The 56,131-nt window shown below is 70.2% G+C and carries 50 protein-coding genes and 1 other RNA gene (2 of these 51 running past the window's edge); 35 read left to right on the top strand and 16 right to left on the bottom strand.

All coding sequences use genetic code 11. The features are described from left to right. A protein-coding gene (locus JNX00_RS09315) for a non-ribosomal peptide synthetase/type I polyketide synthase (RefSeq protein WP_204744780.1) crosses the window boundary here: on the bottom strand, positions 1 to 52 show its 5' end (the start). Its footprint begins 12,608 nt before the window's first position; only the first 52 of its 12,660 coding nucleotides appear in the window; it begins with the start codon at positions 50 to 52; the stop codon falls past the left edge of the window. Positions 53 to 455: 403 nt separating this feature from the next. On the opposite strand from JNX00_RS09315, the gene JNX00_RS09320 reads away from it, so the two are divergent. Beyond that, entirely contained in the window at positions 456 to 1,235 is a 780-nt protein-coding gene (locus JNX00_RS09320) for a class I SAM-dependent methyltransferase (RefSeq protein ID WP_204744781.1), read from the top strand. A gap of 26 nt (positions 1,236 to 1,261) precedes the next feature. Then, entirely contained in the window at positions 1,262 to 2,317 is a 1,056-nt protein-coding gene (locus JNX00_RS09325) for a hypothetical protein (protein ID WP_083292924.1), read from the top strand. Between the two features lie 12 nt (positions 2,318 to 2,329). On the opposite strand, the gene JNX00_RS09330 is transcribed toward JNX00_RS09325, so the two are convergent. Beyond that, positions 2,330 to 4,507 (bottom strand): hypothetical protein, encoded by a 2,178-nt coding sequence (locus JNX00_RS09330; RefSeq protein WP_204744782.1) that lies wholly within the window; start codon positions 4,505 to 4,507, stop codon positions 2,330 to 2,332. A 282-nt stretch (positions 4,508 to 4,789) separates the two neighbouring features. On the opposite strand from JNX00_RS09330, the gene JNX00_RS09335 reads away from it, so the two are divergent. The 8 genes from JNX00_RS09335 to JNX00_RS09370 all read left to right on the top strand — a co-directional run bounded on the left by JNX00_RS09335 (position 4,790) and on the right by JNX00_RS09370 (position 13,219). Then, positions 4,790 to 6,727: a hypothetical protein gene (locus JNX00_RS09335; RefSeq protein WP_204744783.1), complete on the top strand. Its 1,938-nt coding sequence runs from the start codon at positions 4,790 to 4,792 to the stop codon at positions 6,725 to 6,727. Between the two features lie 103 nt (positions 6,728 to 6,830). Further along, positions 6,831 to 8,225, top strand: coding sequence for a TIGR03013 family XrtA/PEP-CTERM system glycosyltransferase (locus JNX00_RS09340; RefSeq protein WP_116957761.1), 1,395 nt, complete (start codon positions 6,831 to 6,833; stop codon positions 8,223 to 8,225). Between the two features lie 111 nt (positions 8,226 to 8,336). After that, positions 8,337 to 8,951: a hypothetical protein gene (locus JNX00_RS09345; RefSeq protein ID WP_070398008.1), complete on the top strand. Its 615-nt coding sequence runs from the start codon at positions 8,337 to 8,339 to the stop codon at positions 8,949 to 8,951. Continuing rightward, on the top strand, positions 8,948 to 9,244 hold the full coding sequence (locus JNX00_RS09350) for a hypothetical protein (RefSeq protein ID WP_204744784.1): 297 nt from the start codon (positions 8,948 to 8,950) through the stop codon (positions 9,242 to 9,244). The genes JNX00_RS09345 and JNX00_RS09350 overlap by 4 nt, the downstream gene beginning before the upstream one ends. Then, positions 9,241 to 10,161 carry an HprK-related kinase A gene (locus JNX00_RS09355; RefSeq protein WP_204744785.1) on the top strand — a complete coding sequence of 307 codons (921 nt, stop codon included), beginning with the start codon at positions 9,241 to 9,243 and terminating at the stop codon, positions 10,159 to 10,161. The genes JNX00_RS09350 and JNX00_RS09355 overlap by 4 nt, the downstream gene beginning before the upstream one ends. 61 nt (positions 10,162 to 10,222) lie before the next feature. After that, a complete protein-coding gene (locus JNX00_RS09360) occupies positions 10,223 to 11,332 on the top strand; it encodes a nucleotidyltransferase family protein (protein ID WP_204744786.1) in 1,110 nt (369 codons plus the stop codon). A gap of 1 nt (position 11,333) precedes the next feature. After that, positions 11,334 to 12,104, top strand: a complete 771-nt coding sequence (locus JNX00_RS09365; protein ID WP_204744787.1) for a serine protease — start codon at positions 11,334 to 11,336, stop codon at positions 12,102 to 12,104. After that, complete coding sequence (locus tag JNX00_RS09370; RefSeq protein ID WP_204744788.1) at positions 12,101 to 13,219, top strand: NAD(P)/FAD-dependent oxidoreductase; 1,119 nt, start codon at positions 12,101 to 12,103, stop codon at positions 13,217 to 13,219. Before JNX00_RS09365 ends, JNX00_RS09370 begins: the two co-directional genes overlap by 4 nt. 12 nt (positions 13,220 to 13,231) lie before the next feature. Here the strand turns inward: JNX00_RS09370 and JNX00_RS09375 are convergent, their stop codons facing one another. Beyond that, entirely contained in the window at positions 13,232 to 14,314 is a 1,083-nt protein-coding gene (locus JNX00_RS09375) for a quinone-dependent dihydroorotate dehydrogenase (RefSeq protein ID WP_204744789.1), read from the bottom strand. A gap of 42 nt (positions 14,315 to 14,356) precedes the next feature. Between JNX00_RS09375 and rpiA the strand changes: the two genes are divergently transcribed. Beyond that, on the top strand, positions 14,357 to 15,028 hold the full coding sequence (rpiA, locus tag JNX00_RS09380; RefSeq protein ID WP_204744790.1) for a ribose-5-phosphate isomerase RpiA: 672 nt from the start codon (positions 14,357 to 14,359) through the stop codon (positions 15,026 to 15,028). 7 nt (positions 15,029 to 15,035) lie between these two features. Here the strand turns inward: rpiA and JNX00_RS09385 are convergent, their stop codons facing one another. From JNX00_RS09385 to JNX00_RS09395, 3 genes are read right to left on the bottom strand one after another with little or no spacing between them, the layout of a single operon-like run. After that, on the bottom strand, positions 15,036 to 15,713 hold the full coding sequence (locus JNX00_RS09385; RefSeq protein WP_204744791.1) for a glutaredoxin family protein: 678 nt from the start codon (positions 15,711 to 15,713) through the stop codon (positions 15,036 to 15,038). Between the two features lie 46 nt (positions 15,714 to 15,759). Further along, on the bottom strand, positions 15,760 to 17,829 hold the full coding sequence (locus tag JNX00_RS09390) for a M3 family metallopeptidase (RefSeq protein ID WP_204744792.1): 2,070 nt from the start codon (positions 17,827 to 17,829) through the stop codon (positions 15,760 to 15,762). Between the two features lie 57 nt (positions 17,830 to 17,886). After that, entirely contained in the window at positions 17,887 to 18,357 is a 471-nt protein-coding gene (locus JNX00_RS09395) for a YhbY family RNA-binding protein (protein ID WP_070398000.1), read from the bottom strand. A gap of 39 nt (positions 18,358 to 18,396) precedes the next feature. On the opposite strand from JNX00_RS09395, the gene JNX00_RS09400 reads away from it, so the two are divergent. From JNX00_RS09400 to JNX00_RS09420, 5 genes are all read left to right on the top strand, one after another. Further along, a complete protein-coding gene (locus JNX00_RS09400) occupies positions 18,397 to 19,062 on the top strand; it encodes an RlmE family RNA methyltransferase (RefSeq protein ID WP_070398248.1) in 666 nt (221 codons plus the stop codon). Positions 19,063 to 19,219: 157 nt separating this feature from the next. Further along, entirely contained in the window at positions 19,220 to 21,136 is a 1,917-nt protein-coding gene (ftsH, locus tag JNX00_RS09405; RefSeq protein WP_070398246.1) for an ATP-dependent zinc metalloprotease FtsH, read from the top strand. A 73-nt stretch (positions 21,137 to 21,209) separates the two neighbouring features. Next, on the top strand, positions 21,210 to 22,034 hold the full coding sequence (folP, locus tag JNX00_RS09410) for a dihydropteroate synthase (RefSeq protein WP_070398247.1): 825 nt from the start codon (positions 21,210 to 21,212) through the stop codon (positions 22,032 to 22,034). A gap of 75 nt (positions 22,035 to 22,109) precedes the next feature. Next, complete coding sequence (glmM, locus tag JNX00_RS09415) at positions 22,110 to 23,444, top strand: phosphoglucosamine mutase (RefSeq protein ID WP_070397999.1); 1,335 nt, start codon at positions 22,110 to 22,112, stop codon at positions 23,442 to 23,444. Beyond that, entirely contained in the window at positions 23,444 to 23,935 is a 492-nt protein-coding gene (locus JNX00_RS09420; RefSeq protein WP_070397998.1) for a GNAT family N-acetyltransferase, read from the top strand. The genes glmM and JNX00_RS09420 overlap by 1 nt, the downstream gene beginning before the upstream one ends. A 21-nt stretch (positions 23,936 to 23,956) precedes the next feature. Here the strand turns inward: JNX00_RS09420 and JNX00_RS09425 are convergent, their stop codons facing one another. Next, a complete protein-coding gene (locus JNX00_RS09425; protein ID WP_204744793.1) occupies positions 23,957 to 25,162 on the bottom strand; it encodes a DUF1343 domain-containing protein in 1,206 nt (401 codons plus the stop codon). An 11-nt stretch (positions 25,163 to 25,173) separates the two neighbouring features. Further along, positions 25,174 to 25,707: a DOMON-like domain-containing protein gene (locus JNX00_RS09430; protein ID WP_204744794.1), complete on the bottom strand. Its 534-nt coding sequence runs from the start codon at positions 25,705 to 25,707 to the stop codon at positions 25,174 to 25,176. A gap of 135 nt (positions 25,708 to 25,842) precedes the next feature. Between JNX00_RS09430 and JNX00_RS09435 the strand changes: the two genes are divergently transcribed. Genes JNX00_RS09435 through JNX00_RS09450 form a run of 4 tightly spaced genes read left to right on the top strand, consistent with a single transcriptional unit; the run spans position 25,843 to position 30,098 of the window. Beyond that, a complete protein-coding gene (locus JNX00_RS09435) occupies positions 25,843 to 26,586 on the top strand; it encodes a GNAT family N-acyltransferase (RefSeq protein ID WP_239478329.1) in 744 nt (247 codons plus the stop codon). Next, the gene (locus JNX00_RS09440) at positions 26,586 to 27,515 is read left to right on the top strand and encodes a UDP-2,3-diacylglucosamine diphosphatase (RefSeq protein ID WP_070397995.1); all 930 of its coding nucleotides are present in this window, start codon (positions 26,586 to 26,588) and stop codon (positions 27,513 to 27,515) included. Before JNX00_RS09435 ends, JNX00_RS09440 begins: the two co-directional genes overlap by 1 nt. Further along, positions 27,512 to 29,590 carry a polyphosphate kinase 1 gene (gene ppk1 / locus JNX00_RS09445; RefSeq protein ID WP_070397994.1) on the top strand — a complete coding sequence of 693 codons (2,079 nt, stop codon included), beginning with the start codon at positions 27,512 to 27,514 and terminating at the stop codon, positions 29,588 to 29,590. Before JNX00_RS09440 ends, ppk1 begins: the two co-directional genes overlap by 4 nt. A 25-nt stretch (positions 29,591 to 29,615) precedes the next feature. Further along, a complete protein-coding gene (locus JNX00_RS09450) occupies positions 29,616 to 30,098 on the top strand; it encodes a histidine phosphatase family protein (RefSeq protein ID WP_070398244.1) in 483 nt (160 codons plus the stop codon). A 7-nt stretch (positions 30,099 to 30,105) separates the two neighbouring features. Here the strand turns inward: JNX00_RS09450 and JNX00_RS09455 are convergent, their stop codons facing one another. Together JNX00_RS09455 and JNX00_RS09460 are read right to left on the bottom strand one after the other, a co-directional pair. After that, on the bottom strand, positions 30,106 to 30,567 hold the full coding sequence (locus JNX00_RS09455) for a hypothetical protein (protein WP_204744796.1): 462 nt from the start codon (positions 30,565 to 30,567) through the stop codon (positions 30,106 to 30,108). A 73-nt stretch (positions 30,568 to 30,640) separates the two neighbouring features. Continuing rightward, positions 30,641 to 32,128 (bottom strand): Ppx/GppA phosphatase family protein, encoded by a 1,488-nt coding sequence (locus JNX00_RS09460; protein WP_070397992.1) that lies wholly within the window; start codon positions 32,126 to 32,128, stop codon positions 30,641 to 30,643. Positions 32,129 to 32,324: 196 nt separating this feature from the next. Between JNX00_RS09460 and pstS the strand changes: the two genes are divergently transcribed. The 7 genes from pstS (at position 32,325) to phoR (ending at position 39,084) form a co-directional block, all read left to right on the top strand. Beyond that, a complete protein-coding gene (gene pstS, locus JNX00_RS09465) occupies positions 32,325 to 33,356 on the top strand; it encodes a phosphate ABC transporter substrate-binding protein PstS (RefSeq protein WP_070397991.1) in 1,032 nt (343 codons plus the stop codon). A 145-nt stretch (positions 33,357 to 33,501) separates the two neighbouring features. Continuing rightward, positions 33,502 to 34,494 (top strand): phosphate ABC transporter permease subunit PstC, encoded by a 993-nt coding sequence (gene pstC, locus JNX00_RS09470; protein ID WP_175442804.1) that lies wholly within the window; start codon positions 33,502 to 33,504, stop codon positions 34,492 to 34,494. A 19-nt stretch (positions 34,495 to 34,513) separates the two neighbouring features. Beyond that, positions 34,514 to 35,368, top strand: a complete 855-nt coding sequence (pstA, locus tag JNX00_RS09475) for a phosphate ABC transporter permease PstA (protein WP_070397989.1) — start codon at positions 34,514 to 34,516, stop codon at positions 35,366 to 35,368. 38 nt (positions 35,369 to 35,406) lie between these two features. Beyond that, positions 35,407 to 36,234 (top strand): phosphate ABC transporter ATP-binding protein PstB, encoded by an 828-nt coding sequence (pstB, locus tag JNX00_RS09480; RefSeq protein ID WP_239478293.1) that lies wholly within the window; start codon positions 35,407 to 35,409, stop codon positions 36,232 to 36,234. A 39-nt stretch (positions 36,235 to 36,273) separates the two neighbouring features. Beyond that, positions 36,274 to 36,975, top strand: coding sequence for a phosphate signaling complex protein PhoU (phoU, locus tag JNX00_RS09485; RefSeq protein WP_070397988.1), 702 nt, complete (start codon positions 36,274 to 36,276; stop codon positions 36,973 to 36,975). Further along, positions 36,972 to 37,703, top strand: a complete 732-nt coding sequence (gene phoB, locus JNX00_RS09490) for a phosphate regulon transcriptional regulator PhoB (RefSeq protein ID WP_204744797.1) — start codon at positions 36,972 to 36,974, stop codon at positions 37,701 to 37,703. Before phoU ends, phoB begins: the two co-directional genes overlap by 4 nt. A 58-nt stretch (positions 37,704 to 37,761) precedes the next feature. Continuing rightward, on the top strand, positions 37,762 to 39,084 hold the full coding sequence (gene phoR / locus JNX00_RS09495; protein WP_204744798.1) for a phosphate regulon sensor histidine kinase PhoR: 1,323 nt from the start codon (positions 37,762 to 37,764) through the stop codon (positions 39,082 to 39,084). A gap of 12 nt (positions 39,085 to 39,096) precedes the next feature. Here the strand turns inward: phoR and JNX00_RS09500 are convergent, their stop codons facing one another. The 4 genes from JNX00_RS09500 to trxA form a co-directional block, all read right to left on the bottom strand. Then, positions 39,097 to 40,800, bottom strand: coding sequence for a hypothetical protein (locus JNX00_RS09500; protein WP_204744799.1), 1,704 nt, complete (start codon positions 40,798 to 40,800; stop codon positions 39,097 to 39,099). A gap of 110 nt (positions 40,801 to 40,910) precedes the next feature. Beyond that, positions 40,911 to 41,165: a type B 50S ribosomal protein L31 gene (locus tag JNX00_RS09505; RefSeq protein ID WP_070397985.1), complete on the bottom strand. Its 255-nt coding sequence runs from the start codon at positions 41,163 to 41,165 to the stop codon at positions 40,911 to 40,913. 168 nt (positions 41,166 to 41,333) lie between these two features. Next, the gene (gene rho, locus JNX00_RS09510) at positions 41,334 to 42,596 is read right to left on the bottom strand and encodes a transcription termination factor Rho (RefSeq protein ID WP_070397984.1); all 1,263 of its coding nucleotides are present in this window, start codon (positions 42,594 to 42,596) and stop codon (positions 41,334 to 41,336) included. A 205-nt stretch (positions 42,597 to 42,801) separates the two neighbouring features. After that, the gene (gene trxA, locus JNX00_RS09515; protein ID WP_070397983.1) at positions 42,802 to 43,134 is read right to left on the bottom strand and encodes a thioredoxin TrxA; all 333 of its coding nucleotides are present in this window, start codon (positions 43,132 to 43,134) and stop codon (positions 42,802 to 42,804) included. 162 nt (positions 43,135 to 43,296) lie between these two features. Here trxA and JNX00_RS09520 point away from each other — a divergent pair, with 162 nt between their 5' ends. The 4 genes from JNX00_RS09520 (at position 43,297) to JNX00_RS09535 (ending at position 51,545) form a co-directional block, all read left to right on the top strand. Further along, entirely contained in the window at positions 43,297 to 45,882 is a 2,586-nt protein-coding gene (locus tag JNX00_RS09520; RefSeq protein ID WP_204744800.1) for a PD-(D/E)XK nuclease family protein, read from the top strand. Beyond that, positions 45,879 to 49,151, top strand: coding sequence for a UvrD-helicase domain-containing protein (locus tag JNX00_RS09525; protein WP_070397981.1), 3,273 nt, complete (start codon positions 45,879 to 45,881; stop codon positions 49,149 to 49,151). The genes JNX00_RS09520 and JNX00_RS09525 overlap by 4 nt, the downstream gene beginning before the upstream one ends. Next, a complete protein-coding gene (locus JNX00_RS09530) occupies positions 49,148 to 50,464 on the top strand; it encodes a TIGR03862 family flavoprotein (protein ID WP_204744801.1) in 1,317 nt (438 codons plus the stop codon). The genes JNX00_RS09525 and JNX00_RS09530 overlap by 4 nt, the downstream gene beginning before the upstream one ends. Positions 50,465 to 50,594: 130 nt before the next feature. After that, on the top strand, positions 50,595 to 51,545 hold the full coding sequence (locus tag JNX00_RS09535) for a hypothetical protein (protein WP_204744802.1): 951 nt from the start codon (positions 50,595 to 50,597) through the stop codon (positions 51,543 to 51,545). A 139-nt stretch (positions 51,546 to 51,684) separates the two neighbouring features. Here the strand turns inward: JNX00_RS09535 and JNX00_RS09540 are convergent, their stop codons facing one another. Continuing rightward, positions 51,685 to 52,038: a DOPA 4,5-dioxygenase family protein gene (locus tag JNX00_RS09540; RefSeq protein WP_070397978.1), complete on the bottom strand. Its 354-nt coding sequence runs from the start codon at positions 52,036 to 52,038 to the stop codon at positions 51,685 to 51,687. A gap of 14 nt (positions 52,039 to 52,052) precedes the next feature. Next, an RNA gene (ffs, locus tag JNX00_RS09545) (signal recognition particle sRNA small type) lies at positions 52,053 to 52,149 on the bottom strand. Between the two features lie 70 nt (positions 52,150 to 52,219). Here ffs and dnaX point away from each other — a divergent pair. The 4 genes from dnaX to JNX00_RS09565 all read left to right on the top strand — a co-directional run. Continuing rightward, complete coding sequence (gene dnaX, locus JNX00_RS09550; protein WP_204744803.1) at positions 52,220 to 54,175, top strand: DNA polymerase III subunit gamma/tau; 1,956 nt, start codon at positions 52,220 to 52,222, stop codon at positions 54,173 to 54,175. A gap of 112 nt (positions 54,176 to 54,287) precedes the next feature. After that, entirely contained in the window at positions 54,288 to 54,620 is a 333-nt protein-coding gene (locus tag JNX00_RS09555; protein WP_070397976.1) for a YbaB/EbfC family nucleoid-associated protein, read from the top strand. A gap of 11 nt (positions 54,621 to 54,631) precedes the next feature. Beyond that, positions 54,632 to 55,234, top strand: a complete 603-nt coding sequence (recR, locus tag JNX00_RS09560; RefSeq protein ID WP_070397975.1) for a recombination mediator RecR — start codon at positions 54,632 to 54,634, stop codon at positions 55,232 to 55,234. A gap of 82 nt (positions 55,235 to 55,316) precedes the next feature. Next, on the top strand, positions 55,317 to 56,131 hold the 5' portion of the coding sequence (locus tag JNX00_RS09565; RefSeq protein WP_204744804.1) for an ABC transporter substrate-binding protein. It continues 244 nt past the right edge of the window; the window shows 815 of its 1,059 coding nt (coding positions 1-815); it begins with the start codon at positions 55,317 to 55,319; its stop codon lies off the right edge, out of view.

A 56,131-nucleotide genomic window follows, 5' to 3' on the forward strand; every position in this document is an offset into this window, starting at 1 on the left:
GCTCGGGCCAGGCCCGCGCCGCCTGGACGAGCCATTCACCCAAACGGGACACGCGCCGTGCCGATGGTTCCGTTTGAGCTTTCTTGTCCATCCTCACCTCGTAGAACCAGAGCCGGAGAATCTAATACAAAATAACGCCACTCGAAACCGACTGTAACAACGGCGTTCCCGAAGGCCAATCGCCGCGGCCGCGCGGTTGTGAACTTTTTGACGGTACCGGTGGCGGTATGGGGAATCAGGCGCCAAGCGGTGCGCTGAGGCCTGCTGGCGGCGGAATGCGAGTACCAGTAAGGCGATTGTGTTGATGATTGACATCTCATGCATCGCCATTTCGTGGAGATATCGCACGTTCGGATGTGCATCGAAGGTATGTAAATGTGCATCCCTGTGCTAGCTTCGCCGGATGGTGGCGGCCCATGGGCGCCCATTCGCACAAATCAACCGGAGGCCTTCGCATGACGAGCCCGACTTCACACGATGCCCAGCGCGTCAGCCGCGAGGCCGAGATCTACGACAACGACGAGCTGGAGCGCGACCGCCTGGAAGCGGTCATGGCCTACACGCAGATGGGCCCTGCGCGGCGCCGCCGCGACGAGTTGATCCGCGCCGTGCACACGCGCCACACCGACACCCGCGTGTTGGAGGTCGGCAGCCAGGCCTGGGAGGCCCACTACCTCAAGTGGAACCTCAAGCCCACGCAGCTCACTTGCATCAACATCTCCGACCGCGAACTCGACAAGGGCCGCCAGGTGGCCCAGGCCAAGGGCCTGCCGGTGGAGTTCAAGCTGATGGACGCGCACGAGCTGCAGTTCCCCGACGCCACCTTCGACCTGGTGTTCGGCACGGCCATCCTGCACCACCTGGAATTCGAGCGCGCGGTCAAGGAGATCGCGCGCGTGACCAAGCCGGGCGGCGAGATCCTGTTCGTCGAGCCTTTGCTGCTCAACCCGGTGGCGCGCCTGGTGCGCGCGCTCACGCCCAAGGCGCGCACGCCCGACGAGAAGCCGCTGGCGCGTGAGGAGCTCGACATCCTGGACCGCTACTTCTCGCCCAAGCACCTGTACACCGATCTGTTCGCCTTTCCCGCCGCGGTGCTGTCCAAGGCGGTGCGCGCGCAGCCCAGCAACTGGATGGTGAACGCGGCCGACCGCGTCGACGCCGCCATCGCCTCGTCCATGCCCTCGCTCGGCGCCTACTACCGCACGGTCACCGTGCACGGCACGCGCCGCGTGTGAGCCTGGCGCGTCCCACCGCTCGCCCGATGGTCGCCGGCTACCGCCCGATCGATCACCCGGAACTGCGCCCGGTGCCGGCGCGGCGTTCGTCCGATCGGCCCCTGTTGCTCGTGGTGGTGGACACCGAGGAAGAGTTCGACTGGACCCAGCCCTTCAACCGCGACGCCGTGGCGACGGAGTCGATCCCCGCGCAGGACCATGCCCACGCGGTGTTCGATAAATACGGCATCGTGCCGACCTACGTGCTGGACTATGCGGTGGCCCGCTCGGCGCCGGCGGCGGCCTACCTGCGCCGGCTGGTCGACGCGGGCCGCGCCCACTTTGGCACGCACTGCCATCCCTGGGTGACGCCGCCGTACGAGGACGAGGTCAACGCCTACAACTCCTTCCACGGCAACCTGCCGCCCGAGCTGGAGGCCGCCAAGCTGGAGGCCAGCACGGAGGCCGTGGCCCAGGCCTTCGGGCAGCGGCCGCTCATCTTCAAGGCCGGGCGCTATGGCGTCGGCGCGGCCACCTTGGGCGTGATTCGGCGCCTGGGCTACCGCATCGATTGCAGCTTCGTGCCGGCCACCAGTTTCGAGCGCGTGCACGGCCCCAACTTCCTGGGCACGTCCATGCACCCCTTCTTCGCCGACGAGTCGCGCGACCTGCTGGAGGTGCCACTGACCGTGGGCTACGGCGGACGCGCCTGGTGGGCCGGCCAGCGCTTCGCCGCGCTCTGGGACAACCCCATGCTGCAGCAGCTGCGCGTGCAGTCGGTGCTGAGCCGCCTGGACGTGCTGTGGCGCGCCCGCCTGAGCCCCGAGGGTTTCGACGCCGACACGCAGATCCGGTTGATGGAGGCGCTGTACGCGCAGGGCGTGCGGGTGTTCAGCCTGACCTACCACTCACCCTCGCTGGCACCGGGCAACACGCCTTATGTGCGCAACGAGCACGACCTGCAGGAGTTTCTGCGCCGCATCGACCGCGTCTGCGCGCACTTTCGCGACCGGCTGGGCGGCCAGTTTTCCACGCTGCTGGACCTGTGGCGCGAGGTGGGTGCCGCACCGGCGACGGCCCCGAGCGCGCGCGCGGCGGTTTGAGCCGCCAGCCGCTCAGCGCGGCACGATCGCGTAGGACGGATCGCTGCTGAAGCCGCGCGCGCCCGACTCCAGTTGGGGCGTGAACGCCTTCCAGCGCGCGTAGGCGGTGGCGGCGTTGTTGGCCCCGGCGTTGCTGGCGGCGGCGAGCATGCCGCGCGCCACGGCCGCGTAGCCGCCGGCCCAGTCGGGGTAGGCGGGATCGCCGGCCGCGGCAGCGCCTTCGCAGGCGGCCGAGCCGTAGTTGGCGCGGTAGAAGTCGGCCCAGTTGTTGATGTAGCTGCCGCCGCTCATGGTCTGCAGCCAGTAGCCCGCGGCGCGGCTGGTGCAGAAGCCGGCCGACTGGGTGCTGGCCAGGAAACGGTCGATCTGCATGCGGCCCACGCTGTTGAGCACGGCGCTGGCGTTCGGCACGTTGTTCTCCGTCAGCCAGCTCATCACGGTGGCGAAGAAATCCGACTCGTACGACGGTGTCTGGTTGTTGTTGTACTGCGAGATCAGCGCCCCCATGGGCGAGAACAGCGGACCCGACTTGCCCGGGCCGTAAGTGGCCAGGAACCAGGCCATGTTGTTCGACAGCATGGTGTCGAAGTAGCCGTTCATGGGGTGGTTGTCCGGGGCGGCGAAAGCGGCCTCCGCGATCGAGCGGATGCCCCAGGCCTGGCCGCGCACCTGTTCGGGCATCAGCAGGCCCTTGTCGCGCTCGCGGTAGATGGGGTCGTTGGCGGCGACGTTCCAGGCGGCCCAGAACATCATCTCGTCGAGATAGAAGGCGTCGCCGGTGACCAGGTAGGGGATGTAGGCGTACGACCCCTGGTGCGCGATGTCCGGCGTCCAGGCGCTGGAGCCATTGCCACCGGGCACCGAGGGGCTGGAGGCGCCATAGCGCAGCGCGATGCCGGGGTACTTGATCACGCTGATGGGCTGGTCGGTGGCCTCGTCGCGGTAGTGCACGGGGGCGCTGGCGGCGGCGTCGGCGTTGGCCAGCATGGAGGCGCGGGCGCGGTCGTCCTGCGTGATGAGGTACAGCGCGGTCCAGCGCGGCAGTGGCGCGATCTCGTCGCGCCCACCGGTGCCGGGCATGTTGGTGGTCAGCATGGCCGTGCCCATGGGACCGGTGTTGCTGCTCGACAGTGAGCGCGCCTCGTTTTGCAGCACGCTGTCGGGAATGTTCAGGCCCAGGTTGTAGTTCCAGGTGGCGCGGCTGGCCAGGAAGTAGGGCATGTGGTGGCGCAGGCGAACGTTCGGCGCGGCGCCGCCGCTCCACACCACCTTGTGCCAGCGCGCATGGTGCGTGTGCGTGAATGAGGGCTGCGACAGCAGCGTCTGGCCATTGGCCGTGACGGTCAGCGAGTAGCTCAGGTTGGCGGGATTGGCCTTGAGCGCCCAGTTGTTCTCCATCACCACGTCGGTGCGGATGCGGCTGCCACCGTTGTACAGGCGGGTGTGCAGGCGCGCGACCAGGTGCGGGTGGGCCGCCCCGGTGGCCTGGTTGATCATGGGGGCCACGACGTTGAACTCGCTGGCCACCGGGCCGTGCAGGCGCCGGCCGGCGCCCGAGGCGATGAGCTGCTGCAACTGCTGTTGCGGGTTGGCCACCAGGGTGGTGCCGTCGGACAGTCGTGCCGTGACCTGCAGGTTCCAGGCCGGCGCGGCCGGCAGCGATACGGCGGGATTGCTCTTGGCGGCGGGGTAGAGGTTGATCAGGCGCGGGGTATTGGCCGGCAGGCTGGGCAGCGTGGCGCTGAGCACGGCGAAGCGCACGGAGCCGTTGGCATGGGTGGACACCTCGTCCATCTGCACGGGCACGGTATTGCCGGCACTGTCCTGGGCGCTGAGGCCCTGGCTGGTGGAAAGGTCGCCGCTGCGGAAGGGCTGGCCGAAGGTGATGGGCAGGTTGGTCTGGGCGCTGCCGGCGGTCACTTCCACGCAGGTGATGGCGCCCGCGGCGCAGGCCAGGCCCGCTGCGCCCGCAGAGGGAGCGGGCGGGGGTGGCGGGGTGCTGGGCGGCGGCGCGGTGGGCGGCTCCGACGGGCCGGGGGGCGACACGCCGCCGGGTGTCTGGGCCGGTGCGTCGCTGACCAGCCCGGCGCTGCCGCCGCCGCCACCACAGGCGGCCACCAGACAGGTGGCGGCAAAGAGCGTCGCGAGCATGGTCCTGCGCTGTTGAACCTCGAAAAAGTAGGTGTTCATGGATGACAGGTCAAACAATCTCTGCGTCGGGCCACGCGGCACCGACAGAAGGTCACCGAGGTTCTTGGGAAGCGGGGAGGGCGGGCGCCGCACCATCACTTGGGGTGCATTTTGCGGCGCGTGGATTTTTTCACGAATTCATGACGCCCTGGATTCAGAATGTGAGTTCCGCCGAAATCGAAACCATCTGAAAAAGCCCGGGGTTTGTCTCGATGGCCGTGGGGGTATTCGAGCCCTGGCGGGGCCGATACCGTGGTTTCGGATTGATACATTTGGGCCTTCATGACCGTTCGAGCCCTGAAGACGCTGGCGGCCGCCGCCCTTGCCCTGAGCACCGCCGCCGCCGCCCTGATCGGGGCATCGGCCCACCCGATCCTGCCGCTGGGCCTGGGCGCAGGGGTACTGCTGGCGATGGCGCTGACGGCCTGGCGCCCGTTTCTGGGCGCGTGGCTGCTGCCCGCGGTGCTGCCTTGGGCCAGCCAGACCGTGCACACGGGCTGGCTCATGTTCGACGAGTTCGATCTGATGGTGCTGGCCGTGGCGGCCGGCGGCTGGGGCGCCTGGGCGCTGCAGGCCTGGCGGCACCGCGACGGTGGACCGGTGCTGGACCGGCGCTCGCTCGCGCTGTCGGTCGCCTTGCTGGTGGTGGCGGCCTGGGGCGCGGGCCGCGCCCTGGGCGATGGCGGGGCCTGGCCCTCCTGGGCGGCGTTTCCCTTCGCGGACTACCCGTCGCCGGCCAACGCCTGGCGGTCGAGCAAGTCGCTGGTCTGGGCGGCGCTGCTGTTGCCGCTGTGGACCGGCGGTGATACCGGATCGCGGCAGCGCTGGCGCCTGGCCTGGCGGCGCGGCTGCCTCATGGGCCTGGCCTCGGTCTGCGCGCTGGTGCTGCTGGAGCGCTTGTTGTACGCCGGTCTGTTCGATCTGTGGTCGGGCTACCGAACCACCGCCTGGTTCTGGGAAATGCACGTGGGCGGCGGCGCCATCGACGCCTACCTCGCCCTGAGCCTGCCGCTGGCCGCCTGGTGGTGGTTGCGCGCGCGCGGCCCGTGGACCTGGTGGGCGGCGGCCGCGCTGTTCGTGCTGGCTTGCCACGTGGTGCTGACGACCCAGTCGCGCGGCCTGTACGGCGCGGCGCTGATCGGCACGCTGCTGGCCGCCGCCCTGCACCGCCTCATGCCGCTGCAGGCATCCGATGGCGACCGGGCGCCGCCGCGACGGGGCAATGCCGCGGTGGTGTCGCTGGTGCTGGTCCAACTGGTCTGGGTGCTGCTGGGCACCACCGCCATCGCACAGCGGCTGGCGCGCTCGGGCCAGGATTTCACCGATCGCTTCGGCCATTGGCGCGCCGTGGCCTCGGCGGCCGACGGCATGGCGGACCTGGCACTGGGCATCGGCGCCGGCCGCCTGCCGGCGCGCTGGGCCGAGCGCCCCGACGCAGGGATGCCGGGCCGCGTGCAGTGGCCGACGGCCGATGGCGCGACGCGCCTGCGGCTGCACGGTCCCGACCGTGCAGGGCTGGACGGCGTGCGCTTCGCGGTGGTGCAGCGCCTGCGCGGCTTCGAGGCCGGCACCTACCGCGCGCGCCTGGTCTATGAGGCGCACCCCGGTCTGCGGCTGCTGGTCAGTGTCTGCGAACGCCACCTGATCTACGACCGCCGCTGCCAGTGGCGCTTCATCCGCCACGCGGACGACGCCGCCGGCGAGACCGGCCGGATGGTGCGCGAGGTGGATCTGTTCGGCGATTCGCTGGCCCCGGACGCCCCGCTGGCGGGCTGGCGCGAAGGTTTTTTCAGCCTGTCGGTGCTGAACCCCGGCATGGCGGTGACGGTCGAGCGCCTTGAGCTGTTCGACCCTCAGGGCCGCCAGCGCCTGCGCAACACCGGCTTCGAGCAGGGGGCCGCGCGCTGGCTGCCCGCTGCCCAGGGGCATTTCGAACCCTGGCACGCGGACAACCTGTACCTGGAGGTGCTGGTCGAGCGCGGGGCCGTCGTGCTGGTGGCACTGCTGGCCTGGCTGGCCGGGGCGGCGCACGCCGCCTGGCGCGGGGTCCGGGAACGCGAGCCATTGGCCGGCGCCTGGCTGGCTGGCGTGACCGCCATCGCGGCCCTTGGCCTGCTCATCAGCGTGACCGAAGTGCCCCGGGTGGCCTGGTGCTGGTGGATCACCCTGGGCCTTGGCTTGGCATTCGGGCGAAATACTTCACACAAAAGCAGGATGTAAGCGATTGTGTTGACATGGTGTGGCCACTATCCTCGGACGAATGGGCAGGATGCGGTAGGGAGTACCCACATGACACCGATCTGCCGTGCCCGGAGAACCGCGCGTGATCAGGATCTTCAACCACTATTTCGACCGACACACCCTCATCCAGCTGTTGCTTGACGTCACGCTGGTCGCCGGCGTTTTCGTCGGCGCGCTGATCGCCCTCTCCAAGCCCGAGGACCTCACCAGTGCCCAGATCGGCCGCGGCGCGGCCCGCGGCCTGCTGATGGGCATCGGCTTCCTGGCGATCAATGCCGCCCTGGGCTTCTATGACCGCCGCACCATCCTGTCCACCCGTCAGGCGCTGGCGCGTTCGCTGGTGTCCTTCAGCCTGACCACGGCCCTGGTGGTGGCGGTGCTGCTGCTGCTGCCGCTGCAGGCCTTCTACGGCCGCACCTGGTCGGTGGTGCTGATCATGATGGTCACCGCCGTGCTGCTGCTGTACCAGGTGCTGGTGGGGGAGTTCCTGCCGAAGGCCATTCCCAGGCGCCGGGTGCTGGTGTTCGGCACCGGTGCGCGCGCGCTGGCCGTGGGCCGGGCGCTGGAACTGCCCGGGGCCAACGCCGAACTCTGCGGCTACCTGGCCGGCCCCAACGAACAGGAGCAGCAGGTGCCCGCGGGCAAGGTGATCACCACCCAGCAGGCCTTGACGGATCTGGTGCAGAGCCGGCGCATCGACGAGATCGTCGTGGCCATCACCGAGCGGCGCGGCGGCAGCATGCCCATGCGGGCATTGCTCGACTGCAAGCTGGGCGGCGTGCGCGTCACCGACATCGCCGCCTTCTATGAGCAGAACCTCGGCCAGATCCGGCTGGAGGCCGTGTCGGCCGGCTGGCTCATCTTCGGCGACGGTTTCAACCAGGGCGTGGTGCGTACCACCATCAAGCGCCTCTTCGACATCCTGGGCGCGTCGGTGCTGATCCTGATCTCGCTGCCGATCATGGCGATCGCGGCGCTGGCCATCAAGCTGGAAAGCCCCGGCCCCATCCTGTACCGCCAGGAACGCATCGGCCTGAACAACCGCCCCTTCAACGTGGTGAAGTTCCGCAGCATGCGCACCGACGCCGAGAAGGATGGCGTGCCGCGCTGGGCCACCGCCGGCGACAGCCGCGTCACCCGCGTGGGCAAGGTCATCCGCAAACTGCGCGTGGACGAACTGCCTCAGCTCTTCTCGGTGCTCAACGGCGACATGAGCCTGGTTGGTCCGCGCCCGGAGCGCGGCTTCTTCGTCGACAAGCTGATCCAGGAGATCCCGTTCTACGCGGTGCGCCACAGCGTCAAGCCCGGTGTGACCGGCTGGGCCCAGGTGCGGTACCAGTACGGGTCTACGGTGGAAGACACCGCTGAGAAGCTTCAATACGACCTGTATTACGTGAAAAACCACTCACTTTTTCTTGATCTGGTGGTGCTGTTCGAGACGGTGGGGGTAGTGTTAACAGGTAAGGGCGCGCAATGAGTCTGCCGGCCGTCCAGACGATTACTTTTTGCTACAGATCGATCTACAATACCCCGCATACGTGCGGCCAGACTCGTGGGGTTTTGGCTGTCAGGCCGAAGGAGTTTTTCCATGTCCGATGTGAACCAATCTGAAGACGGCGCCGTGCGGGAAGCCGGCGCCCAAAAGTCCGGGGTCTCGCGTCGCCACTTGGTTCGGGCGGGCCTCAGCGCCGCGCCCGTGCTGGCCGCGCTCAAGAGCAACACCGTGCTCGCTGGCGGCGACCACACCTGCATCAAGCCCTCGACTTTCTCCTCGCTGCGTGCGGCGCAGATGAAGGTGAGCGCTCGGCGCGAGATCAAGACCGACTACGAGTGCCAGTCGCACGGCTACTGGAAGAACCGCGACAACGGCCTGCCGCGCGACTACAAGACCACCACCAAGTTCCTGTCCACGGAAACCGGCTTCACCCAGAACCCGGCCAGCGTCTTCACCGGCAAGAGCCTGCAGCAGGTGCTGGAGTCCGGCGGAAACCAGGGCAATACCGCGCTGGCCCGTCACGTCGTCGCCGCCTTTCTCACGGCCAAGGCGTACCAGAACGACCCGTCGCGGGTGATGCTCACCCAGGCGCAGTGCCGCGCCATCTGGAATGGCCAGGGCGTCTGGCAGCCCTTCGCGGGCACCACCTGGACGCTGAGCCAGACCATGGCCTACTTCGACCTGGTCTACGGTCCCTCGTTTCTGTGACCCTGGCACCAGGCGATCCGCTCGCCTGGGTCTGTCGGCGCACGCAGGCGCTGCACCTGCGGCGATGGCCCGATGGCGGCGTGGTCTACGACGCCGCGGACGGCAGCCTCAGTGCCATTTCGCCCGTGGCGGCGGAGCTCATCGAGCGGCTGCTGGATGGGCGGCCCGCCGACGCCGAGACCCTGGCGCGGCATCTGCTGCAAGCCCCCCCTGAAGCCGAGGACGTCGAGGGCGTGTGCCAGCACCTCGCGCAGTTCGAGCACATGGGTTTCATCGAGCGGGTGCCGGCGTGAGGGCGGCCCGCGGGCGCGTCGCCGACCTGACGCCCGCCGAGCTGTCGGCCCGGCTCCACAACGGCGGCCTGGTGCTGTCGGTGCCGCCATTCACCGTGCGTGTGCGCAGCCCCATTCCCATCGTGCGCGAAGGCATCGAGCGGCTGTACGCGCTGCATGAGCACGCGGGCGACGAAGACGTGTTCTGCGACTTCCATGTGAGCGTCCTGCCCAGCCTGGGCTGGACCAGCCTTCGCTGCGAACTCGACGTCGACGGCCAGCGGCCGTTCACGCCGCTGGCGCGCGGCGAGGCATTCGCCTTCTTCGAGTGGGGCTTGAACTGGTGCGTGACCAGCCACTGCCACCACTGGCTCACGGTGCACGCCGCCGTGCTGGAACGCGACGGCCGCGCGGTGCTGCTGCCGGCGCCTCCCGGCTCGGGGAAAAGCACGCTGTGTGCCTGGCTCATGCACCAGGGCTGGCGCTTGATGTCCGACGAGCTCGCGCTGATCGATCCGGCGAGCGGGCAGCTCAGCGCCTCGCCGCGACCCGTGAGCCTGAAGAACCAATCCATTCCCTTGATGCGCGAGCGCATGCCGGACGCTGTGATCGGCCCGTTGGCGCACGACACGCTCAAGGGCGTGGTGGCGCACCTGCGGGTGAACGAGGCCAGCCTGCGCCAGGCGGCGCTGCCGGCCATGCCGCGCTGGATCGTATTTCCGCGCTTCGAGAAGGGCGCGCCCCTGAGCGCCGTGCCGCGCCCGAAGCCGCAGACGCTGGTGGAGCTGGCGTCGAACAGCTTCAACCACCACGTGCACGGCCCGCGCGGTTTCGAGCGCATGGCCGACATCGTTGACGGCTGCGACGCCTTCGACCTGCGCTACAGCGAGCTCGACGACGCGGCGGCCTGGTTCGATTCCCTGGCGAGGGCCGCGTGAGCGCCACCGGTCCGCGTCCGAAGCGCTCGGCCCCGCGTTGTGTGGCATGGAGGGTGGTCCCGTGACATTGCCCGCGCTCGACCTGCTGATGCTGCCGCTGCGCGAGCCCGAGCGGCTGGGCTCGCTCACGCCGGGCCAGTGGGACCTGCTGGTGCGCCAGGGCCGCCGCGCCGATCTGCTGGCCCGCATGGCCGAGCGCATCGACGCCGCCGGCCGCTGGGCGGACGTGCCGCCCGAGGTGGCGCGCCACCTGCGGTCCATGCAACTGCTGGCGCGGCGCCAGCACGAGGAGCTGCGGCACGAGACGCAGCAGCTGCTGCGCGTGTTCGGGCAGGCCGGTCTGCCGCTGGTGTTGCTCAAAGGCGCGGCCTACGTGCTGCAGGACCTGCGCGTGGGCGAGGGGCGCATGGTCTCGGACATCGACATCCTGGTGCCGCGCGAGCGCCTGGCCGAGGTGGAGTCGGCGCTGATGCTCAGCGGCTGGGTCAGCACCAACACCAACGCCTACGACCAGCGCTATTACCGCACCTGGATGCACGAGCTGCCGCCCATGCGCCACCTGCGCCGGGGCACGGTGCTGGACGTGCACCACGCCTTGGTGCCGCTGTCGGGTCGGCTGCGGGCCGATCCCTCGGCCATGCTGGGCGACATCCGTCCCATTCCCGGCCAGCCGGGCGTGCACGCGCTGGCCCCCGTGGACATGGTGTTGCACAGCGCCGCGCACCTGTATGCCGAAGGCGAGCTGGAGCTGGGCTGCCGCGGCCTGCTGGACATCGAGTTGCTGGTGGGCGAGTTCGGGCAAGACCCCGCGTTCTGGCCCGCGCTCACCGCGCGCGCCACGGCGCTGCACTGGGAGCGCCCGCTGGCCCAGGCCCTGGTGTACCTGGACGAACTGCTGCGCACCCCGCTGCCGCCCGAGGCGCGCGACTGGGCCGCGCGGGCGCACCGCCGCTGGGCACCGGGCTGGCGCGGCCGCCTGCTCGACGCCATGTACCGGCGCGCGCTGCGCCCCGATCACCACTCCCTGTCGGATCGCTGGACCGCGCTGGCCCGCGCCGGCCTGTATGTGCGCGGGCATTGGCTGCGCATGCCGCCCTGGCTGCTGGCCGGCCACCTGGCCCGCAAGTCGCTGATGGCGCTGCGGGCGCCGCGTGGCGCTACGGAGAACTGACATGGACCGGCGCCACTGCCTGGGCCTGATCGGCTCCCTGCCGCTGTGGGGGGTGCCCGGCGCCGCGCGCGCCGCGCTGGCCGACACCGTGGCGCGCATGAAGCCCTCGGTGGTGCTGGTGGGCACCTGGCGCGAGACCGACAGCCCGCGCTTCCAGCTGCGTGGCAGCGGCTTCTTGGCGGGCCGGCCCTCGCAGGTGGTGACCTGCGCGCACGTGCTGCCCACCCAGGAGGACGGCGCGCCGGCCGCGCAGCTGGTGGCGCAGGTGTGGCAGCGCGAGAGCGGCTGGTCCCTGCGCCAGGCCCGCGTGCTGGGCACCGAGCGCCACGGCGACATCGCGTTGCTCGGCATCGACGGCCCGCCCGGGCCGCTGGCGGCGCTGGGCGATTCCTCGGCGGTGCGCGAGGGCGACGACCTGGCCTTCATGGGCTTTCCCATCGGCAACGTGCTGGGCTACGCGCACGTGGTGCATCGGGCCATGGTGTCCAGCATCGCGACCTCGGCGCCGCCGAGCCCGGACGCCGATCGCCTGCGCGGCCCGGCGATCCGTGGCGCGCGCGAAGGCGCCTTCGACATTTTCCAGCTCGACGCCGTGGCCTACCCGGGCAACAGCGGTGGGCCGCTGTTCCGGCCGGAGACGGGGGAGGTCGTGGGCATGATGAACATGGTGCTGATCAAGGGCACGCGCGAGTCGGCGCTGAGCCAGCCCTCGGGTATCGCCTACGCCATCCCCTCGGCGCGCGTGCGCGAACTGATGAGGACCCAGCGATGACGGCCGAGCGCGTCGATGCGGTGGTGGTGGGGGCCGGCGTGGTCGGCCTGGCCGTGGCGCGCGCGCTGGCGCAGGCCGGCCGCGAGGTGCTGGTGCTGGAACGCGAGGCGGCCATCGGCACCGGCACCAGCTCGCGCAACAGCGAGGTCATCCACGCGGGCATCTACTACCCGGCGGGCTCGCTCAAGGCCCGGCTCTGCGTGCAGGGCAAGCGGGCGCTGTACGCCTATGCGGCCGAGCGCGGCATCGCGCACCGGCGCTGCGGCAAGCTGATCGTGGCGAACACGCCTTCGCAGCTGGCGGGGCTGCCGGGCATCGTGGCGGGCGCGGCGGCCAACGGCGTGGACGACCTGGAGATGCTCTCGCGCGATGCGGCGCGTGAACGGGAGCCTGCGCTGGAGTGCCTGGGTGCGGTGCTCTCGCCGTCCACCGGCATCATCGACAGCCATGCGCTCATGCTCTCGCTGCAGGGCGACCTGGAGGCGGACGGCGGCATGGTGGTCTGCCACAGCGGCGTGCGTGAGATCCAACGCCAGGACGAAGGCTGGCTGATCGTGTCCGAGGACGGCACGCCACTGCTGGCGCGCACCCTGGTCAACAGCGCCGGCCTGCACGCCTGCGCGCTGGCCGGCCGCATCGCCGCGCTGCCCCCCGGCAGCGTGCCGACGCCGCGCTACGCCAAGGGCAGCTACTTCACGCTCGCTGGCCGTTCGCCGTTCCAGCGGCTCATCTATCCCGCGCCCGAGCCCGACCAGCACCTGGCCGGCCTGGGCGTGCACCTCACGGTGGACCTGGGCGGGCAGGCCAAGTTCGGGCCTGACGTGCAGTGGGTGGACCGCGCCGACGACCTGGTCGTCGACCCCGCCCGCGGCGAGGGCTTCTACGCCGCCGTGCGCCGCTACTGGCCAGCGCTGCCCGACGGCGCGCTGCAACCGGGCTACGCCGGCCTGCGGCCCAAGATCAGCGGGCCGGGCGAGCCCGCGGCCGACTTCCTGATCCAGGGCCCCGCGCAGCACGGGCTGCCGGGGCTGGTCAACCTCTTCGGCATCGAATCGCCGGGGCTGACCAGTTGCCTGGCGATCGGCGAGCGGGTGCGCGAGCTGCTGGCCGACTGAGCGGGCGCCGCTTCAGCGCCTGAGCGCCGCGATCGCCTGGGCCGATTCGTAGACCAGCGCCGGCCCCTGGTAGATCAGGCCGGTGTAGATCTGCACCAGGTCCGCGCCCGCCTCGATCTTGCTCAGCGCGTCGCGCGCGCTCAGCACGCCGCCCACGCCGATGATCGGGAACGAGGCCCCCAGGGCCGTGCGCAGGGCGCGGATCACGCGGTTGCTGGCCTCCAGCACCGGCGCGCCCGACAGGCCGCCGGCTTCCTCGGCGTGGCGCAGGCCCTTCACGGCCTCGCGCGACAGCGTGGTGTTGGTGGCGATCACGCCCAGTTCGCCGCTGGCCTGACCGTCGGCGCGGCAGCCGTGGCGGCGCAGGGTCTCGGCGATGACGCCGATCTGGGCCTCATCCAGGTCGGGCGCGATCTTCACAAACACCGGGATGCGGCGCTGGTGCCGCTGCGCCAGCTGTTCGCGCCGCTCCATCACCGCCCCCAGCAGCGCGTCCAGCGCGGCGTCGCTTTGCAGGCTGCGCAGGTTCTGCGTGTTCGGGCTGGAGATGTTGACGGTGACGTAGTCGGCGTGTGGGTAGACGCCGTCCAGGCAGGTGAGGTAGTCCTCGGTGGCGCGCTCGATCGGCGTGCTCGCGTTCTTGCCGATGTTCAGGCCCAGCCGCATGGGCGTGGCGCCGCCGTCGCGGCGAAAGCGCGCGCGCTGTACGTTGGCCAGGAAGGCGTCAAGGCCGTCGTTGTTGAAGCCCAGCCGGTTGATCAGGGCCTGGCGCTCGGGAAGGCGGAACATGCGCGGCTTGGGGTTGCCGGGTTGGCCCCTGGGTGTGACCGTGCCCACCTCCACGAAGCCAAAGCCCATGGCGGCCAGGCCGTCGATGCAGCGCGCGTTCTTGTCCAGGCCCGCCGCCAGGCCCACGCGGTTGGGAAATTGCAGGCCGGCGAGCGTGAAGGGGTCGCTCACGCGCGGCTGGCTGTACAGGCAGGTGAGCGGCGAGTGCTGTACGCGGGCGATGGTGCCCAGCGTCAGTTCGTGGGCGACCTCGGGGTCCAGACCGAACAGGAAGGGGCGCGCCGCGCCGTAGGGAAAGAGTGACATCGGATAATCCGCGGTTTTTCGACCAACCCCGGATTCTCGCAAATGACCCAGGACGAACTCAAAACGCTGGTGGGCCAGGCCGCCCTGCACTACGTGACGCCCGGCGAGGTGGTCGGCGTGGGCACGGGCTCCACGGTGAACAAGTTCATCGAGGCCCTGGCCACCATGAAGGACCGCGTGCCCGGCGCGGTGTCCAGCTCCGAGGCCTCCACCGCCCGGCTCAAGGCCATCGGCATCCCGGTGCTCGAGGCCAATGAAGTCGGCGAGCTCTCGGTCTACATTGACGGCGCCGACGAGATCGACCCGCGCGGCCACATGGTCAAGGGCGGCGGCGCCGCGCTCACGCGCGAGAAGATCGTGGCGGCCCAGTCGCGCCGCTTCGTCTGCATCGCCGACGAATCCAAGCTGGTGCAGACCCTGGGCGCGTTTCCGCTGCCGGTGGAGGTGATCCCCATGGCCACGGCGCGCTTGGTGTGCCAGTTCGCGGCCCTGGGCGGCCAGGCCCGGGTGCGCCTGAAGGACGGACAAGCCCTGGTGACCGACAACGGCCAGCACATCCTGGACGTGACCGGCCTGCGCATCACCGACCCGCTCGCCTTCGAGAGCGAGGTCAATCAGTGGCCGGGGGTGGTGACGGTGGGCGTGTTCGCCCACCAGAAAGCGGTCGTGTGCCTGCTGGGCACGCCGGCGGGGGTGAAGACGCTGAACTTCTGAGCGCGGCTCAGAAGCGGATGCCGGCTGGGTTGGTGACCGGCGGCTGCACCGGGGTCTCGGCCGGCGCGGGCTGAGGGGCGGCGCCGTCGGCGGACGCATCGCCCGCTGGGGTGGGCGATCCAGGCAACGGCGTGGCGGCCACCAGCGGCGCGGGTGCCGGGCGGCGGTAGCCGGACGGCAGGGCCGACTGCTTGGGGTAGCCCGCGGCGTCGAGGTACTGGGTCCACTCGGTTTCGAGGTAGCCGCGCAGCTTCTGGCCGCCGATGGTCAGCAAGGGGAGGGAGGCGTCGCTGTTGAGGCGGCGCAAGGCCTGCACATCGTCGGCGGTGTTCACCGTCTTTTCGGTGTACGGAACGCCGCGCGAGTTGAGCAGGTTGCGGCCCGCGTTGCAGGGCGCGCAGTTGTCGCCGGTGTAGAGCACGACGGGGTAACGGGAGGCGATCTGGCGCAGTTCGTAGGGCAACTGGCCCCCGCCGCCGGCCGAGGTGGCCGGGGCGCTGCCGCTGGCGCCCGGTTGCGGGCGCGCCGTGGCGCTGGGGGGCGGCTGGTCGGAGAAGGTGACGCGGCCGTCCGGGCCGACGATGCGGTGGACGCCCTGGGCCATGGCCGGCAGCGCGGCCAGCAGGGCCAGGGCGGTGGTGACACGGGCGGTGGTGACACGGGCGGCGGCGGAGCGCTTCTTCATCTTCGTCCCTCGGTTCTTTGGGCTGGTCGGCGGCCGGCGCGCGGGTTCAAACCATGCCTTGGTGCCGCAGCAGGGCGTCGATCGATGGCTCGCGGCCGCGGAAGGCCTTGAACGATTCCATCGCAGGGCGGCTGCCGCCGGCCTCCAGAATCGACTGACGGTAGCGCCGGCCCGTCGCAACGTCCAGGGTGCTGCGGCCCTGTTGCGCCGCAGCCTCCTCGAAGGCGGCGTAGGCGTCGGCGCTTAGCACCTCGGCCCACTTGTAGCTGTAGTAGCCGGCCGCGTAGCCGCCCGCGAAGATGTGGCTGAAGGTGTGCGGCGTGCGGCTGTAGGCCGGCGGCTTGAGCACCGCCACGTCGTCGCGCACGCGGTTGAGCAGGGTGAGGATGGCCGCACCGTCCGCCGGCGGTGGGGTTTCGCTGTGCAGCAGCATGTCGAACAGGGCGAATTCCACCTGGCGCAGGGTCTGCAGGCCGCTTTGGAAGTTCTTGGCGGCCAGCATCTTGTCGAACAGGGCGCGCGGCAGCGGCTGACCGCTGTCCACGTGGGCTGTCATGTGCTTGAGCACGTCCCACTCCCAGCAGAAGTTCTCCATGAACTGGCTGGGCAGTTCCACGGCGTCCCATTCCACGCCGCTGATGCCCGAGACGTCGCGCTCGTTCACCTGGGTGAGCATGTGGTGCAGGCCGTGGCCGAACTCATGGAAGAGCGTGATGGCGTCGTCGTGCGTGAGCAGCGCCGGCTTGCCGCCCACGCCCTCGGCGAAGTTGCAGACCAGGTGGGCCACGGGCGTCTGCAGGGCGCGCGAATCGGGGCGCAACCACCGGGCGCGCACGTCGTCCATCCAGGCGCCGCCGCGTTTGCCGGTGCGCGCGCCAGGGTCCAGGTAGAACTGACCCACGAGCTGGCCGCCACGCTCGATGCGGTAGAACTCCACGCCCGGATGCCAGACCGGCGCGCTGTCGCGGCGGATGGCCACCTCGAACAGCGTCTCGACGATCTGGAACAGGCCGGCGAGCACCTTGGGCGCCGTGAAGTACGGTTTGACTTCCTGCTCGCTGAAGGCGTAGCGCGCCTCCTTGAGCTTTTCGCCGATGTAGGGCCAGTCCCAGGCCTGGGGGTCGGCGATGCCCAGGTGATCGGCGGCGAAGGCGCGCAGGTCGGCCAGGTCTTGTTCGGCGAAAGGGCGGGCCTTCGTCGCCAGGTCGCGCAGGAAAGCGCTCACCTGCTCGGGCGACTCGGCCATTTTGGGCACCAGCGAGACGTCGGCGAAGTGGCGGTAGCCGAGCAGGCGCGCCTCTTCGTGGCGCAGGGCCAGCAATTCGACCATGAGGGCGGTGTTGTCGAAGCGCGCGAGCTCGGCAGGGGCCTGATCGCTGGCGCGGGTGACGTAGGCGCGGTAGAGCTTTTCGCGCAGCGCGCCCGAGCGGGCGAACTGCATCACCGGCAGGTAGACCGGCATCTTCAGGCTGAGCTTGTGGTCCGCGCGGCCTTCGGCGCGGGCCGCGGCGGCGGTGGCCTGCACCACGTCCTCGGGCACGCCGGCCAGCTCGTTGGTGTCCACGTACAGCGCGAAGGCGTCGGTGGCGTCCAGCGCGTTCTCGCTGAATTTCTGCGCCAGTTCGGCCGCGCGTTCCTGGATGGAGGCGAAGCGCTCCTTGGCGGCGCCCTGCAGCTCGGCGCCGCCCAGCACGAAGCCGCGCAGCGCATTGTGGTGGGCTTGGGCCTGCTCGGCCGTGAGCGAGGCCGGGTCCATGGACTTGTACTTGGCGTAGAGCCGCTCGTCGGCGCCCAGGCGGGTCCAGAACTCGGTGACCTTGGGCAGGGCCGCGTTGTAGGCGGCGCGCAGCGCCGGGGTGTCGGCCACGCTGTTGAGGTGGCTGACCGCTCCCCAGGCCCGTGACAGGCGTTCGGTCGCCACGTCCAGCGTGCCGGCCATGGCGGCCCAGTCGGCGGGAAAGCCGGCGGCCGTCACCGCCTCCAGCGCGACACTGGCCTGGTTCAGCAGCTCGTCGACCGCCGGGCCCACGGTGTCGGGGGTGATGGCGTCGAAGCGCGGCAGGCCGCTGAAGTCGAGCAGCGGGTTGAGCTGGGCGGGGTCTTGGCGGACGTTCATGGGGGCTCAGATGGGTGGCGGCGGGCGGGAGTTCAAGCCGTCGGCGCAAGCAGGCGCTCAGCCGGCGTTCTTCTTGACACTCTTTTTGCGGACTTTGGCTCGCTTGACCTGACCGCCGGGCGTGATGCGCTGGTTGCCCAGCACCTTCACGACCTTGACCTCGGGTTTCTGGCCGGGGCGCTTGCCGAACTTGAGCACCTTCACTTCGCGCGGACCGGGTTTGCGGTCTTCATCGGCGGGGCGGGCTTTTTCGGGCAGGGGGCGCCAGAGCACCAACAGCTTGCCGATGTGCTGGATCGGCGCGGCGTCGAGGGCCTCGGCCAGCTCGGCCAGCATGGCCTCGCGCGCGGCGCGGTCGTCGTTGAGCACGCGGATCTTGATGAGGCCGTGCGCCTTGAGCGCGGCATCGGCTTCCTTGCGCACGGCGGGGGTGAGGCCGTCGTTGCCGATGTGGACCACGGGGTCGAGGTGGTGGGCCTCGGCGCGGTGGACCTTGCGTTGGGCGGGCGTGAGGGTGATGGAGGGCATGGGAGAATTATCGTTTACCACCCCCAAGCACGCATGGGCATCAAGGTCCGCACCCAGAGCAAGAAGGTCAACAAGGCCTGGCTCAACGAGCACGTGAACGATCCTTACGTGCGCCTGGCCCAGAAAGAGGGCTACCGCGCCCGGGCCGCCTACAAGCTCAAGGAAATCGACGAAACCCTGGGCCTCGTGAAGCCCGGCATGGCCGTGGTCGACCTGGGCAGCGCCCCGGGCGCCTGGAGCCAGTACCTGCGCCGTCGCCTCAGTCCACAGGGGGCGGCGGCCGGAAGGCTCAACGGCACCATCGTCGCCCTCGACCTGCTGCCCATGGAACCGGTGGAGGACGTGCTCTTCATCCAGGGCGACTTCCGCGAGGCCGAGGTGCTGGCGCAGCTGGAGGCCGCGCTGGCCGAGCGCGGCCTGGCCCAGATCGATCTGGTGGTATCGGACATGGCGCCCAACCTCTCGGGCGTGGCCGACGCCGATGCCGCCCGCATCGAGCACCTGATCGAGCTGGCCGTGGATTTCGCCCGCGCCCACCTCAAGCGCGAGGGCGCGCTGGTGGTCAAGCTCTTCCATGGCGGGGCCTATGACCCCATGCTGGCCCTGTTCCGGCAGAACTTTCGGGTCGTCAAGGCGATCAAGCCCAAGGCCAGCCGCGACAAATCCGCCGAAACCTTCCTCGTTGGCCTGGGTCTGAAGGGCTGAATTGCCCGTTCGTCCGATGAATGGGCGGTGCGGGAGGGGCAAAGCCAAGACGCCCATTGACATTTCCACGTCACCGACGAACGGCAGGGGGACTTGAAAGTCCTAGAATGCCTTGCATATGCGTGCAAATGCGCGCGTGCGCACCCAGGAGCAGCAGTTGAACAACCAGTGGTTCTCGAAAATCGCCGTGTGGATGGTCATCGCCATGGTGCTCTTCACGGTCTTCAAGCAGTTCGACGGCCGTTCGACCGCAGGCGCGGGGTACATCGGGTACTCCGAGTTCCTTGACCAGGTCAAGGCCCGCCAGATCAAGAGCGCCACCATCCAGGAAGGCCAGGGCGGCACCGAAATCGTGGCCGTCACCCAGGACGACCGGCGCGTGCGCACCACCGCCACTTACCTCGACCGGGGCCTGGTCGGCGACCTCATCAATTACGACGTCAAGTTCGACGTGCGCCCGCGCGAAGAAGGCTCGCTGCTGATGACCCTGCTCGTGAGCTGGGGCCCCATGCTGCTGCTGATCGGCGTCTGGATTTACTTCATGCGGCAGATGCAGGGCGGTGGCAAGGGCGGTGCCTTCAGCTTCGGCAAGAGCAAGGCGCGCATGCTCGACGAGAACAACAACACCGTGACCTTCGCCGACGTCGCTGGCTGCGACGAGGCCAAGGAAGAGGTGAAGGAGGTCGTCGACTTCCTGAAGGATCCGCAGAAATTCCAGAAACTGGGCGGGCGCATCCCGCGCGGCCTGCTGCTCGTGGGCCCGCCGGGCACCGGCAAGACCTTGCTGGCCAAGTCCATCGCGGGCGAGGCCAAGGTGCCGTTCTTCAGCATCTCGGGCTCCGACTTCGTGGAGATGTTCGTTGGCGTGGGCGCGGCCCGCGTGCGCGACATGTTCGAGAACGCCAAGAAAAACGCCCCCTGCATCATCTTCATCGACGAGATCGACGCGGTCGGCCGCCAGCGCGGTGCCGGCCTGGGTGGTGGCAACGACGAGCGCGAGCAGACCCTCAACCAGATGCTGGTCGAGATGGACGGCTTCGAGACCAACCTGGGCGTGATCGTGGTGGCCGCCACCAACCGCCCCGACATCCTCGACGCCGCGCTGCTGCGCCCGGGCCGCTTCGACCGCCAGGTCTACGTGACGCTGCCCGACATCCGCGGCCGCGAGCAGATCCTCAATGTGCACATGCGCAAGATTCCGCTGGGCACCGACGTGAACGCCGCCATCATCGCGCGCGGCACGCCGGGCATGAGTGGCGCCGACCTGGCCAACCTCTGCAACGAGGCCGCGCTGATGGCCGCCCGCCGCAACGCGCGCACCGTGGAGATGCAGGACTTCGAGAAGGCCAAGGACAAGATCCTCATGGGCCCCGAGCGCAAGAGCATGGTCATGCCCGAGGAAGAGCGCCGCAACACGGCCTACCACGAGGCCGGCCACGCGCTCATCGGCAAGCTGCTGCCCAAGTGCGACCCGGTGCACAAGGTCACCATCATCCCGCGCGGGCGCGCGCTGGGCGTCACCATGAGCCTGCCCGAAAAGGACCGCTACAGCTACGACCGCGAGTACATGCTCAACCAGATCAGCATGCTGTTCGGCGGCCGCATCGCGGAAGAGGTGTTCATGAACCAGATGACCACCGGTGCCAGCAACGACTTCGAGCGCGCCACGCACATCGCGCGCGACATGGTGATGCGCTACGGCATGACCGACGCCCTGGGCCCCATGGTCTACGCCGAGAACGAGGGCGAGGTCTTCCTGGGCCGCTCGGTCACCAAGACGACCAACATCTCCGAGCAGACCATGCAGAAGGTCGACTCCGAGGTGCGCCGCATCATCGACGAGCAGTACGCCGAGGCGCGCCGCCTGATCGAGGAGCACGCCGACAAGATGCACGCCATGGCCAAGGCCCTGCTCGAATGGGAGACCATCGACGGCGAGCAACTCGACGACATCATGGCCGGCAAGCCGCCGCGTCCGCCCAAGGACTGGACGCCGCGCAACCCCGTGGGTGGCGGCGGCAGCGGCGGCGGCTCGTCCACCGTGACGCCCGACCCGGCGCCCAACGCGGCCTGATCGCCAACACACCCACACCACCCGAACGGGGCCCTCACCGGCCCCGTTTTCTTTTCCCGCCCACCTGCCCGCCATGCGCTGGATCACCACCCGCTTCGATATAGACCTCACCGAGCCCCGCGTGATGGGCATCGTCAACGTCACGCCCGACTCCTTCTCCGACGGTGGCCAGCATGCCAGCGCGCGCGCGGCGATCGTGCACGCCGAGCGGCTGGTGGCCGAGGGCGCGCAGCTGCTGGACATCGGCGGGGAGTCCACCCGCCCGGGCAGCCTGCCCGTGCCGCCGGACGAGGAGCTGGCGCGCGTGCTGCCCGTGCTGCGCGAGGCCTTGCGCCTCAACGTGCCCCTGTCCGTGGACACGAACAAGCCGGAGGTCATGCGCGCCGTGCTGGACCTCGGCGCCGACATCGTCAACGACATCTGGGCCCTGCGCCAAGGCGACGCGCTCGAGGTGGTGGCCACCCATCCGCGCGCGGGCGTGTGCCTGATGCACATGCACCGCGATCCCTTGACCATGCAGGTGGCGCCGCTGGAGGGCGACGTGCTGCCCGTGGTGCGCGGTTTCCTGCGCGAGCGCGCCCAGGCCTTGCGCGAGCGCGGCGTGGCGCGCGATCGCATCGTGCTCGATCCGGGCATCGGTTTCGGCAAGACGGTGGCGCAGAACTTCAGTCTGCTTGCGCGCCAGGCCGAGCTGCTGGACGAGGGGTATCCGCTGCTGGCGGGCTGGTCGCGCAAGTCCTCGCTGGGCGCGGTCACGGGCGTGCAGAGCCCCGCTGAGCGCGTGCACGCGAGCGTGGCCGCCGCGGTGCTGGCGGTCGAGCGGGGTGCGCGCGTGCTGCGCGTGCACGACGTGCGCGCCACGGTCGAGGCCCTCAAGGTGTGGCAGGCCGCACGCTGAAGGCGGCCGTTCGCCCCAGGGGATCGCGATAATCAAAAGGTCACACAAAACAAGCCATTCCCAGGAGAACAAGACATGGCCCGGCAGTACTTTGGCACCGACGGCATCCGCGGCACCGTCGGTCAAGCCCCGATCACCCCCGATTTCGTGCTGCGCCTGGCGCACGCGGTGGGGCGCGTGCTCAAGCGCACCGAAACCCACCCCACGGTGCTGATCGGCAAGGACACGCGCATTTCCGGCTACATGCTCGAGGCCGCGCTCGAGTCGGGCTTCAACTCGGCGGGCGTGGACGTGCTGCTGCTGGGGCCGGTGCCCACGCCGGCGGTGGCCTATCTCACGCGCGCGCAGCGCGCCAGCCTGGGCGTGGTCATTTCAGCCAGCCACAACCCCTTCGCCGACAACGGCATCAAGTTCTTCAGCGCGCAGGGCACCAAGCTGCCCGACCAGTGGGAGCTCGATGTCGAGGCCGCGCTCGATGAGCCCCCGGTCTGGGTGCCGGCGGCCGGACTGGGCAAGTCGCGCCGGCTCGACGACGCCGCGGGCCGCTACATCGAGTTCTGCAAGAGCACCTGCCCGCAGAACCTGAGCCTCAAGGGCCTGAAGATCGTGGTCGACGCGGCGCACGGCGCGGCGTACCACATCGCCCCCGCCGTGTTCCACGAGCTGGGTGCCGAGGTGGTCAAGATCGGCTGCTCTCCCGACGGCCTGAACATCAACGCCGGGGTGGGCGCCACCCACCCCGAGGCCCTGCTGGCGGCGGTGCGTGAGCACGGAGCGGACTACGGCATCGCGCTCGACGGCGACGCCGACCGCCTGCAGATGGCCGACCGCCACGGCCGGCTCTACAACGGCGACGAGCTGCTCTACCTGATGGTGACCGACCGCCTGGCGCGCGACGAAGACGTGCCCGGCGTGGTGGGCACGCTCATGACCAACATGGCGGTGGAGGTGGCGCTCAAGGCGCGCGGCGTGCGCTTCGTGCGCGCCAAGGTGGGCGACCGCTACGTGCTCGAAGAACTGGAGCGCCACGGCTGGACGCTGGGCGGAGAGGGCTCGGGCCACCTGCTGGTGCTCGACCGCCATTCCACGGGCGATGGCCTGGTCTCGGCCCTGCAGGTGCTCTATGCCTGCGTGGGCAGTGGCAAGACGCTGGCGCAGCTGCTGGCCGACGTGACCCTGTTTCCGCAGACGCTCATCAACGTGCGCCTGCAGCCCGGGCAGGACTGGAAGACCAACCGGCGCCTGGCCGACACCACGCAGGCGGTGGAGGGCGAGCTCGGCGAGGCTGGCCGCGTGCTGATCCGGGCCAGCGGCACCGAGCCGCTGCTGCGTGTGATGGTGGAGGCGCGCGATGCCACCGTGGCCAAGGCCAGCGCCGAACGCCTCGCCGAGGCGGCGAGGGCCGCCTGATGGCCGCCGCTTTCTCGGTGCGCCGCGCCGACTACGGCCGCCCCAGCGACGCGCGCGCCATCGTGGCCCTGCTCGACGCCTACGCCAGCGACCCGGCCGGTGGCGGCGAGCCCCTGAGCGACTTCGCGCGCTCGCGGCTGGTGCCCGAACTCGCGAGCCGGCCCCACGCCTTCAGCGTGCTGGCCTTCGATGGCGAGGCCGCCGTGGGCCTGGTCAACTGCATCGAGGGGTTTTCTACCTTCAAGTGCCTGCCGCTGGTGAACGTGCACGACGTGGCGGTGCTCGCCAGCCACCGCGGCCGCGGCATCGCCGAGGCCATGCTGGCCGAGGTGGAGCGCCTCGCGCGCGAGCGCGGCGCCTGCAAGCTCACGCTGGAGGTGCTGTCGGGTAACGCGCCCGCCATGCGGTTGTACCAGCGCGTGGGTTTCGCCGGCTACCAGCTCGATCCCTCGATGGGGACCGCGCAGTTCCTGCAGAAGTGGCTGGACTGAGGCGCGGGCGCGCTCAGCAACTCAGTAGAGCAGGAAGGGTCGGCGCGCCTCGGTCCACGCGGCCTCGTCAGCCCGCGCCGGCGCGTCCAGTGCCTCGGGCGGCGCGTCCACATCGTCCACCCACTCGCGCAGCAGGGGGCCGCCGTTGATGAGGTCGATGGCCAGGCGGTCGCGCTCGTACTCGTAGGGGAAGTCGCGCCACAGCGGGTAGTCGGGCCGCTGCAGGCGGATGGCACGAAAGGCCAGGGCCTGCAGGCGCCAGGGCTGGAAGGCCCTGTGGTCGTAGTGCGCGGGGTCTTCCACATGGATCTGCACGCCAGCGCACAGCTGGCTTGCGTGCTTGTGGAAGGTGGGCTCGAACCAGCATTCGCGCAGCACGCAGCCGCGCAGCCACTGCGGTGCGATCCGGCGCATGTCGGCCAGCAGGCGCGTGGTGTCGATGTCGGGGGCGCCGAACAGCTCCAGCGGGCGCGTGGTGCCCCGGCCTTCGCTGAGCGTGGTGCCTTCCAGCATGACCGTGCCCGCGTAGGCGCGCGCCATCGACAGGTTGGGCGCGTTCGGGCTGGGGTTGACCCAGCTGCGCTCGCCGATGGGCCAGCCGAAGCCCGGCGCCTCGTCCGGCCGCCAGCCGTCCATGGCGATCACGCGGTACTCCAGCGTCAGGCCCAGCGTGGCGATGAACCACTGGCCCAGCTCGCCCATGGTGAGGCCGTGCCGCATGGGCATGGGGCCGGCGCCCACGAAGCTCTCCCAGCCCTCGCGCAGCGTGAGGCCTTCCACCGGGCGGCCCGCCGGGTTGGGCCGGTCCAGTACCCACACGGCCTTGCCCCGGCGCGCGGCGGCTTCCAACACGTAGCGCAGTGTGGTGATGAAGGTATAGATGCGGCAGCCCAGGTCCTGCAGGTCGACGAGCAGCACGTCGAAGCTGTCCATCATGGCGTCGCTGGGGCGGCGCACCTCGCCGTACAGGCTGAACACCGGGATGCCCCAGCGGGGGTCGGTGTAGTCGGGCGACTCGACCATGTTGTCCTGCTTGTCGCCGCGCAGCCCGTGCTGCGGGCCGAAGGCCGCGCTGAGCTGGAGGTCGGGCAGGGCGGCCAGGGCGTCCAGGCTGTGGGTGAGGTCGCGCGTGACGGAGGCGGGATGGGCCAGCACGGCGACGCGCCGACCGGCCAGGGGCGCGCGCAGCGCGGGATCGTTCAGGAAACGTTCGATGCCGAATTGCATGGGCGGTGTGTTCAGTCGGCGGGCAGGCGCAGTGTCCAGCCCGCGGGGTCGTGGAAATCGGGCGTGGGTCGGGGGTGGTGCAAGGCCCAGTGCGAGACTTGGCCGTGCTGGTCTTCGATCACGGTGCTCAGGCCCAGCTGCCAGGGCCCGGGCGGCAGTTGCCGGCGATCGAGCACGGCGACGAGTTCGACGCCCTCGGCCGTGTCGCGCCGTTCGATCAGGGGCGCGTGCAGCGGTCCCCTCAGCGCATCGCGCACGCGCGTGCGGCTGAAGGCGTAGTCGGCCCACTGGCCCGAGGGGGAGAAGTTGAACTCGCGATAGGCGCCCTGGCCGGGCTGGCCGATGAAGGCCTCGAAGCAGGTGTGGCGCCACAGGCCGTCGGCCATGCCGCCACCCAGGGGTTCGGGCCAGCGCACCGCGGCGGTGTCGCCGCGCACGCGGTAGTGCAGCACCAGCTCGCGCGGCTCGGCGCTCACCAGCACCGAGACCGACAGCTCGATGCGCGGCGATTCGGGGTGGGGGCAGAGGTTCAGGGCGGCGGACACGGGCGCCATTGTGTCAGCCCGTGCCCCGCGCCGAGTCACGGAACGGTCATTGGCTTGCCATGGGCGCGCCACGCAAGCGCCGCAGCATGAAAGGCCATGGACAAGACCTTGATCTCCGCGGCGCTGGCGCCGCCCATGGCCCCGCCCGCGCCCCAGCGTGCCAGCGGTCTGCAGGTGCGCTGGGCGCGCCACCTCGACGACGTGCGCGCGGCGCAGCGCCTGCGCTTCGAGGTCTTCGCGGGCGAGATGGGTGCGCGGCTGTCCACGCCGCTGCCCGGCCACGACATCGACCTTTTCGACGATTTCTGCGAGCACCTGCTGGTGTGCGATTCCGCGACCGGGGCGGTGATCGGCACCTACCGCGTGCTCACGCCCGTGCAGGCGCGCCGCGTGGGCAGCACCTACAGCGACACCGAGTTCGACCTCACCCGCCTGCGCCAGGTGCGCGATCGCATGGTGGAGCTGGGGCGCAGCTGCGTGCACCCGGCGCATCGCCAGGGCGGCGTCATCCTGGCCCTGTGGGGCGCGCTGGGCGACTTCATGCAGCGCAATGCGCTGGACGTGATGATCGGCTGCGCCAGCATCCCCATGCAGCACGACGGCCGCTTGGCCGCCAGCCTCTGGCGCCAGGTGCGCGAGCGCCACCTGGCGCCCATCGACTGGCACGTCCGCCCGCGCCTGCCGCTGCCGGTCGACCGGCTGGACGGCTCGCTCGAGGTGGAGCCGCCCGCCCTCATCAAGGGCTATCTGCGGCTGGGCGCCAAGGTGCTGGGGCCGCCGGCCTGGGACCCCGACTTCAACACCGCCGACCTGCCCATGCTGATGCGCCTGGGGGATCTGCCCGCGCGCTACCGCAAGCACCTGCTGGGGAACGCCTGATGCGATCCGCTTTTGATGCACTGGGTGGCTGGGCGGCGCGCTCGCGCCTGCCGGCCGGGGGCGGCGGCGCCCTGCCCATCGACCTGGGGGCCGACGACACCGACGATGGCGACACCACCCCCGACGGCCCGGAGCGCGCCCGCTTCCGGGCCGTTTTCATCTCCGACCTGCACCTGGGCACGGCCGGTTGCCAGGCGCGCCAGCTGCTGGAATTCCTCAAGCAGCACCCGAGCGAAACCCTGTACCTGGTCGGCGACATCATCGACGGCTGGCAACTGCGCCGCAAATGGTTCTGGCCGCAGTCGCACAACGACGTGGTACAGAAGCTGCTGCGCCGCGCCCGCAAGGGCTGCCGCGTGGTCTTCGTGCCCGGCAACCACGACGAGTTCGCGCGCCAGTTCGACGGCCACCAGTTCGGTGGCATCGAGGTCAGCAACGAAGCCGTGCACCTCACGGCCGACGGCCGTCGCCTGTGGGTGGTGCACGGCGACCACTTCGACGGCGTGATCCAGTGCGCGAAGTGGCTGGCCTACCTGGGGGACAACGCCTACGAGCTGCTGCTGCGCCTGAACCGCCACCTGAATTCGCTGCGGGCGCGCCTGGGCCTGCCGTACTGGTCGCTCTCGCAGTACCTCAAGCACAAGGTCAAGAAGGCCCTGAACTACGTGATGGACTTCGAGCGCGCCGTGGCGGCCGAGGCCCGCTCGCGCGGTTACCACGGCGTGGTCTGCGGCCACATCCACCGGCCCGAGATGCGCAGCATCGATGGCACGCTGTACTGCAACGACGGCGATTGGGTGGAAAGCCTGTCGGCCCTGGTGGAGCACCTGGACGGCCGGCTGGAATTGGTGCACTGGGCGCCGGGCGCCTTGCCCGACGGCATCGCGCATGGTGAAAACGCGCGCGGCCAAACCATAATCGGCGCATGACCGGCTCCGCCTCCATTCCGCGCTTTTCCCTTCTCGATCGCGACCACAGCATCCTCGCGTTCAACGAACGCGTCATGGACTGGGCGCGCCGCCCCGATGTGCCCGAACTGGAGCGCCTGCGCTACCTCAGCATCGTCTCCAGCAACCTGGACGAATTCTTCGAGGTGCGCATGGCGCCTCAGCTGGCGGCGGCCAAGGCCCACGAGACGCGCGGCCTCTACACCGCCCAGACCTTCGATGCTCTGTCGGCCAAGGTGCACGAGCTGGTGGCCCAGCAGTACGCCATCTACAACGATGAGCTGCTGCCCGCGCTGGAGAAGAAGGGCATCAAGATCGTCGCCCACAGCGAGCGCAACGCGCGCCAGCGCCGCCATGTGCGCGAGATCTTCCACAACGAGGTGCAACCCCTGCTGATGCCCGTGGGCCTGGACCCGGCGCACCCGTTTCCGCAGGTGGCGAACAAGTCGCTCAACTTCATCGTGCGCCTCACAGGCAAGGACGCCTTCGGCCGCGAAAACGAGATCGCCATCGTCAAGGTGCCGCGCATCCTGCCGCGCTTCTTCCGCCTGCCGTCGGTGAAGGGCTCGCGGCAGATTCATTTCGTCTCCATCTCCAGCCTGATCCGCACGCACCTGGGCGACCTGTTCCCTGGCCGCCAGGTGACCGAGTTTTCGCAGTTCCGCGTCACGCGCCACTCCGACCTGGCGGTGGACGAGGAAGAGGTGAAGAACCTGCGCACCGCGCTGCGCAAGGGCCTGCAGCAGCGCCACTACGGTCAGGCGCTGCGGCTGGAGGTCTCGGCCGGTGCCTCCACCTTCCTGTCCGACTTCCTGTTGGAGCAGTTCGGCCTGCCCGAGGCCTGCCTGTACCGCGTGCCCGGCCCGGTGAACCTGGTGCGCCTGAACCAGCTCATCGACAAGGTCGACGCGCCCGAGCTGCGCTTCGAGCCCTACCTGCCCGGCTGGCCGCTGCAGCTCACGCCGGGCCAGTCCTTCTTCGAGCGGCTGCGCCAGGGCGACGTGCTCATCCACCAGCCGTACGAGAGCTTCGACGCGGTGCTGTCCTTTCTGCGCGAGGCGGTGGAAGACCCCGACGTGCTGGCGATCAAGCAGACCATCTACCGCACGGGCGCCAAGAGCGAGCTCATGGATCTGCTGCGCGAGGCAGTGCGCCGCGGCAAGGAAGTGACGGCTGTGGTGGAGCTCAAGGCCCGCTTCGACGAGGAAGCCAACATCAACTACGCCGAGCGCCTGGAGTCCGTGGGCGCGCAGGTGGTGTACGGGGTGGTCGGCCTCAAGACGCACGCCAAGATGCTGCTGATCACGCGCCGCGAGGCCGAAGGGCTGCGTCGCTACGCGCACCTGTCCACCGGCAACTACAACCCCGGCACCGCGCGCGTCTACACCGACCTGAGCACCCTCACGGCCGACGAGGCGCTCACCGCCGACGTGGACCAGGTTTTCCTGCATCTGGCCAGCCAGAACCGCCTTGCTCGGCTCAACAAGGCGCTGATCGCGCCCTTCCTGCTGCACAAGGCCATGCTCGACAAGGTGGCCGCCGCCGGCGAGGCCGCGTCACGCGGGCAGGACGCGCGCATCACGCTGAAGATGAACGCGCTCACCGACGAACCGCTGGCGCGCGCGCTGGCCGCGGCCTCACAGCAGGGTGTGAAGATCGACCTCATCGTGCGCGGCGCCTGCGTACTGCCGGCCGGCGTGCCTGGCTTCACCGACAACGTGCGCGTGCGCTCGGTCATCGGCCGGCTGCTGGAGCATTCGCGCGTGTACCACTTCCGCGTGGGCGGCGAGGAAGAGGTCTGGCTGGCCAGCGCCGACTGGATGAACCGCAACATGCTGCGCCGCGTGGAGCTGGCCTGGCCGGTGACCGATCCGGCCCTGCGCCAGCGCATCGTGGACGAATGCCTCAACGCCTATCTGCACGACACGCGCGATGCCTGGCTGCTGCAGCCAGACGGTCGCTATGTGCCGGCCGGGCAGGGCGCCTCGGGGCGCCAGCGCCACCACTTGCAGTCGGCCCAGGCCAGCCTGATGGCCCGGCATGGCGGGAAAGGCTGAAGGCATGGCCATGACGGTGCGCGGCATGGACCTGATCCTGTGGCGCCACGCCGAAGCGCAGGACCACCCCGACCCGGCCGAGGGCCTGCCGGGCGACCGCCACGACCTGGCGCGCCGGCTCACGCCGCGCGGCGAGAAGCAGGCCGCGCGGATGGCGGCCTGGCTGGACCGCCAACTGCCCGAGGGCGCGCGGGTCTGGAGCAGCCCGGCCGCTCGTTGCGAGCAGACGGTGATGGCGCTGGGCCGGCGCTACAAGCTGAGCGAGGCGATCGCGCCCGAGGCCAGCGCCGAGGCCCTACTGGACCTGGTGCAATGGCCGGCGGGCAAAAGCCCCGTGCTGGTGGTGGGCCACCAGCCCACGCTGGGCCAGGTGGTCGCGCGCCTGCTCGGCTTTACCGAGGACGATTGCTCAGTGAAAAAAGGCGCGCTGTGGTGGCTGCGCCACCGCGAGCGCGCCGGCGTGGGCGAGACCGTGGTCGTGACGGTGCAGACGCCCGAGATGCTGTGACGCCGGCTCAGGCGGCCTTGGCGGGCGCCTTGCGGGGAGCGGCCTTCCTGGCGGGGGTCGGCTTCGCCGCGGCTTTGGCCGTGGGTTTCGCGGCGGTCTTTGCTGGCGCCTTCGGGGCGGCCTTGGCAGCGGGTTTTGTGGCGGCTTGGTGGGCCTTCTTGGCCACTGGCTTCTTCGCCGCGACCTTTCGCTTCGACGGGGCCGGCGGGACGGAGGGTGCCTTGGCGGCCGGCCGGCCGGTCTTGAGTGTGGGCACGGCGGCCACGGCGGTCTTGTAGGCGGCGTCGCTCAGGCCTTGCAGCACCATCAGTCCGGCGCGCAGCAACTCGCTCTTCTTGACGCTGATGCCCAGCGCGATGGCGCGGGTCTTGAGCGTTTCGATCGCGGCGAACTCGTTCTTCGGGATGGTGAAGCTGTCGCGAACGAGCTTGGGCTTCTTGCTGGTGGACTTGTCGGTGGCTGAGGCCATGAACGCTCCTCGTTGAATAAGGGGCGTTCAGTATAAACCGTATAAACGGTTTATATGAAAGATCGGAGGCGGCTCAGCGGACGTCCGCCGTGAACTTCCAGGCCGACACCTTCTGCCAGGCCTGTACCTCTTCACCCAGCAGCCAGGCAGACTGCGGGAAGCGCCGGGCCCAGCCCGATGGCGTGGACAGCTTGAAAGCGCCCGACTTGTAGCTCAGGCGCATCGCCTGGTATTCGGGCATCTGGCGCGCGTGGCACAGCAGCACCGCCAGTCGCAGGCAGATGAGCTGTTTGGCGAACAGCTCGTCCTGCAGCGACTGCTCCAGCTTGCGCAGCTTGCCGCGCTGGCCCAGCACCAGTTCGCTCATGCGGTGCAACTCGCGCAGCGAGAAACCCGGTGCGTCCAGGTTGTCCAGGATGTAGGCCCCGTGGTGGTGGTTGCGCTCGTGCGAGATGTGCGAGCCGATCTCGTGCAGCTGCGCGGCCCAGGCCAGCTTCTGCGAGTAGCGGCTGTCCTGCTCGTCCGGCGCGGCGATCTGCGAGAACAGGGCATTGGCCACCTCGCCCACGCGGCGTGCCTGCGCCTCGTCGGCCGAGAAGCGCTGCGCCAGCCAGCGCACGGTGCGCTCGCGCACATCACCGCCATCGCTCTCGCGATCGATCAGGTCGTACAGCGCGCCGTGGCGCAGCGCGCCCTGCGCGGGCAGCATCTGGTCCAGGCCATAGAGGTCGAAGATCGCGCGCAACACCGCCAGGCCGCCCGCCAGCACGGGACGGCGATCGTCCTTCAGCCCGTCGAGGCGCAGGTTGTCCACGTGGCCGGCGCGCAGCAGCCGCTCGGTCAGCCAGTCCAGGCCGGAGCGGGTGATCAGTCCCATGGCCCAGCCGTTGGCACCCAGCATGTCGGCGATGGAGCCCACCGTGCCGGAGGAGCCGTAGGCGACGTGCCACTGCGCGGGCGGGAACTTGTCCAGCGCCTCGTCCAGCACGGCCTTGGCGGCCACCTCGGCGGTCTTGAGCGTGGACGCGGTGAACTGGCCGCGCGGGAAGTAGCGCGAGGACCAGGCCACGCTGCCCAGCCGATAGGACTCCAGCACCTCGGCGGTGTAGCCCTGGCCCATGATCATTTCGGTGGAGCGCCCGCCGATGTCCACCACCAGGCGGCGCTCGTCGGAATGCGGCAGCAGCCGCGAGACGCCCTGGTAGATCAGCCGCGCCTCCTCGTGGCCCGAAACCACCTCGATCGGAAAGCCCAGCACCTGCTGCGCCCGGTTGAGGAATTCGTCCCGGTTGCGGGCCTCGCGCAAGGTCTGCGTGGCCACGGCGCGCACCTGCTGCTTCTTGAAGCCCTGCAAGCGCTCGCCGAAGCGCGCCAGGCATTCCCAGCCGCGCACCATGGCGGCCGAACCCAGGTTTTTCTCCTCGTCCAGCCCGTTGCCCTGGCGCACCGTTTCCTTCAGGTACTCCACCCGCTCGATGTGGCCGGCGTGGTAGCGGCCGATCTCCAGGCGAAAGCTGTTCGAGCCGAGGTCAACGGCGGCGAGGAGGGTTCCGTTTTGCATGGAGAAATGGGGGGCGTGCGGGTGAACCCCGCAGGGAGGCGAGGCGCCGATTGTGACGCATGCCCCGGGCGTGGGCGGTGGCGGGGGTGGCGTGGGCGGTTCTTTTTATGACGGGCTTTTGATGTCACGCAGCTGTCACACAGCCTCCATAAAGTCCGTTTGTCCGCCTTTTCCGCAACCCCTGAGGACCCCTCGCATGAACAGCAAACGCACCCTCCTGAAAGCCCTGGCCGCTGCCGCGATGGCCACCGTCGCGCTCGGCACCGCGCACGCCGCCGACATCACCGGCGCCGGCGCCACGTTCCCGTTCCCGATCTATGCCAAGTGGGCGGAGATGTACAAGGCTCAGACGGGTACCGGCCTGAACTACCAGTCGATCGGCTCGTCGGGCGGTCTGCGCCAGATCCGCGCCAAGACGGTGGCCTTCGGTGCCTCCGACGCCCCGGTGAGCGGCGCCGACCTCGACAAGGACGCCATGGTGCAGTTCCCCGCCATCATCGGCGGCACCGTGCCGGTGTTCAACCTCGAAGGTTTCGCCCCCGGCTCGGTGCGCATCACCGGCCCGGTGCTGGCCGAGATGTTCCTGGGCAAGATCACCGCCTGGAACGATGCCAAGATCGCTGCGCTGAACCCCGGCAAGACCCTGCCCAACACCGCCATCACCGTGGTGCACCGCGCCGACGGTTCGGGCACGACCTTCAACTTCACCGACTACCTGAGCGCCGTCAGCAAGGACTGGGCCGACGCCGTGGGCAAGGGCGCCGCCGTGAAGTGGCCGGCCGCCACCTCGGTGGGTGGCAAGGGCAACGAAGGCGTGGCCGCCAACGTCAGCCGCACCCGCGGCGCGATCGGCTACGTCGAGTACGCCTACGCCAAGAAGAACAACATCCCCCACATGACCCTGCAGAACGCCGACGGCCAATACGTGCAGCCCGACGACAAGAGCTTCGCGGCCGCCGCCGCTGGCGTGGACTGGTTCAGCGTGCCGGGCATGGGCGTGTCCATGGTGAACGCCAAGGGCAAGGACAGCTGGCCCATCAGCACCGCCTCGTTCATCCTCATGTACAAGCAACCGGCCGACAAGGCGCAATCGGCCGAGGTGCTCAAGTTCTTCGACTGGGCGTTCAAGAACGGCAAGCAGGCCGCCATCGACCTGGACTACGTGCCGATGCCCGACGCGGTGACCGGCCAGATCCGCGACAAGGTCTGGTCGCAGATCGCCCGCTGATCGGCTGGGCCCAGGCCCCGACGAACCCCCCGGTGGGCAGAGGCCGGCCGGTGGGTTTTTTCGGTCCGATGTCTGTCATACAGTCCGTCATAAACGGCCCGAAGGGGGTCCGATGAACACCACCACCCGCAGCGCAGACCCCAGCATGGCTTCCTCCCGTTCCCCATCCGGTACGCGTGACCAGCGCAGCGACGACGCCATGGTGGCCGTCGCCCGCCGCCAGCAATGGCAAGACCTGGTCTTTCACCGCCTGACCCAGGCTTTCTCGCTGCTGGTGCTCGTGGCGCTGGTGGGCATCATTGTTTCCCTCTTCCTCAACGCCTGGCCCACCTTCAAGACCTTTGGCTTGAAGTTTCTGTGGACCGTGGAGTGGGACATCGTCAATGAGCAGTACGGCGCCGCCATCGCGATCGTCGGCACCCTACTCAGCGCGGGCATCGCCATGCTGTTCGGCGTGCCGCTGGCCTTCGGCATTGCGCTCTTCCTCACCGAAACCTGTCCCGTGTGGCTGCGCCGGCCGCTGGGCACCGCCATCGAACTGCTGGCGGCCGTGCCGTCCATCATCTACGGCATGTTCGGCCTGTTCGTGTTTGCGCCGGTGTTCGCCGACTACTTTCAGGTGCCGGTGCGCGAGCTGATGATGGGCATGCCCCTGATCGGCTGGCTGTTCGGCGGCGCGCCCAACGGCTTGGGCATCCTGGCGGCGGGCGTCATCCTGGCGTTCATGGTGCTGCCGTTCATCGCGGCGGTGATGCGCGACGTCTTCGAGATCACGCCGCCCATCCTGCGCGAATCGGCCTACGGCCTGGGCTGCACCACCTGGGAGGTGGTCGCCAAGGTGGTGCTGCCGTACACGCAGAAGGGCGTCATCGGCGGCATCATGCTCGGCCTGGGGCGCGCCCTGGGCGAGACCATGGCCGTCACCTTCGTGATCGGCAACGCCAACCGCATGCCCACCTCGCTGTTCTCGCCCGGCACCTCCATCGCCTCGGTGCTGGCCAATGAGTTCGGCGAGGCCGAGGGCCTGCACTTCAACACCCTGTTCGCCTTGGGCTTCCTGCTGTTCTGCATCACCTTCGTGGTGCTGGCACTGGCCAAGTGGATGATCCTGCGCACCGAGAAGGCCAAGGGCGCCTGAGCCCCGAGCGAGACACACCATGCAGATGAACCAATCGCTCTACAAGCGCCGCCAGCGCACCAACCTCATTGGCCTGAGCCTGTCCATGGGCGCCATGGGCCTGGGGCTGTTCGTGCTGCTGTGGATCCTGTGGGTCCTGTTCTCCAACGGTCTGGCGGGCCTGGACCTCAACGTTTTCACCGCCGACACGCCGGCCCCGGGGTCGGAGGGGGGCGGCCTGCGCAACGCCTTGCTGGGCAGCCTGATGATCGTTGGCCTGTCGGTGCTGGTGTCCACGCCGGTGGGCATCCTGGCGGGCATCTACCTCACCGAGTACGGCGACAACAGCAAGGTGGCCGAGTTCACGCGCTTCGTCACCGACATCATGCTGTCGGCCCCCTCCATCGTGCTGGGCCTGTTCGTGTACTCCATCGCGGTCGCCACGGCGGGCCATTTCTCGGGCTACGCGGGCAGCCTGGCGCTGTCGCTGATCGCCGTGCCGGTCGTCGTTCGCACCACTGAGAACATGCTGCGCCTGGTGCCCGGCAGTCTGCGCGAGGCGGCCTTCGCGCTCGGCGCGCCGCGCTGGAAGGTCTCGCTCATGGTCACGCTGCGCGCGGCCAAGAGCGGCGTCATCACCGGCTTGCTGCTGGCGGTGGCCCGCATCAGTGGTGAAACCGCGCCGCTGCTGTTCACCGCGCTGAGCAACCAGTTCTTCAGCACCGACATGAGCCGCCCCATGGCGAACCTGCCGGTGGTGATCTTCCAGTTCGCCATGAGCCCCTACGACAACTGGGTCCGCCTGGCCTGGGCTGGCGCGCTGATCATCACGCTCACCGTGCTGGCGCTCAACATCCTGGCGCGCGTGTTCTTCCGCGACAAGGTGAAAGCCTGACGCCCACGCGAGCCGACCGCACAACAAGGAACACGACCATGTCCGAATCCACCATCGCCATCCGCCCCGAGAACCTGGTCGCCAGCCGTGCGCCCGCTGCCCCGGGCGAAGCGCGCAACGCCCTCGAGGTGCGCAACCTGAACTTCTTCTACGGCAAGTTCCAGGGCCTCAAGAACGTCACGCTGGACATCCAGGAAAAGCGCGTCACGGCCTTCATCGGCCCCTCGGGCTGCGGCAAGTCCACGCTGCTGCGCACGCTCAACCGCATGTACAGCCTGTACCCCGGTCAGCGCGCCGAGGGCGAGATCCGCCTGTATGGACAGAACATCCTCGACCCCAAGCAGGACCTGAACCTGCTGCGCGCGCGCATCGGCATGGTGTTCCAGAAGCCCACGCCATTCCCGATGTCGATCTACGACAACATTGCCTTCGGCGTGCGCCTGTATGAAAACCTGTCGCGCAGCGACATGGACGACCGCGTGGAATGGGCCTTGACCAAAGCCGCGCTGTGGAAGGAAGTGAAGGACAAGCTCAGCCAGAGCGGCCTGTCGCTGTCCGGCGGCCAGCAGCAGCGCCTGTGCATAGCGCGCAGCGTGGCGGTCAAGCCTTCGGTGCTGCTGCTCGACGAACCCACGTCCGCGCTGGACCCGATCTCCACTGGCAAGGTCGAGGAACTGGTGCACGAGCTCAAGTCCGACTACACCATCGCCATCGTCACGCACAACATGCAGCAGGCCGCGCGCTGCAGCGACTACACCGCTTACATGTACCTGGGCGAATTGATCGAGTTCGGCGCCACCGAGCAGATCTTCTTCAAGCCGACCAAGACGGCGACCGAGGACTACATCACCGGCCGCTTCGGCTGATCCGGCCCTGCAGACGCCAACCCCACGGGAGACACGCGAATGAGCGACAAACACCTGTCCAGCCAGTTCGACGCCGAGCTGAACTCCATCTCCACCCACGTGCTCGAGATGGGCGGCCTGGTCGAATCCCAGCTTCACCAGGCGGTCTACGCCCTGGGCAACATGAGCCTGGAGTCCGCCCTCCAGGTGGAAGAGAACGAGAACCGCATCAACCAGATGGAGCTGTCGATCGACCACGAGATCATCTCGACGATCGGACGCCGCCAACCCACGGCGCGTGACCTGCGCTTCCTGATGGCGATCTCGCGCACCACGCAGAACCTGGAGCGCGCGGGCGATGAAGTGGCGCGCATGGCACGCATGGTCAAATCCATCATCGGCAACGGCACGCCGCGCAACCTGCCCATCTCCGAGCTGCGCCTGGCGGCCGACCTGGCCGCCGCGCTGCTGCGCAAGTCGCTGGACTCTTTCGCGCGCCTGGACACGCAGATGGCGGTGTCCATCATCAAGGCCGACGACCAGATCGACGAGGAGTACAACGGCTTCCTGCGCAAACTCATCACCTACATGATGGAAGATCCGCGCACCATCTCGCCGAGCCTGGACCTGCTGTTCCTGGCCAAGTCCATCGAGCGCATCGGCGACCACGCGAAGAACATCGCCGAGCAAATCATTTTCATCGTCAAGGGCGAAGACGTCCGTCACACGCCCGTCGACAAAGTGGAGTCCGTTGCCGGATGAGAAAGCTGCCCCGGATCCTGGTCGTCGAGGACGAACCCTCGATCGCCGAACTGATCGCCGTCAACCTGCGCCACAACGGCTTCGCGCCCACCATCGTGTTCGATGGCGCGGCCGCGCAGCGCGAGGTGGACGCGGTGTTGCCCGACGTGATCCTGCTCGATTGGATGCTGCCCGGCGAAAGCGGGGCGGTGCTGGCGCGCCAGTGGCGCAAGAACGAACGCACCAAGACCGTGCCCATCCTCATGCTCACCGCGCGCAGCGACGAGAGCGACAAGGTGCAGGGCCTGGACGCCGGTGCCGATGACTACATCACCAAACCGTTCTCCACGCAGGAGCTGCTCGCGCGCATCCGCGCGGTGCTGCGCCGCCGCGCGCCCGAGATCGTCAACGACTCGGTGCAGGTGGGCGAGCTCACGCTCGACGCGGCCACCTACCGTGTGAGCTTTCGCGGGCGCGAACTCAAGGTGGGGCCCACCGAGTTCAAGCTGCTGCACTACCTCATGAAGCACGCGGAGCGCGTGCACACCCGTGGTACGCTGCTCGACAAGGTCTGGGGAGACCATGTCTTCATCGAGGAGCGCACCGTGGACGTTCACGTCAAGCGATTGAGGGAGTCCCTGGGTGAGGCCTCGACCATGATCGAGACGGTGCGCGGCGCGGGCTACCGCCTCACCGCCATGGGCAGCCCCGCACGCCAGACACCCGGCACGCCGCTCTCGGCGACATGAGCCCGGCTTTGCCGCCCGCCAGGGCCTGCACCGCGGCGGCTTGCGCGCCCGTGACCCCATGAGCCGCCGGATTCTGGAGCTGCTGCTGCTGGTGGCGTTGGGAGCGGCGGTGGGCTGGGCCGCCGACCGCGCGGCCCTGGCGTTCGTGGGGGCCCTGGCGGGCTGCTCGATCTGGATCGTGCGCGACGCCGTGCGCGCGCAGCGCGTGCTGCGCTGGCTCAACAAGGCCGATGCCTCGCGCATGCCCGAGCTCGGTGGCTTCTGGGGCGAACTGCTCGACCGGTGCCGCAAGCTGATCAAGAAGCTGGAAAAGAAGGCCGCCAGCAGCGAGGCCCGCCTGGAAGATTTCCTGGCCGCGATCCAGGCCTCGCCGAACGGGGTGGTGCTGCTGGACGCAGCGGGCCGCATCGAGTGGGCCAACCTCACCGCGTCCAACCAGCTGGGCTTCGATCCGCAGCGCGACCTCGGGCAATACGTGCGCAACCTGGTGCGCCACCCGGCGTTCAACGCCTATCTCAGTGCAGGGGATTTCGGGCACGAGATCACCATCGACGGCATCGGGCCGCGCCCCTCGCAGCCGACCAAGATATCGCTGCAAATCCACCCGTATGGCAAGAAGCGCAAGCTGATGATCACGCGCGACGTCACGGCCGTGCAACTGGCCGAGACGATGCGGCGCGACTTCGTGGCCAACGTGTCGCACGAGATCCGCACGCCGCTGACGGTGCTCAGCGGCTTCGTGGAAACCATGCAGAGCCTGGAGCTCAGCGAAGAGGAGCGCCAGCAGTACCTGGGCCTCATGAGCCAACAGGCGCACCGCATGCAGACGCTGGTGAACGACCTGCTGACCTTGTCGCGGCTGGAGGGCAGCCCGGCGCCGGGGCCGGGCGAGTGGACCGGCACGCAGGAATTGCTGGAGCATGTGGTGCAGGAGGCGCGTGGCCTGAGCCAGGCGATCGCCAGCACGCCGCACCGCATCGAGCCGTCGGCGAACAGCGCCTCGTTCTGGGTGTCGGGCGCCAAGACGGAGCTGATCAGCGCGATGTCCAACCTGATGAGCAACGCCGTGCGCTACACGCCCGGTGGCGGCCGCATCGAGCCGGGCTGGCGCATCAACGACGAAGGCCTGGCGGAGTTCTATGTGAGCGACTCGGGCCCTGGCATCGCGGCCGAACACCTGCCGCGCCTGACGGAGCGCTTCTACCGCGTGGACCGCAGCCGCTCGCGCGAGACCGGCGGCACGGGCCTGGGACTGGCCATCGTGAAGCACGTGGCGCAGCGGCACGGCGGGCGCATCGACGTGCAGAGCACGGTGGGGCAGGGCACGACCTTCACCATCTCCCTGCCGCCCACACGGGTGCGGACCTCGGCGCCGGACTGAGGCGAGTCGGGCTCAGCGTCCCACGCGCAGGTACAGCACCAGGCTTTCCTTGCTGTCGTTGAGGCGCCAGAGGTTGGCCTTGAAGGCCCACTGGGTGAGATCGACGCGTTGGTGCAGGCTGCTCTGGCTCTGCGGGGTGGCGATCAGGCTGCGGCAGTCGGCGCCGGCCGGGTCGTTCTGGCCGGTTCGCACCAGCCTCAGCCCGCCGTGGTGCCGCAGGGCCGCGATCTGCGCCTGGGACAGGCCATCGGCGAGTACGCAGGATTGCGGAGGCACCAGCTCCGCGATGCGCCGCGAGATCGGCCCATAGCTGCGGCCGAAGTCCAGCAGCGGCAGCCACAGGGTCATCAGCAGAAGCCAGCACAGCGTACTGCCGGCGGCGGGCAGCACCAGGCTTTTCCAGATGGCTTCGCGGTGGCGGCCCACGCGCCAGGACACGAGCCACAGCCAGGCCAGCGTGGCCGCGGCGCCGAGCGCGAACAGCAGGAAGGAAAACTCGGGCACGAAACCCGGTGCCAGGCGCGCCACGTTGGCGGCGGGCTTGGCCGGCACGCCGGTCATCATGGCCACCCAGATCACCCAGATGACCAAGGCGCAGAAGGAGAAGAAGAGCAGCGTGAACCAGTCGATCAGCGCCGCCACGCTGCGCCGCAGGGTGGGCAGGGCGAAGGCGGCCAGCGCGGCCAGCGCGGGCAGGGCGAGCAGCAGGGCGCGGTCGCGCTCCGGATCCAGCGCGGAGTGCAGCACCACGATCAATGCGGCCCACAACGGCAGGGCCACGTGGGGCTGTTGCCACTGGCGGCGCCAGCGCCACACCGTCCAGAGCGCCAGCGGCCAGGTCGGCCAGGTGAACCAGAGCAGCAGCCGACCCCAGCTGTCCCAGGGGCGGCTCAGTGCCAGGGACGCGTCGGGCAGCGCCAGGGCGCCCGCCCAGGCACTGCCCAGGGCCATGAGCGCGCCGATGGCGCTGGCGGCGCCGAGCGTGACCGCGTCGCTGCGGTCCTCGTCGCGCTGAGCCTGGCGGTTGAACCACAGCAGCGCCAGCCAGCCCAGGCCCAGGGCCAGGCCCAGCGTGGCCGAGCCGCTGAGCGCCAGCGCCAGCCAGCCACCCGCCCACCACAGCAGGCCGCGCCAGGCGCGGGGCAGGCCGGGGTGCGCCAGCCGGGCGGCGCCCAGCAGCATGGCCGCCGTGGCGGCCAGGCGCACCCCGTCGGGTGTGGTTTCGTGCGAGAACTGCGCCAGGCCCAGGCAGGCCACCAGGGCCAGCAAGCCGGCGTCGGCCAGGGCGCGGGCGTAGTCGGCCGGCCGCGCCTCACCGCCGAAGGCGAAGGCCACGGGCAGGGCGGCGGGCTGGCGCGCCAGCTGGTACACCGCGTACCAGGTGCAGCTCAGGGTGAGCGCCAGCAGCAGGCCGAAGGGCAGGCGGGCCGCGAAATCGGGGGGCAGGAACGGCAGGGCCTTGATGAACAGCGCGCCCAGCCAGTAGGGCAGCAGGGCGGTGTCTTCCACCGGCAGGCCCAGCACGGCGGGGTGCCACCAGCTGCCGCCGGCGGCCATCTCGGCCATGGCCCCGAACGCGCCCACATCGGCGTTCTTCCAGGGCTCGCGGCCCAGGAAGCCGGGCAGCACATAGGCCACGCAGAACAGAATCAGGGCCACGCGCGGCAGGCGGCGCACGGCCGACTGGCTCACGATGGCGGGCGTCGGGCGGTTCACGGCTGGGGACTATACAAGCGGCATGGCCGGGGCAAGCGGCGTGCGCGTGGCGGCTGGGGCGAAAAAAAAGCAGCCGGTGGCGGCTGCTTTTGGGGGGCCAGGCGCCAGGCTTACTTGGCTGCTTTGGCGTAGCGGTTGCGGAACTTCTCGACGCGGCCGCCCATGTTGTCCACGCTCTTCTGCGTGCCCGTGTAGAAGGGGTGCGACTCGCTGGAGGTGTCGAGCTTGAACAGCGGCAGCTCGCGGCCATCGTCCAGCTTGACGGTTTCCTTGGTGGGGGCGCAGGAATTGATGATGAACTGGGCGCCGTTCGACAGGTCCTGGAAGCAGACCGGGCGGTAGTTCGGGTGGATGCCTTCTTTCATGGCGGTTCCTTGTGGTCGGTTGCGACAGCCGCGCCGGAACCCTTCCGACGTACTTGCCGCCAAGCAAAGCCGGCGATTATAGCCGAGCGGGAATGTCTGACCGGGAATGGCGCGGGGCCGGCTTGGCCGGTCCGCAGACCTTGTCCCCGTTCACGGGGCGCAGGGGGCTTACCCCCCTCGGCGCATCATGTCGAAGAACTCGGAGTTGTTCTTCGTGGCCTTCATGCTCTTGAGGACCATTTCCATGGCCTCGATCTCGTCCATGTTGTACATGAACTGGCGCAGGATCCGGGTCTTCTGCAGGATCTCGGGCTGCAGCAGCAGCTCTTCGCGGCGGGTGCCGCTGCGGTTGAGCTGGATGGAGGGAAAGACGCGCTTTTCGTACAGGCGGCGGTCGAGGTGGATCTCGCAGTTGCCGGTGCCCTTGAACTCCTCGAAGATCACCTCGTCCATGCGCGAGCCGGTGTCGACCAGGGCGGTGGCGATGATGGTGAGCGAACCGCCTTCCTCCACCTTGCGCGCCGCGCCGAAGAACCGCTTGGGCCGCTGCAGGGCGTTGGCGTCCACGCCGCCGGTGAGCACCTTGCCCGAGGAGGGCAGCACGTTGTTGTAGGCGCGGGCCAGGCGGGTGATCGAGTCGAGCATGATCACCACGTCCTTCTTGAGCTCGACCAGGCGCTTGGCGCGCTCGATCACCATCTCGGCCACGTGCACGTGGCGGGCGGCCGGTTCGTCGAAGGTGGAGGCGATGACCTCGCCGCGCACGGTGCGCTGCATTTCGGTCACTTCCTCGGGGCGCTCGTCCACCAGCAGGACCATGAGCTCCACGTCGGGGTGGTTGGCGGTGATGGCGTGGCAGATGTGCTGCATCATCACCGTCTTGCCGCTCTTGGGCGGGGCGACGATCAGCGCGCGCTGGCCGCGGCCGATGGGCGCGATGATGTCGATGATGCGACCGGTGATGTTCTCTTCGCTCTTGATGTCGCGTTCCAGGCGCATCTGCTCCTTGGGGAACAGCGGCGTCAGGTTCTCGAACATGATCTTGTGCTTGTTCTCCTCGGGAGCCAGGCCGTTGATCTTGTCGAGCTTGTTGAGGGCGAAGTAGCGTTCGCCGTCCTTGGGGATGCGGACCTCGCCCTCGATCATGTCGCCGGTGTGCAGGTTGAAGCGGCGGATCTGGCTGGGCGAGATGTAGATGTCGTCGGTGCTGGCCGTGTAGCTGGTGTCCGGCGCGCGCAGGAAGCCGAAGCCGTCCGGCAGAACCTCGAGCACGCCGTCGGCGAAGATCTGTTCGCCGGCTTTCGCGCGCTTCTTGATGATGGCGAACATCAGCTCCTGCTTGCGCATGCGGCCGGTGTTTTCGATTTCGAGCGCTTCGGCCTGCTTGACCACTTCGGAAACGTGCAGGGCCTTGAGTTCGTTCAGGTGCATAGCCGTCACTCCAGGGCGGAGGCGATAGGGGGATGAGCGGGGAGGTGGGCGCTGCGGTCCGGATGACGGACGTTGCGCTGGGGGAAAGCGGCGGGCTTGCTGCCCGCGTTGCGCCGGATTATGACAGGAATCGCTGTGTGTGCGCCCTGTCGTCGAGCCCGCGCGCGGCTCGGGGCCCGGGCGGGCGCCCGGGCCAGGGAGGGGATCAGGCCAGCTGCTGGTCGATGAAGGCGGTGAGCTGGGCCTTGCTGAGGGCGCCCACCTTGGTGGCGGCGAGCTGGCCGTCCTTGAACAGCATCAGCGTGGGGATGCCGCGGATGCCGAACTTGGCGGGCACGTCGCGGTTGTCGTCGACGTTGAGCTTGGCGACCTGCAGCTTGCCGTCGTAGGTGCCGGCGACCTCGTCCAGGATGGGCGCGATCATCTTGCAGGGGCCGCACCATTCGGCCCAGAAGTCCACCAGCACCGGGGCTTTGCTGTCCAGCACATCGGCCTTGAAGCTGGCATCGGAAACGTGTTTGATCAGGTCGCTGGCCATGGTTCGTCCTTGGGTGTTCGGTGAGCGGTGGGAGGTTACAGTGCGGCGCTTGCGGCAGGCCGGGCGTCGACATCGGCTCCCCCGTACGAGCGGCCGCATTGTGACAGAAACCCCCCATACATGACGCCAGCGCCCGCGAGACCTCACGACGAGCCAGCCCTTGTGGCCGGCGCTGTGCAGGACGGCGAGGTGCCGTGCGCGTGGCGCCTGCCGCTGGACGAACTGGCGCGCCAGGCCGCCCAGGCTGGCCTGGCGCCGTCGCGCGTGGTCGTGCTGCTGCCCTACGGGGCGCTTGTGGCCGAGGCGCGCCGCGCCTGGGCCGCCCGTGCGCCGCAGGCCTCGGGCTTCGCGCCGCGCTTCACCACGGCGCGCGATTGGGCCGCCGCGCTGTCGCCCTGGCGGCCGGGCTCGGACGACATCAGCCACGACATGGCGCGCGACGCGCTGGTGGCCACCGCCTGGATCGAGCGCGTGGTGCGCGAGCGCCTGGAGCCCGGCCTGCGCCGCGAACTGGTGGCGCGCCTCATCAGCGCCGCGCGGCAGCTGGCCCCGCTGGCGGCCGCGCAGCCGCCCGAGCGGCGCGCGGCCTGGGCCGAGGACCGCCGCGCCGCGCTGGCCGCCACGTTGGGCTCGGCCGCCGCGCAATGGGAGTCGCTGGTGGCGAGCCTGGCCATCACCTGGGCAGGCAGTTCGGCCTACGTCACCGACGCCTTGTGGTCGCCGCTGGCCGCGCCCGGCGCCGACGCCGACCGCCTGCTGTGCCTGCCCGGCCACCACCCCGACCCGCTGGCCGAGGCCCTGCTGACCCACTGGGGCGATAGCGCCGGCCGGCTCGCCTGGTCGGCGCCCGCCGAGCCGGCCCCGCGCGTGTGGGCCTGTGAGGATTTCGAGGCCGAGGCCCAGGCCGCGGCCGCCTGCGCCATCGAACACCTCAATGCCGGGCGTGCGCCGGTGGCGCTGATCGCCAACGACCGCCTGCTCACCCGCCGCGCGAGCGCGCTGCTGGTGGGCGCTGGCGTGCGCCTGCGCGACGAGACCGGCTGGAAGCTGTCTACCACGCGCGCGGCCGCCAGCCTGATGGCCCTGCTGCGCGCGGCCGACGCGCGCGCCAGCACCGACGAGGTGCTGGATTGGCTCAAGCTCTCGCCGGCCTTCCCGCCGCAGGCGGTGGAGTCGCTGGAGCGGCGGCTGCGGCAGAGGGGGGTGGCGCGCTGGTCCGCCGTGCCGCTGGACTGGCGCGGCGCCGACATCGATCCCCAGCGCACCGAACTGCAGGCCGCGCGCCCCTTGCTGCTGTGGCTCCAGGACACCGCGGCGGCCCTGGAGCGCAGCGGCCAGTGGGCCGCCCTGCAGGCCGACGAAGCCGGCCGCCAGCTGATCGGCGTGTTGCGCCTGGGGGAGGGCGCGCACGAACTCGACGGCCTGGGTGAGGCCGCCGCCGGCGAGCGCGGCACCAAGGCCCGCTGGCCGCTCACGGCCTTCGCCGCCTGGGTGCGCGACGTGCTCGAAGGCGCGGTGTTCCAGCCCACCGTGGCCGGCGCGCCGCAGGTCGTCGTGCTGCCGATGGCGCAGCGCCTGGGCCGCCGCGTGGCCGCCGTGGTGGCACCCGGCTGCGACGAACGCCACCTGAGCGCCAGCCCCGAGCCCGACAGCGCCTGGACCGCCGCGCAGCGCGAGCTGCTGGGCCTGCCCGACCGCGAGGCCCTGGCGCGTGCCGAGGCCTCGGCCTGGGCGCAGCTGTTCGACGGCGCGCCGGTGGACGCGCTGTGGCGCCGCCACGAGGCCGGTGAGGCGTTGCTGCCCAGTGCCTTCATCGACGGCATCGCGCCGCGCCCGGCCAGCGAGCTGCTGCCCGCCAGCGCCCTGCCCGCGGGCGGCACGGCCCCGCCGGCGGCCCGCGCGCCCGCGCTGCTGCCCGAACGCCTGTCCGCCAGCGCCTACGACGACCTGCGCACTTGCCCCTACCGCTTCTTCGCGCGCCGCCAGTTGCGGCTCGACGAGGTGGACGAGCTCGACGCCGAGCCCGACCAGGGCGACCTGGGCAACTGGCTGCACGCGGTGCTGCGCGCTTTCCACGAAGGGCGCGGCGACGATCGCCCGGGCGAGGACGCCGACCGCGCCGCGCTCGACGCGCTGGCCGAGCGCGTGGCGCTGGACATGGGTCTCGGCGACGAGGTGCAGGCCGGCGGCTTCCTGCCCTACCGCGCCGTCTGGCCCGCGCTGCGCGAGGCCTACCTGCGCTGGCTCTGGCCGCACGAGGCCGAGGGCTGGCGATTCGTGGCGGCCGAGGCCGAGCGCGAGCAGCGCGTGGGCCGCTGGGCCTTGTACGGCCGGCTCGACCGCATCGACGCGCGGCGCGACGCCGAGGGCGGCGAGAGCTTCGTCATCGACCACAAAACCGAGAGCCGCGCGCGCACCGAAGCGCGCGTGAAGGAGCCGATGGAGGACACGCAGCTGGCGTTCTACGCCGCGCTGCTGCCCGAGCCGCGCCTGCGCGCCGCTTACCTCAGCATCGCCGACACGCGCGGCGAGCGCGACGAACCCGCGAAGCTGATCGAGCAGACCGAGGTATTGGCCGCGCGCGACGCCATCGTGCAGGGCCTGGTGCACGACCTCGACCGCGTGGCCGGCGGTGCCGCCATGCGGGCGCTGGGCGAGGGCACGGCCTGCGAGTACTGCGCGGCGCGCGGCCTGTGCCGCAAGGATTTCTGGACCGGTGCGGCCACGGGTGATGGGGGAGAGCCATGACCGGGCTCGCCTACCGCGTCGACGGCCAGCCCGCCGGCCCGCAGACCTTCTATGCCCGCGCCTGCGACCCGGCGCGCAGCGTGGCGGTGGAGGCCTGCGCCGGCGCCGGCAAGACCTGGATGCTGGTCTCGCGCATCCTGCGCGCGCTGCTCGACGGCGCGCTGCCGCAGGACATCCTGGCCATCACCTTCACCAAGAAGGCCGCCGGCGAGATGCGCGAGCGCCTGCAGCAGGCGGTGGCCGAATGGTCCTCGCAGGGCGACGACGAACTGTGCGCCGCGCTGGTGATGCGCGGCCTGAACGAGGCCGCCGCGCGCGCCCTGGTGCCCGCCGCGCGCGGCCTGCGCGAGCGGCTGCGCCAGCACGGCCGTCCGGTGCAGCTGCGCACCTTCCACAGCTGGTTCGCGGCGCTGCTGCGCGGCGCGCCCCTGTCGGTGCTGCAAGAGCTGGGCCTGCCGCCGCAGTACGAGCTGCAGGAGGACGACAGCGCCATCCTGCAGCGGCTGTGGCCGCGGTTTTATGCCGCGCTTGCGCAGGACGCCGCCGCGCGCGAGGACTTCTTCGCCAGCGTGGCCGACATCGGCCGCCACCAGACCCTGGCCGCGCTGCGCAACGCGGTCGCCAAGCGGGTGGAGTTCCAGTGGGCCGACAGCGCGGGCGCCGTCGACGGCGCCGTGCGGCCGCTGGCTGAGCAAATGCCCGGCTGGGCCGGCGCGGGCGACGACCCCGTGGCCTGGTTGGTGCGCGGCGAGCGCTTTCGCGCCGAGCTGCTGGCCGCGGCGGCGGCGCTGGGCGGCCTCGCCAAGGCCAAGAAGGCGGAGACCGCCGCGCGCGAACTGGAGCAGGCGGTATCGGCCGGCGACGGCCGCGCCGCGATCGCCGCCTTGACCACCGCCAAGGGCACGCCGCGCAAGCTGGGCGAGCAGGCCGATGCGCTGCCCGCCGTGCAGGCCGCGCACACGCGCATCGAAGAAGCCCTGCAGGCCGAGCGCCAGCAGCGCGCCTGGGTGCACCACCAGCGGCTCGCGCGGCTCACGCGTGTGCTGCTGGGCGCGCTGGCCGACCTCAAGCGCGAGCGCGGCTGGGTCGACATGAACGACGTGGAGGGCGCGGCGCGCCGCCTGCTGGGCGACGCCGAGCTCTCCGGCTGGCTGCAGCAGCGCCTGGACGCGCGCGTGCGCCACCTGCTCATCGACGAATTCCAGGACACCAACCCGCTGCAATGGCAGGCCCTGTACGGCTGGCTCTCGGCCTACGCGGGCGCCGGGCCGGGGCAGGCCCCCAGCGTCTTCATCGTCGGCGACCCCAAGCAGTCCATCTACCGCTTCCGCCGCGCCGAGCCGCAGGTGTTCCGCGCGGCCCAGGCCTTCGTGGTTCAGGGCCTGGGCGGCTCGCTGCTGGCCTGCGACCACACGCGCCGCTGCGCCACTGCCGTGGTGGACGCCGTCAACACCGTCCTGCAGCGGGCCGTGGACGCGGGCGAGTACGGCGAGGCCGTGGGCGCGGCCTTCCGCCCCCACACCACCGCCAGCGCGCAGGCGGGTGCGGTGCTGTCCCTGCCCGTGGTCCCGCGCGAGGCGCGCGCCCCCACCGAGGCGGGGGACCCGGGCGCCTGGCGCGACAGCCTGGCCACGCCACGCCATCTGGCTGAGGACCTGATGAGCGAGCGGGAGGCCCGCCAGGCGGCCGACTGGATCGCCGATCAGATCGCCGCCGGCCGGTTGCGCGCCGACGAGGTGATGGTGCTCGCGCGCAAGCGCGAGCGCCTGGGCTGGATGCACGAGGCCCTGCGCGAGCGCGGCATCGCCAGCGAACAGCCCGAGAAGCTGGACCTGGCCGAGGCGCCCGCCGTGCAGGACGTCATTGCGCTCATCGACGCCCTGGTGTCGCCGGGCCACGACCTGAGCCTGGCGCGCGCCCTGCGCTCGCCCATCGGCGGCTGGAGCGACGAGGACCTGGCCGCGCTGGCCGCCGCCGTGCGCGCCGCCGGCGCGGGCGCGCGCTGGTGGCCCGTGCTGCAGGACGCGGCCGGGTCGGCCGAGGCCCCGTCGCTGTGGCGCGATACCGCCACCCGCTGGCGGGCCTGGCGCGAGGCACTGCTGAACCTGCCGCCGCACGACGCGCTCTCGCTCGTGTTCCGCGATGGCGATCTGCCCGCGCGCTACCTGCGCGCCGTGCCGCCCGCGCAGCGCGCCGCCACGCTGGCGCAGCTGCAGGCCCTGCTGGCGCAGGCGCTCGACCACGAAGGTGGCCGCTTCCTCAGCGCCTACCGTTTCGTGCGCGCGCTCAAGGCCGGTGGCACGCCGCTGCCGCCGGTGGCCACGCCCGGCGCAGTGCGCCTGCTCACCATCCACGGCGCCAAGGGCCTGGAGGCCGACACCGTGCTGCTGCTCGACACCGACGCCGCGCCCGCGCGCGCCGAGACCATGGGCGTGCTGGTCGACTGGCCCGGCGAGGCGCCGCAGCCGCGCCGCTTCGTCTTCCTGGCGAGCGAGAAGTCGGCGCCGCTCTGCGCCCAGGCGCTGCTCGACGCCGAGCGCCGCGCGCGCTCGCTGGAAGAACTCAACGCGCTCTACGTGGCCATGACGCGAGCGGGCCGCCGGCTCGTGGTGTCCAGCTTCGAGCCCGGCCGCGCGAGCGCCGGCGCGTCCTGGTGGCAGCGGCTGTCGCCGCTCGCCGAGCCGCTGGCCGCGCCCGAGGCCGCCGCGCCCGCCGCGCGGGCCGAGGCCGAGCCGTTTGTCCTGCACGCCTTGCCCGGCTTGCGCGTGGCCCCGGAGCCGGTGGCCGACACCGAGGCGGCCGAAGCCGACGAGCAGACCCGCTTCGGTCGCGCCGTGCACCAGCTGCTGCAGTGGTGTCCCACCCCCGCGCGCGGGTTCGACTGGACCCCCACGCACCAGCGCGCCGCCGCCGAGCGGCACGCGCTCGACGCCGCCGGCGGCGCCCGGGCCGTCGAGGCCGCGCGCCGCATCGTGCGCGGCGAAGCGGCCTGGGCCTGGGACGACCAGCTCGTCGAACAATGGGGTAACGAGGTGGAGCTGCTGCACGGCGGACAGCTGCGCCGCCTCGACCGCCTGGTGCGCGAGCGCGCCAGCGGCACCTGGTGGGTGCTGGACTTCAAGACCCACGAAGCGCCGCACACCGTGCCCGCGCACCGCGAGCAGATGGCGGCTTACCGCGCGGCGGTGTCGGCCATCCACCCCGGAGAGCCGCTGCGCCTGGCGTTCATCAACCCGCAAGGGCGGGTGTTCGAATGGAGCGGTGAATGAAGCCTGATCAAGGCGTGGCCATCGTTGGCGGTGGCCCGGCGGGCCTGATGGCGGCCGAGGTGCTGTCGGGCGCCGGCGTGCCCGTGGACCTGTACGACGCCATGCCCTCGGTGGGGCGCAAGTTCCTGCTCGCCGGCAAGGGCGGCCTCAACCTCACGCACGCCGAAGCCTTCGAGTCCTTCGTGTCGCGCTTCGGCGAACGCGCCGGGGCGCTGAGGCCCCTGCTCGAACGCTTCGGCCCGCAGCAGGTGCGCGACTGGGCCGAGGGCCTGGGCATCGGGACCTTCGTCGGCAGTTCGCGGCGCGTGTTCCCCACCGACATGAAGGCCGCGCCGCTGCTGCGCGCCTGGCTGCACCGGCTGCGGCACCCGGCGCCGGGTGGCGAGCCGGTGCACTTCCACATGCGGCACCGCTGGCTGGGCTTCGGTGCCGATGGTGGGCTGCGCTTCCACACCCCCGACGGCGAACGGACGGTGCACGCGCGCGCTGCCTTGCTGGCCCTGGGCGGTGCGAGCTGGCCGCGCCTGGGCTCCGACGGCGCCTGGGTGCCGCGCTTGCGCGAGGCGGGTCTCGACGTGGCCGATCTGCGGGCCGCCAACTGCGGCTTCGACGTGGCGGGTGCGCTGGCGCGCGGGGTGGCCGAAGGATGGAGCGCCGTGTTCGCCGAACGCTGGGCGGGCCAGCCCTTCAAGACCGTGGCGGTGGCGGTCGGCGGGCCGCCGAACGCGCCGCCCGGTGCGCTCCCAGATGCTTCCCCCCCAGATGCGCGGCAGTGGCACCGCGGCGAGTTCGTCGCCACCGCCACCGGCGTCGAAGGCAGCCTGGTCTACGCGCTGTCGGCGCCGCTGCGCGAGTGCATCGCGCGTGAGGGCTCGGCCACGCTGTGGGTGGACCTGCTGCCCGACCGCTCGGCCGAGCGCGTGCTGGCCGAGGTAGCGCACCCGCGCGGCTCGCGCAGCCTGTCCAGCCATTTGAAGGGCCGGCTCGGGCTCGACGGCATCAAACTCGCCTTGCTGAACGAATGCCTGGACCGCGAGGCCATGCACGATGCCGCGCGCCTCGCGGCGGCCATCAAGGCCCTGCCGCTGCGCCTGATCCGCCCCCGCCCGATGGCCGAGGCCATCAGCACGGCCGGCGGCGTGCGGCTGGAGTCTTTGGACGAGGGCCTGATGGCGCGCGGGCGGCCCGGCCTGTTCGTGGCGGGCGAGATGCTCGACTGGGAGGCCCCAACTGGCGGCTACCTGCTGACGGCCAGCCTGGCCAGCGGAGCGTGGGCGGGAGAGGCGATGCGGCGCTGGGTGCGGCCGGGCTGAACGGCCAGGGCTTGGTGGCGGTGGCGAGGGGCGCGGATGAACTTTGCCCTGGGGCCCGTTACTCAGCGCAGGCCCCGGCCATCCGGGGTTGCCAATTGCCCTCATCTCCCTCCTTCGTGAAAGCCCTTCGATGACCCAACCCACCGCCATCAAGCGTTCATCGACTCCCATGGCAGCGCCGCAGGTGCACGTCGACAAGGGCAGTGCCACCGCCCAAAAGGTGGATAAGGTGCTGAGCCGCAATCCCAAGGCGACACAGGCCTTCATCTTCAAGGGGCTAGGCGTCAAGGTGTTGTCGACGATGGCGCCCCCCTGGTTCAAGGGCAAGAAGGAAGGCGGTCCGATTGCCATCGGGAACACGCAGAAGTTCTTCCGCGACCTGGGGATTGAGAGCCTGTTTCACCCAAATCCTTCTGTGCGCGAGGCGGCGGAATTGGTGGCGAAACCAGCGGTTGGCAGCGGCCCGTACGAATTGACACCCGAGATTCGCGCTGCGGTGCGCACGCTGGCCGACCCCTCCAGCGATGCCCTCCAGCGGTATAGAGAAGAGCGTAAAGCGAAAGATCGGTTCTTGAGTGACACCGGGTTCGGCAAGAACCTGATTCGGCGGGCTCAGGAGAAGCTGACGTCTGACCCTGTCGCTGCCAGCGAAGGCCCTCTCGCGGTACTCGACGCCGATGAGCCCGTGCCGGCATTCCAACCGGCGCTGCCTCACGAACTGCAGAAGCAATACGACAAGTGGCGCAAAGCGCAGGTCAAGACGGCGCCGGAGCTCGACGCCGCCGTGACCGCCTATGCGCGTCAGACGTATGGCGGCGGGAACCCTTTCAAGGCGCAGTCATCCGCGGGCCAACCGGTGTCGGACCTGCTGACGTTCATCACGACGGGTGTGACGGAAAAACTGGCCAAGGGGGGGCGTTCGATCCAAGCCTTGAACGGGTTCCATGGCATCACATTCGGCTCTCGCACCGAGGCGCTTCACCATCTGCTGTGGAACACGCCCTTCCTGGTCCGCGTGCCGCCCACGGAAGCCAACCGGTTCATGAAGCTGTACAACGAGCTCGCGAAGGCGAGGCTGTGAGGTCGCACTGACGCGCGGTGCACCAGCCATCGCGATCCACCTCAACGGGAGATGCTGTCGGCATCTCCCGTTGTGTTTGGGGCGGATGAATCGCCAAGCCGCCTCCCGCCGCTTGGCGGGCGCGGTTCGGTCGCTCAATTCAGTCGCTCAAGGCGCTCAGATCCAGCGCATACGACCGGCCCAGCCACAAGGCGCTGTCGCGGTGGTCGCCCAGTTCGTCGCCGGTGTTGGGGTGGATGAACACATCGAGCGCCCCGTGGTTGAGTGCGAGCCAACTGGTCACAGGCGAAAACTGGTCGGCCTCAAAGGCCAGTTGGTACGACCACATGGGGTGTGGCCCAACGGGCCTCTCGTGGAAGCGGCCGATCTGCACCCGCTCGGCCAGATCGCTGGCGATCAATTCCCGCAAGGCCCAGGCCGCGTCGCGCGTGGCGGCGTCGAAGTAGACGTGGGCGTGCCAGCTGGCGATGGAAGAGGGATCGCGCGAGGGCATGGAAAAAGAAATAAGGTGACGAGCCTTGACCCCGGCACTGGCTCCACAGTTAGGGCTGCTTGGTTCCCCACCTGACCCGGTTGGCCGCTTCACCATGCGGGAAGGCCCGTCACCCGCGATTGTAGGCGACGGGGCATGACCGCCTCCCGGGCACGGGTACCCCGACGCATAGAATCGCCCGATGTCCTACGTCGTCCTCGCCCGCAAGTACCGGCCGCGCAATTTCCGCGAGATGGTGGGCCAGGGCCACGTGGTGCAGGCCCTCGCCAACGCGCTCACCAGCCAGCGCCTGCACCACGCCTACCTGTTCACGGGCACGCGCGGTGTGGGCAAGACCACGGTGTCGCGCATCCTGGCCAAGTCGCTCAACTGCACCGGGCCCGACGGGCAGGGCGGCATCACCGCCGAGCCCTGTGGCGTGTGCCAGGCCTGCACCGACATCGACGCCGGCCGCTTCGTCGACTACACCGAGCTCGACGCCGCCTCCAACCGGGGCGTGGACGAGGTGCAATCGCTGCTGGAGCAGGCGGTCTACAAGCCGGTGCAGGGCCGCTTCAAGGTCTTCATGATCGACGAGGTCCACATGCTCACCAACACCGCGTTCAATGCGATGTTGAAGACGCTGGAGGAGCCGCCCGAGTACCTCAAGTTCGTGCTCGCCACCACCGACCCGCAGAAGGTGCCGGTGACGGTGCTGTCGCGCTGCCTGCAGTTCAACCTGCGTCCCATGGCGCCCGAAACCGTGGCCGAACACCTGCAGCAGGTGCTGCAGGCCGAGGGCGTGAACGCCGAGCCGCAGGCGCTGCGGCTGCTGTCGCGCGCGGCGCGTGGCTCCATGCGCGACGCGCTGTCGCTCACCGACCAGGCCATCGCCTTCGGTGGCGGCCAGCTGCTGGAGGCGCCGGTGCGCCAGATGCTCGGCGCGGTCGACCGCAGCCACGTGCTGCGCCTCATCGACGCGCTGGCGCGCACCGACGGCGCGGCCGTGGTGGACACCGTGAACACGCTGCGCGTGAACGGCCTGAGCGCGGCGTCCACGCTGGAGGAGATGACCGGCCTGCTGCAGCGCATGGCGGTGTTGCAGAGCGTGCCCGAGTCGGCCACCACCGACGACGACCCCGACACGCCCGAGATCGCGCGCCTGGCCGAGGCCCTGCCGGCCGATGAGACGCAACTGCTCTACAGCCTGTGCCTGCACGGCCGCACCGAACTGGGCCTGGCGCCCGACGAGTACGCGGCCTTGACCATGGTGCTGCTGCGCCTGCTTGCCTTCAAGCCTTCGGGCGCGGCGGAAAAAAAAACTCTGAGGCCGGCTGAGGCCCGGCCAGCGCCGGCTGCGCCGGTCGCTACGGCGGCGCCCGCCGTGCCGGCTGCGCCCGTGGCCGCGCCACCGCGCCCGGTGCCCGTTGCGCCCGTGCTGGCGCCGGTCGCTGGTGAACCGGGCGTGCGGCCCGCTCCCGTCGCGCCACCGCAGGCCCCCGCGCCGGTGGCGCCCAGGGCCCAGGCGCCGATCGCCGCGCCGCCGTTGCCCGAGCCCGCCGCCTTCGATGGACCGCCCGATGACGAGGCCCCCTGGCCCGAGCCCGACGAGGACCTGCCGCCCTGGGATGCTGTGCCGGCGCCCACGGCGGCCCGGTCACCCGCGGCACCGGCCCCCACGGCCGCGCCGGTGGTGCGCATTCCCGTGCGCGACCCGGGCTCGCCGGGCCGGCTCGACCAACCCCGGCCCGCCGCCGCGCCATTGCAGCCCACGCCCGAGGGCGATTTCTGGACCGGGCTGGTGCAGCAACTCGCGGACAGCGGCGCCATCACCGCGCTCACGCGCGAGCTGGCGCTGCAGTCGCAGCTGGTGTCGCGCGACGGTCCGCGCTGGCTGCTGCGCATCGAACGCGAAACCCTGGCCCAGGGCAGCAACCGCGAACGGCTCATGGCCGCGCTGCACGCCGCGGGGCACACGGTCGAACTCGCGCTGGAGAATGGAGTGGTCACCGATTCGCCCGCGCGGCGCGCCACCGCCGAGGCCGAGCGCCGCCAGCGCGAGGCCGAGCAGCAGATCCTCGGCGACCCCTTCGTGCAGGCCATGATGCGCGACTTCGGCGGCACAATCGTGCCCGGCTCGCTCAAGGCGATAAGCTGAATCACCCCCGCCGCGCTTCGCGCGACCCCCTCTGAGGGGCACACCAGCGGCCCGTCCTGAACATGACAAAGGGCGGTTCCGCGGTGTTCCCCGATCAACCCCAAGGATTGCCATGTTCAACAAAGGACAACTCGCCGGCCTCATGAAGCAGGCCCAGGCCATGCAGGACAACCTCAAGAAGGCTCAGGAAGAACTCGCCCACGTCGAGGTCACGGGCGAATCCGGCGCTGGCCTGGTCAAGGTGGTCATGACCTGCAAGCACGACGTCAAGCGGATCACCATCGACCCCAGCCTGCTCGCCGACGACAAGGACATGCTCGAAGACCTGGTGGCCGCGGCCTTCAACGCCGCTGTGCGCAAGGCCGAGGAGACCTCCAACGAGAAGATGGGCAAGCTCACCGCTGGCATGCCGGGCCTGCCGCCGGGCATGAAGTTCCCCTTCTGATCCCGCGCCCGGTGGCCGACAACCATTCCCTGGAGAACCTGGTGCAGGCGCTGCGGCGCCTGCCAGGCGTGGGCGTGAAGTCGGCGCAGCGCATGGCCTTTCACCTGCTGCAGCACGACCGCGAGGGTGCGCAGCTGCTGGCGGGTGCCCTGCAGGCGGCGGTGAGCGAGGTGCGCCACTGCGCGCTCTGCCACACCTTCACCGAAGACGAGGTCTGCGCCACCTGCCGCGACCCGCGGCGTGACCGCAGCCAGCTCTGCGTGGTGGAAACGCCGGCCGACCAGGCCGCCATGGAACGCACGGGGGCCTACAAGGGCCTGTACTTCGTGCTCATGGGCAAGCTCAGCCCGCTCGACGGCGTGGGCCCGCGCGACATCGGCCTGGACAAGCTGTTCGACCGCGTGGACGACCCCGCCGCCGAGGTACCGGTGCGCGAGGTGATCCTGGCCACCAACTTCACCGCCGAGGGCGAGACCACCGCGCACGTCATCGCGCAGGCGCTGAAGGACCGGGGCCTGCAGGTCACGCGCCTGGCGCGCGGCGTGCCGGTGGGCAGCGAGCTCGAGTACGTCGACCTGGGCACCATCGCGCACGCCCTGGTCGATCGGCGCTGAAGTTCCTGTCCCGCGGGTCGGTGTAAACCCGCTCAGGACTCGCCCGGATGGCGGGCGCGTCTGGCCCCCCTAATCTCGGCGCATGGGTCCCCTGAACCGCCGCCAGTGGAGCGCCGCCATGGCGGGGCTGGCGCTGGCCGCCGGTGCGGGCCCGGCCGGGGCCACTCAGCCCACCCCGCGTCCGGCCCCCTGGCCGCCCAAGCTGGTGGACACCCGCATCGTGATCGCGCTGGAGCCGCGCACCGGCTTGGGCAACCTGCCGCTCACGGTGGCCGAACAGCGCCACTTCTTCCGTGAGGAAGGCCTGGACGTGGAGCTGCGCGAGTTTCCCGACCTGGGCCAGGCCATGGCGGCGGTGCAGGCCAAGGCGGCGCACGTGGCGTGTGTGCCCTTCGCGCAGCTGATCGCGCCCCCGGCGCACGCCCTGGGCTGGCAGAGCTTCGTGGTGCAGGGCCGCGCGCCGCAGGTGGTGCTGGGCGTGTCGCACAAGACGGTGCCGGGGTTTCGCGGTCCGGCCGATCTGCGCGGGCGGCGCATCGGCCTGCACGCCAAGGACCCGCTGGCCCGCAGCGTGCTCACGGCGTTCCTGCAGCGCGAACAGGTGAGGGAGGATGAGGTGCAGGTGCTGCACCAGCCCAGCCCCGGGGCGGCGCTGCTGGCGTTTCGCGGCGGGCAACTGGACGCGCTGTGCCACGCCGATCCCATGATGACGCTGCTCGAGCAGTTGGGCGAGCTGCGCGTGGCGGTGGACACGCGCAGCCTGGGCGGCACCACCGAGGTGTTCGGCGGGCCCGTGCCGGTGGGCTGCCTGAGCGCGCCGGCCGAGTTCCTGGCGCAGTACCCGCGCGTGACGCAGGCGCTGACCGACGCCGTGGTGCACGCGCTCAAATGGCTGCA

Origin of the sequence: Hydrogenophaga sp. YM1 (assembly GCF_016903055.1) — a bacterium.
Classification (GTDB): domain Bacteria; phylum Pseudomonadota; class Gammaproteobacteria; order Burkholderiales; family Burkholderiaceae_C; genus Hydrogenophaga; species Hydrogenophaga borbori.

Excerpts from the sequence above, each read along its gene's own strand:
- JNX00_RS09320 (WP_204744781.1), top strand. The coding sequence starts at position 456 with ATGACGAGCCCGACTTCACACGATGCCCAGCGCGTCAGCCGCGAGGCC.
- JNX00_RS09325 (WP_083292924.1), top strand. The coding sequence starts at position 1,262 with ATGGTCGCCGGCTACCGCCCGATCGATCACCCGGAACTGCGCCCGGTG.
- JNX00_RS09330 (WP_204744782.1), bottom strand. The coding sequence starts at position 4,507 with ATGAACACCTACTTTTTCGAGGTTCAACAGCGCAGGACCATGCTCGCG.
- JNX00_RS09335 (WP_204744783.1), top strand. The coding sequence starts at position 4,790 with ATGACCGTTCGAGCCCTGAAGACGCTGGCGGCCGCCGCCCTTGCCCTG.
- JNX00_RS09345 (WP_070398008.1), top strand. The coding sequence starts at position 8,337 with ATGTCCGATGTGAACCAATCTGAAGACGGCGCCGTGCGGGAAGCCGGC.
- JNX00_RS09365 (WP_204744787.1), top strand. The coding sequence starts at position 11,334 with ATGGACCGGCGCCACTGCCTGGGCCTGATCGGCTCCCTGCCGCTGTGG.
- JNX00_RS09370 (WP_204744788.1), top strand. The coding sequence starts at position 12,101 with ATGACGGCCGAGCGCGTCGATGCGGTGGTGGTGGGGGCCGGCGTGGTC.
- JNX00_RS09375 (WP_204744789.1), bottom strand. The coding sequence starts at position 14,314 with ATGTCACTCTTTCCCTACGGCGCGGCGCGCCCCTTCCTGTTCGGTCTG.
- rpiA (WP_204744790.1), top strand. The coding sequence starts at position 14,357 with ATGACCCAGGACGAACTCAAAACGCTGGTGGGCCAGGCCGCCCTGCAC.
- JNX00_RS09385 (WP_204744791.1), bottom strand. The coding sequence starts at position 15,713 with ATGAAGAAGCGCTCCGCCGCCGCCCGTGTCACCACCGCCCGTGTCACC.
- JNX00_RS09390 (WP_204744792.1), bottom strand. The coding sequence starts at position 17,829 with ATGAACGTCCGCCAAGACCCCGCCCAGCTCAACCCGCTGCTCGACTTC.
- JNX00_RS09395 (WP_070398000.1), bottom strand. The coding sequence starts at position 18,357 with ATGCCCTCCATCACCCTCACGCCCGCCCAACGCAAGGTCCACCGCGCC.
- folP (WP_070398247.1), top strand. The coding sequence starts at position 21,210 with ATGCGCTGGATCACCACCCGCTTCGATATAGACCTCACCGAGCCCCGC.
- glmM (WP_070397999.1), top strand. The coding sequence starts at position 22,110 with ATGGCCCGGCAGTACTTTGGCACCGACGGCATCCGCGGCACCGTCGGT.
- JNX00_RS09420 (WP_070397998.1), top strand. The coding sequence starts at position 23,444 with ATGGCCGCCGCTTTCTCGGTGCGCCGCGCCGACTACGGCCGCCCCAGC.
- JNX00_RS09425 (WP_204744793.1), bottom strand. The coding sequence starts at position 25,162 with ATGCAATTCGGCATCGAACGTTTCCTGAACGATCCCGCGCTGCGCGCG.
- JNX00_RS09435 (WP_239478329.1), top strand. The coding sequence starts at position 25,843 with ATGGCCCCGCCCGCGCCCCAGCGTGCCAGCGGTCTGCAGGTGCGCTGG.
- JNX00_RS09440 (WP_070397995.1), top strand. The coding sequence starts at position 26,586 with ATGCGATCCGCTTTTGATGCACTGGGTGGCTGGGCGGCGCGCTCGCGC.
- ppk1 (WP_070397994.1), top strand. The coding sequence starts at position 27,512 with ATGACCGGCTCCGCCTCCATTCCGCGCTTTTCCCTTCTCGATCGCGAC.
- JNX00_RS09450 (WP_070398244.1), top strand. The coding sequence starts at position 29,616 with ATGGACCTGATCCTGTGGCGCCACGCCGAAGCGCAGGACCACCCCGAC.
- JNX00_RS09455 (WP_204744796.1), bottom strand. The coding sequence starts at position 30,567 with ATGGCCTCAGCCACCGACAAGTCCACCAGCAAGAAGCCCAAGCTCGTT.
- JNX00_RS09460 (WP_070397992.1), bottom strand. The coding sequence starts at position 32,128 with ATGCAAAACGGAACCCTCCTCGCCGCCGTTGACCTCGGCTCGAACAGC.
- pstS (WP_070397991.1), top strand. The coding sequence starts at position 32,325 with ATGAACAGCAAACGCACCCTCCTGAAAGCCCTGGCCGCTGCCGCGATG.
- pstC (WP_175442804.1), top strand. The coding sequence starts at position 33,502 with ATGGCTTCCTCCCGTTCCCCATCCGGTACGCGTGACCAGCGCAGCGAC.
- pstA (WP_070397989.1), top strand. The coding sequence starts at position 34,514 with ATGCAGATGAACCAATCGCTCTACAAGCGCCGCCAGCGCACCAACCTC.
- pstB (WP_239478293.1), top strand. The coding sequence starts at position 35,407 with ATGTCCGAATCCACCATCGCCATCCGCCCCGAGAACCTGGTCGCCAGC.
- phoU (WP_070397988.1), top strand. The coding sequence starts at position 36,274 with ATGAGCGACAAACACCTGTCCAGCCAGTTCGACGCCGAGCTGAACTCC.
- phoB (WP_204744797.1), top strand. The coding sequence starts at position 36,972 with ATGAGAAAGCTGCCCCGGATCCTGGTCGTCGAGGACGAACCCTCGATC.
- phoR (WP_204744798.1), top strand. The coding sequence starts at position 37,762 with ATGAGCCGCCGGATTCTGGAGCTGCTGCTGCTGGTGGCGTTGGGAGCG.
- JNX00_RS09505 (WP_070397985.1), bottom strand. The coding sequence starts at position 41,165 with ATGAAAGAAGGCATCCACCCGAACTACCGCCCGGTCTGCTTCCAGGAC.
- rho (WP_070397984.1), bottom strand. The coding sequence starts at position 42,596 with ATGCACCTGAACGAACTCAAGGCCCTGCACGTTTCCGAAGTGGTCAAG.
- trxA (WP_070397983.1), bottom strand. The coding sequence starts at position 43,134 with ATGGCCAGCGACCTGATCAAACACGTTTCCGATGCCAGCTTCAAGGCC.
- JNX00_RS09525 (WP_070397981.1), top strand. The coding sequence starts at position 45,879 with ATGACCGGGCTCGCCTACCGCGTCGACGGCCAGCCCGCCGGCCCGCAG.
- JNX00_RS09530 (WP_204744801.1), top strand. The coding sequence starts at position 49,148 with ATGAAGCCTGATCAAGGCGTGGCCATCGTTGGCGGTGGCCCGGCGGGC.
- JNX00_RS09535 (WP_204744802.1), top strand. The coding sequence starts at position 50,595 with ATGACCCAACCCACCGCCATCAAGCGTTCATCGACTCCCATGGCAGCG.
- JNX00_RS09540 (WP_070397978.1), bottom strand. The coding sequence starts at position 52,038 with ATGCCCTCGCGCGATCCCTCTTCCATCGCCAGCTGGCACGCCCACGTC.
- dnaX (WP_204744803.1), top strand. The coding sequence starts at position 52,220 with ATGTCCTACGTCGTCCTCGCCCGCAAGTACCGGCCGCGCAATTTCCGC.
- JNX00_RS09555 (WP_070397976.1), top strand. The coding sequence starts at position 54,288 with ATGTTCAACAAAGGACAACTCGCCGGCCTCATGAAGCAGGCCCAGGCC.